Genomic DNA, 57,671 nt, shown 5'->3' on the forward strand with positions numbered 1-57,671 from the left:
ATCAGCTCAGATGTCGATGGTGGTTTCTTTAAGCTAGGCACTTGACGCAGCTTAAAGAAAATCTGCAATGCTTCACTGACCAATGTGCTTGAAATATTTGGAAAATGTACCGCAATAATCTCGCGCATGGTTGCTTCATCAGGAAATTCAATATAATGAAAGAAGCAGCGACGCAAAAAGGCATCTGGTAATTCTTTTTCATTATTTGAAGTAATAATCACAATTGGACGTTGCGTTGCAGTAATCGTTTCGCCTGTTTCATAAACATAAAACGACATTTTATCGAGTTCATGTAACAAGTCATTTGGAAACTCAATATCTGCTTTATCAATTTCATCAATCAGTAAAACACAACGTTCTTCGCTGGTAAAAGCTTCCCACAATTTACCCGGTTTAATATAGTTTTTAATGTCATAAACACGGTCATCACCCAACTGGCTGTCTCGCAAACGCGATACAGCATCATACTCATATAAGCCTTGTTGTGCTTTGGTGGTGGACTTAATATGCCATGTAATCAGTTTTAAACCCAGACTTTGCGCCACTTGCTCAGCAAGCAATGTTTTACCTGTTCCTGGTTCACCTTTCACCAGCAACGGCTTTTGCAAAGCACGTGCAGCTTTCACCGCAAGTTTTAAACTATCGGTGGCGATATACTGATCTGTTCCAGTAAATTGTTGAGCATCTACAGCCATGTTCTAACCTTTTATTTTTTTACTTAAATGGGCGCACTGCTTTTGTCAGCAGAAATTTTGTTCATGCGATATTTAGACCACAAATAACCAATGACTAGACCAACACCCGTCACCAAAAGAATCAGTGAGGCATTTGCCCACACCAGCGGTTGCTCTTTGGTCAAAATCCCAAAAAGCAAGCCGAAAATGGCAGGGGCAATTTCTGCATTGGCACCATCAGAAACTGTAGGCGTTGCTAAAATAGCAAAAAGAACAATCCAAGTGATCCCCCCAATCAAATTAGGTAGACGCTTTGCCACAGCATACCAACACCACAATACAATAATGGTTCCCATCACATATACGGTAACGGCAATACTGTCTTCAGGTACTGAATCGAGGGTAGATAATAAACTGTTCCAAATTGTACCAAGTTGTTCAAGCACCTCTTAATCCCTCTGGTTCATCCGTCGGATTAATAAATCCTTCTGGTGGCATTTGAATAAAAAAGCCACTGGTATGTAATGAATCAATCACATGTAACACGTTTACACGCGCCAGTTTACGTGATTGAGAAAGCTCAAGATGCATCACGAATGTAGGACGACCAAAGACCTGACGAATACCTTCAGGAATATTTTCTAAAGGATCTTTAGCTTCGATCTCATCATTTGGATAGTCTGGACGAGCAATATAAATGTACATTTCATCTTTTTTGCTCGATCTATAAATATCACAGTGCATAGTTCACTTAACTCTCATCACTTACTAAAAAGCATACATCAAAAAATTGGTCGGGACATTAGCGAATCGTAACCCATCAGTCGTGCTGAAAGATCATTGACGGATATAGTCTATCGTTCCACCTGCATTTGCGTCATCAAAAAATGCTCATCTTCACGCAAAATTTCAATCATGGGTTGAGTTAATTGTGCATAACGCCAACCCATTAAGTAATCTGGCAAATCTTGTTCATCGCCATGAAAAACGACATGTTGATATAGCGCATTCATCCATTTTTTTCGCAATAGGACTTCTTTGGGAATGTGAGTATTATCCACGACATCTTGAATTAACTGCTGCATTTTTATACTGACATGTTCTGAACATTGCTTAATTGGTCGTGCCAAACGTAATGGCCACTCACTCTCTGCGGGTAGAAATTTGAGCAAATCCAGAATAGTTTTACCATGTTCACGAATGATGTTAGGACGAATATCCTTAATTTGAGAGAGCTGAAAATTATTTTTAGGATTTTTCTCCACCAGATCGATCATGGTTGAGTTCTTCAAAATAAAACTACGCGGCTGATTTAAAGCTTTAATCAATTGCTCACGCCATACGCTCAGTTGCTGGAGCTGCATCAGTTGTTTGCGCGAATGACGATAATTACCAATATCGGTATATAACAAATGAGTAGGTGTTTCTTTGGCAATTTCCTTGGTCAGACTCTGACAGTCTTCCAATACAAATTCATATTGATTTTTTTGCTGTAACTGCTGTTTAAGCTGATCTGCAAGTTGTAACAGATAGATCACATCATTTGCAGCGTAATTCAATTGTTCGGTGGTTAATGGTCGTGCCAACCAATCTGAACGGGTTTGGTCTTTATCAATTTCAATATTTAAAATGAGTTTCAAGGCATTTTGATAACTCACCTGTAAACCATGTCCTAGAAAAGACAGTGCAACTTGAGTATCAAATACGTTTTGTAAGGCATCTTGCTGGGCATAGTGATAAATCAGATCTATATCTTCGCCACAAGCATGAAAAATATTTTGCTTTGCAGCATATAGCTGTTGCCAAAAAGGCTTTAAATCAAGCGTTGTACCGTCCAACAAATAGATTTGATGATTGACATTCACCTGAAATACACCCAGCTTAGGCCAAAGCGTATCCACTTTAATAAATTCAGTATCCAAACCATACACTGAACTTTGGTTCATTTGCTCAAGGACGTGAGCAAAATCATCTTGCTGCTGGATAAAATGAAACATGTTTTCTCGATTTAACAACTGGCGCAGTTAACTGCGTCCGTATATATAACACTACACGCTCAGTATATTCCACCTAAAGCATTATTAATGCTTTAATTTTTATACAAAGTGATGACGATCCGATTCAATACTTTATTTTTTAATTTTTTTTACGAAACGATGGTGCTAATTTTTGTCACTCAATTCGCCACCTCTGGCACGTTTCACAGTATGAAATAAGAAATGCTTATTTCATACGCATACGATTATGCACTGCTTGACTCAAAGTATGACTATCGACATATTCCAATTCGCCACCTTGTGGTACGCCTTGGGCAATACGGGTCATATGAATTGGTAAATGTTTAGTTGCTTCAACCAGATAGTGGGCAGTTGCCTGTCCTTCTACCGTGGCATTAGTCGCCAAAATAACTTCTTCAATCTGTCCTTCACTTAAACGCTGAATCAGATAGGGAATACCAATTTCTTCAGGACCAATGCCGTCAAGGGGCGATAAATGCCCACCTAATACATGGTATTTACCGCGAAAACTACCACTTTGCTCAATCGCCATCACATCGGCGGGTGACTCCACCACACACAAAAGCTGTGAATCACGATCATTGGATAAACAAATATCACAAATTTCGTTTTCAGTCAGTGAATGACAAATTTTACATTCGTGAATATGTGAAGATGCTTCATGTAACGCATGGGCAAGACCAAATGCGCCTTCACGGTTTTTCATGAGCAAGTGCAACGCCATGCGTTGAGCCGACTTTGGCCCAACGCTGGGTAAAATTCGTAAAGCTTGAACCAACTGTTCAAATCGATCACTAAACACAGAGGTTCCTCTGAAAGAAATGGCTTAATTTCAAACTTAAAATAAGCCTGAAAGACCCGGTGGTAAACCCATACCTGAATTTGCACCTTTGAGCTTTTCATCGGCAATTGCTTCGGCCTGACGTACTGCATCATTGACGGCGGCAGCAATCAAATCTTCAATCATATCTGGCTCATCTTGAAGTAGATCAGAACTAATCTCGATACGTTTCACCACAAAACGACCGGTCATAGTGACTTTAACCAACCCATTGCCCGCTTCTGCCTGAACTTCTGTGGTAGCAAGCTCAGCTTTCGCTTTCTTAACATTGCTTTCCATATCTTTTTGCATGCGCTGTGCTTGCTGCATCAGCATATTAATATTCATCAAGTTTTCTCCAAAAAATTGAAATGAAATTTACCGAAATCAAATGAGGGCTAAACCACGCTCTAAATCGCGAATAATATCTGAAATATCTTCAATGCCTACAGATACCCGAATTAAACCTTCCTGAATTCCCGCAGCCTGTTTCGCTTCAGGCGATAATTTACCATGGGTGGTGGTCGCAGGATGAGTAATTGTCGATTTGACATCGCCCAAGTTACCCGTAATTGAAATAAATTGGGTATTGTCGATGACTTTCCAAGCCCCTTCACGACCACCTTTAACCACAAAGGAAACAATCCCACCAAAGCCATGCTGTTGTTTGGCGGCACGTTCATGCCCTATATGTTCAGGCAAACCTGCATAATACACTTTTTCAACTTTTTCATGTTGATTCAGCCATTCAGCCAGTTGCTGCGCGTTTTCACAATGTGCTTTCATTCTTAAACGTAATGTTTCCAGACCTTTTAAGAAAACCCATGCATTAAATGGACTCATTGAAGGACCCAGTGTACGCACGACCCCAAACACTTCTTCAAGTAATTGATGGCTTCCAGTCACAGCCCCCCCTAAAGCACGTCCCTGCCCATCCAGATATTTGGTTGCTGAATATACGACTAAATCTGCGCCCAATTTTAGGGGTTGCTGTAACACTGGCGTACAAAAACTATTATCAACGACCAACATTGCATTTTGTGAATGTGCAATTTCAGCCAATGCAGGAATATCTGCAATCTCTGCCAGAGGGTTCGATGGAGATTCGATAAATAAAATTTTGGTTTCTGGACGCATAGCATTTTTCCAAGCATCCAGATCATTTAAATCAACAAAAGTGACGTCGACTGCAAACTTGGCAACATATTTTTCAAACAATGCCACAATTGAACCAAACACCGCACGCGAACAAATAACGTGATCGCCCGCTTTTAAAAATGCCATACAGACTGACAAAATTGCGCCCATACCTGAACTGGTAGCAACAACACGTTCTGCTCCATCCATTGCAGCAAGACGTTTTTCAAACATGGCAACGGTTGGATTGGTAAAACGAGAATAAATATTTCCAGCCACTTCACCAGAAAATTTTGCCGCAGCTTCTGCTGCATTCTCATACACAAACGACGAAGTTAGAAAAATCGGTTCAGCATGTTCCCCTTCAAAACTGCGAGTATGTCCTGTGCGAATAGCTAAGGTATCTAACTGGTATTCTAATTCATCGTTTTGGCTATGCATTGCTCTATTCTCAGTCAAAAGACCGCTCAATTGGGAAACTGCCAATATTTTGAGCGTCTAGGGTATTTAAGGTCAAGGTAAAAGATCAAATTATCGCTTAGACTTCAGTCAAACTTTGTCGGATGAGGAAAAAAATGCAAAGAATGGAGTCATTTAAATCAGTTATCCATCAACAGCAGATTAAACTCAAGCATCTTTCAGCACGTATTTTCAACGAAAAATCACTTATTTTATCGCAAACCACCCCTTATCAAGTGATTGCGGAGTTTGAACAAACACAAATTCGTTATTATGCGGCCGCTCAAAAACGTTATAAAGAGCCATTGGTCTTTGTGGCTCCGCTTGCCATTAATATGGCGATTTACGATCTTTATCCTTATCGCTCTCTAATTCAATATTTTCAAGGGCATGGTTTTGACGTTTATTTGATCGACTGGGGACGTTTAACCTATCGCGACCGCCATCTCAATTTCTTATCTTTTATTGGTCAAGCCTTACCAAAATATATTCAAGTCATTCGTGAGCATTCGCAAAGCGATGAAATTTCACTGCATGGCTGGAGTATGGCTGGAATTTTTGTCTTGCTCTACAGTGCATTAAATCAGCCGAATTATGTTAAAAATTTGATTGTATTGGGCAGCCCGATTGACAGCTATGCCTCAGGACGTATTGGTAAGCTCTATGAATGGGTGCATAAAAATATTGATCGCAATAAGAAACTTCAGCAACGTATTTATAATGGATTACCAAAACGTTTCATTCATAGTCCGGGCATTTTAAATGCACTGGGTTTTAAAATTCTTGACCCGAAAGGCTGGATCGTCGGACATATCCAACTACTTAAAAATCTGGAAAATAAAAAACTGGTTCAGGAACATGCAACGCTTGGAAACTTTTTAAATAACATGATTGATTATCCCGGAGGCATTAATCAGGACATGCTATTTAATGTCTGGCTACAAAATCCACTTAAACATGGTTCAATTCAACTTAAAAATCAAATCATCGAATTAAAAAATATTCAATCTTCCTTATTGGTGGGCGCAGGTCGTAGTGACCAGTTGGTTACAGCAGACGCAGTAAAACCACTGACCCAATTGACAAAGAGTAGTGATGTCACGTTTACTCTAATTCCCGGTGGGCATTTAGGGCTCATGTCCAGTCAGGCCAGTTCAGAAGAATTTTGGCCAATGTTTAAAGATTGGTTAGCACAACGTTCAACACACATCAAAAATGAGTAGATTATGATTCAATCAGTTGCATTTATTGGTCTTGGCGCGATGGGTTATCGTATGGCATCGCATTTACCTAAACATTTCGATACAGTTTATGTTTGGAATCGAAATACCGATAAATCCAAGCAACATGCAACTGAATATGGGACTCAGGCTGTTGATCTGGCTCAAGCAGTACAAGCAGATATTATCTTTTCATGTTTGCCAACCAGCCATGATGTGGAAAATCTGATTCAGCAGGTGGAATTAAAATCAGGCAGTATCTGGGTTGACTGTACCAGCGGTGTGCCGGATTCAGCACGTACACTCTCTACACTTCTTAAAGCCAAAGGCGTTGATTATCTGGATGCACCCGTTAGTGGGCAAACCATCGGTGCCGATAATGCAACATTAACGGTGATGGTGGGTGGAGATCAGCTCGCTTTTGAAAAAGCATTACCTGCCATTCAGGCTTTTGGCAAACTCATCAAACATGTCGGTACATCTGGAGCAGGTTTTGCAGTAAAAGCCGTGAATAATATGCTGCTCGCAGTGAACTTATGGTCTGTTGCAGAAGGTTTTACGACCTTAAAAGCGCACGGTGTAAACTTAAATGAAGCCCTCGATTGTATTAATGCATCGAGTGGTAAAAGTGGTGTCACTGAAACGGTCTTGCCGCAGCGTATTTTAAATCGTAGCTTTCCTGTAACCTTCGGTTTACCACTATTGGCTAAAGATACAGGTATCGCACTGGATTTAATCCGTGAAGCCAATCTTCCTGCACCTGTGATCGCACTCACTCAAAGCTTAATTCAGGCTGCCAGTGCAACTGCCGAAGACAATAGTGACTTTTCGGCTGCCATAAAAATGTATGAATCATGGAGCAAAATAACAATTGAATAAGGATTGATCATTGCTTTTTATTGTAATACCCCTATATTTAGAAATAGGTCGTTACATTTATCGATACCGATTGAAAAAGAGGACACTCATATGAATAAGTTTGCTATTGTACTTTTTACTGGCATGATCACACTTGCTGGAGTTTCAGTGCATGCTGCAACACCTGAACAAGAGTGTAAACAGCTTCAGGATGACTCTAACCTTATCTATGCAGCAAAAGGTTTCTGCTTTAAAGATCCAGAAGCCAAGGCAAAATATGGCAATGAAAACTGTCATACCACCAAACCAAAATTTTCAGATAAAGAACAGCAACGTCTTGACCAGATTGCACAGCGTCAGAAAGAACTGAACTGTAAATAAGATAAAAACATAGTCAGATGTTTGAAGGATAGTAATATGACCTATGATGATCAGAATATTTTCGCGCGTATTATCCGTGGTGAACTACCAGCGATTAAGTTATATGAGGACGATCAAGTACTTGCATTTATGGACATTATGCCGCAAGCAGATGGTCATGCTTTAGTCATTCCTAAAGTTCCTGCGGTGACTTTATTGGATTTACCGCCTGAAGCTGCTGCCTATACCATTCAAATCGTACAAAAAGTGGCGCAAGCCATGAAAAAAGCACTGGATGTAGAAGGTATTGTATTGATGCAACTGTCTGGTGAATCTGCGGGGCAAACTGTTCCTCATGTACATTTTCACTTAATTCCAAGTTCAATTCATCAACTGGGTCGTCACGCCGCACAAATGGGTGATCAGGAAAAAATTAAACAACTGGCAGAGAAAATTAAAGCGCAACTTTAATTAGATCGTCATTCAACAAAAATGGAGCTTCGGCTCCATTTTTTATATAACAACAATAAAATCAATAACTAAAATTCACTCTATTTGATCATTTGTCACCAAACTGTCATGTGTTATTCACCCCTTTGTAACAAAGTTTATTGATACTGCTTAGCAAGTTGGTGAGCTTCTGTAATTTTTTGTACATAAGCAAACTTAAAAAAATAGTGAACTTAGGCATATGCCACTGAACTTGTGTTTTGGAGAAATCTCAATGAAAAAATTGCTTATCGCTGCCGCAGTATCAACACTTAGCATCACCGCAGCGCAAGCAGCGCCAACTTTGTACGGTAAACTTAATGTTACCTTAGACCAAGTTGATAATAACGATTTTGCAGGCAATGATGTCACTGCACTCAATTCAAATGCTTCACGTATCGGGGTAAAAGGTGAAGAAAAATTAACAGATAAAGTATCTGCGGTTTATTTGGCAGAATGGGCAATTTCGACAGATGGTTCAGGTTCAGATACCGACTTGAGCATGCGTAACCGTTTTCTGGGTTTAAAGTTCAATAAAATCGGGACACTAAAAGCAGGTCGTTATGATACTTATCTAAAAACTGCTGCTGGCAATAATCAGGATATCTATAACGATCACACGATCTTGGATATGACGGCTGTACTTCATGGTGAAGAGCGTTCAAACAATGCCATTGGTTTTGAAACAGACAAAGAGCTGATCGTACCGGGTTTACAATTTAACATCATGGCACAACAAGGTGAAGATTCTAAAACCGATAATACTGCCAATGGTCAGGAGGGTAAGCGTGATGGTTTTGGCGATGGAATCTCAACCTCGTTAACCTACGAAAATAAAGATTATGGCTTGGCTGCTGCCATTGCAGGCAATTTCGGGGTTGCAGGAAAATATAATGCTCACAGTCTTTCGGGCATTTACTCAGATGCAATCCGTATTACAGGATCATTTGATTTTGCAAAAGCTGGTGTAAGCGGTCTGGTATTGGGTGCTTTATGGCAAAATGCCCAACCTACTGATGATACTGTGACCACTGGTACGGGTACTGCTTTAAAATCATTTAAGGGCTTGGAAGAAGATGCTTATGCTATTACTGCTGCGTATATCATTCCGTCTACCCCATGGAAGATTAAAGGCGAATACCTGGAATCAAATACATCAGTCGATAATCAATCTCACCGTAAAATTTCTCAATATGGTTTAGGCGTAGACTATAATTTTAATAAACAAGCCCGTTTTTATGGCGTATTGGCTCAACAAAAACGTGATTGGGTATCAGACGATGACAAGAAAACCGTCGTGGGTGTAGGGATGGAATATAACTTCTAATCTCTAAATCGCGACCAAATAAAAGGGCACAATCAATGCGTTGTGCCCTTTTATTTTTTACTCAATTTTTTTAGTCTTATACTTCGTTTGGATTTTTTAATTCCGTCATCGGCCATCTTGGCGTCGTGGTCACTTCCAGACCATCATGCTGCCCCGCTTTTAAGCGTTCATAACCTGCAAATGCAATCATGGCACCATTATCTGTGCATAGCGCAGGCTCAGCGTAGTAGACTTGAGCCTTAATTTTTTTCAATGCTGTTTCTAATTGCTCACGTAAACGCAAGTTAGCACTCACACCACCTGCAATCACTAAACGTTTTAAACCTGTTTGCTTCAATGCCTTGACTGATTTTTTAGCTAAAGTATCGACAATCGCTTCCTGAAAGGATGCAGCAATATCCGCATCCCGATTTTCTTCACCCAATTTTTTAAGCTGAACCGAAACTGCTGTTTTTAAACCACTGAATGAAAAATCTAAACCTTGATGTAACATTGGGCGTGGAAAATCAAACGCTTGTGGGTTACCTTGCAAAGCGAGTTTTGCAATATTTGGCCCACCCGGATAAGGCAAATTCATCATTTTAGCGACTTTATCAAATGCTTCACCGGCTGCATCATCAATCGACTCACCTAATAGTTCATATTGTCCAATACCGTAGGCGGCCATAAGCTGCGTATGTCCACCAGATACCAGTAACGCGACAAATGGGAACTCGGGTGGTGTGGTAGACAAGAGAGGTGCCAACATATGACCTTCCATATGATGCACCCCAATTGCAGGCTTATCCAACGCTAACGCCAATGTACGTCCAAACAAGGCTCCTGTCATCAGTGCACCCATTAAACCTGGTCCACGTGTATAAGCGACTGCATCAATATCTTGCTTATTCAATTGACTTTGCTCAAGCAATTCATTCAATAATGGAATCAGTTTACGCACATGGTCACGTGAAGCCAGTTCTGGTACCACCCCCCCATATTCCGCATGAAGTTTAATTTGACTGTAAAGCACCTGTCCACGCAGTCCCTGCTCGCTGTCATAAATCGCCAAGCCAGTTTCGTCACAAGAGGTTTCCAAGCCTAAAACAATCATTAAAATGCCTATATTTTTACGACTAAAATTCTGCCAGAGCTATTATAGACTTGTGATATCAGTTGTAAATGAGTAAAATACTGACCTTCACTTGTCATCAAGGGCAATCCTGCGCTTGATGTTATCCATAATCTAGAGGATTTTACATGCCACAAGTTAAGTTGAAAGAAGGCGAACCAGTAGACGTAGCAATCCGTCGTTTCAAGCGTTCATGCGAAAAAGCAGGTGTTTTAGCTGACGTTCGTAAGCGCGAGTTCTACGAAAAACCGACTCAAGAACGTAAGCGTAAAAAAGCTGCTGCTGTTAAGCGTTACCAAAAGAAATTGGCACGCGAATCTGTACGTACTACTCGCCTTTACTAATTAATTTGTGATTGACTGTCTGGAAAATTAAATGACTACTTTGAAAAGCCAAATAACTGAAGTTTTAAAAGCAACTATGCGTGCTAAAGAAATGGACAAGTTAACGGTGATTCGTGGTTTACAGGCAGCAATTAAGCAAATCGAAGTCGATGAGCGCGTAGAGCTTGACGATTCGCAAGTTCTTGCGGTCATTGAAAAGCAAATTAAACAGCGTAAAGAATCGGTCAAAGCCTTTGAAGGCGCAGGCCGTGATGATTTAGCTAGTAAAGAACAAGCCGAAATTGAGGTGTTATCCCAATTTCTACCAGAAGCTATGACTGAGGAAGAGCTTGATTCTCTCATTGAGCAAACGATTGCTGCTCAAGGTGCTACTAGCATGAAAGATATGGGTAAGGTGATGAACTCTCTACGTCCGATCATAGCCGGACGTGCCGATCCTGCACAAGTTTCTGCCAAAATTAAAGCCAAACTCAGCTGATCTTTCTTATTCAACTTAGTTTTTCTTTTCTCTCTTTAAATCAATGTGATTGAATAGATTTCAACATTCACATGATTCGTCTATATTTATTTGATCTTTTCGTCAGTTTTTTACTGTAAATGACATTGAATATTATATTTCTTTAATATTTGCATTTCTTTGGATGCCAATACCTGATTAATAAAATCCTGTTTGGTCATTTTAGCGTAAGAAAGTGGCAAGTCAGATCGATATTGATCATTAACCTGGTATAAATCTTGCACATACTGATTCACAATGCCACAAAATTGTGTCTGCTGCACAGGCGTAAATTGTGTCTGCTGTGGATTAAGTGAACGTAAAAAATTACGCATATCTGTATTATAAGTATTTGAGATTTTCTCTACAGAACGGACGTAGCGTTCAGGTGGAGCTGCCAAAACGGATTGCCCCAAAATCATTAAACTCAACAATAAGGTGATCTTTTTCATAAATATAATCAATACAGTATTTCAGTTAAAAGAGAATTTAATGGCTTGCTTTTCATTCTTTAATCAAATGAATAAATGCAGGCTTATGTTCTATAAAATACTCTTCTGTTGGAGCTTGTATATGCCCCTGCTCTACGGTTCCTAAACGCAATCGAATTATTTCAGGTAAGTCCAAACGATAAGAATATATAGGGCTTGCACAAATTTTACATGATACACGTGCTTTTTGTGGCGTATGAAAGTATTCATGCAGATTCTCTTGACCTTGAAGTAATATAAAATCTTGCTTTTAAATAGGACTATTCCATCCACCTAGTGCACCCTGCGCCTGCTGACAATCCATACAATAACAAAGAATCGATTTTTCAATTATAGCATCATAACGGTATTGAACTGCTCCACATAGACATTTACCCCTTATATTTTTATTTTGCATATTTCTCACCTTTACATATTATCTTATATTTTAAGCAGTCGTTCTGACTGCATTTGTTTAAGTCGCTGATCAATCGTTGCACTCATCGCATTGTTGCCCTTTGCTAGACGCTGCGCGTGTAGCATTGATTTAATGGCATTTTCCTCATAACCCGACCAATATTCAACCTCAGCCCGATAACGCAACACATTGACCGTTCTTAAAGGTGATTGAGTATCGACATTGGCTGCTTGTTGTAAAAGCCGCCAGCCTTCGATATCTTTATTATTATGCTGAATAAATCGTTGTACCAGTTTTTGTGCTTCAGCACTTTTCCCTTGTCGAATCAAAATTTCAGCTAATTTATACGCTAAAGGGCGATTCTCAGGCATGGTACGCTGGGTATTAATAATGGCCTGATAAGCATCATCCAGTTTATTTTGATTTAAATAAATATCCGCTTGTAAAATGGTGATTAATGTATTGCTCGGGAAAGTTGTCTTAACTCCTTCCAGCATTTCCTGAGCTTTGGCATAGTCTCCCTGATTGTTATAAAAAGCACTCATCGCCAATTGGGCAGGTTTGTTATTTTGATTTACCTGAATCTGTAACAACTGTTCGGTGACCTGATGCGTTTCGACCAAGGTATACCATTTTAAAATCTGAAAATCAGGATCATAAAGTTTCGACTTTACTGTAGGAAACTGGTTAGCACGTAAGCGTGATTCGCTCATCCTTTCAGATGTCAATGGATGCGTCATCCAGAAATCAGGTAAATAGCTCAATCGGCTCATTGACCGATTCATCGTCTCAAAAAAATCTGCCATACTCTGCGGATTATAGCCAGCCGCATACATATATTGCATACCAATTCGATCAGCCTCGCGCTCCTGATTACGACTATAAGTCAATTGATTATCCATGAGAGCGGCTTGTGTACCTAACATCACTGCTGCACCAGCATCCGATTTGGTTTGTGCAGCAATGGCAGCCCCCACCAAAATACCCGCTAAAGCCAACAACCCTTGCCCCTTAAAGGCTTCCTGAGAGCGGCTATAATGGCGCTGACTGACATGGGCAATTTCATGTGCCATCACCCCTGCAACTTCGTCAATATTATGTGCAGATGCAATCAAACCCGAATTTAAAGCAAACAATCCGCCCGGAACCGCAAAAGCATTAATCTGAGGATCATTGACTACGACCATGCCAATGGGTTGTCCTAATTGAGTTTGACTCAATATCTGCGCAAAAACTCGAAAAAACTGATCCTCAAGCCAAGGATCATGCAAAACAGGCAATTGTCTTTGAACTTGGCGGTAAACTTTTTCCCCAATCATTTTTTCTTTTTGCTGGTCAATGAGTCCAACACCACTGCCAATTTCTGGCACTTCAATTTGCGTAGTGGCAGATTGATACAAATAATCGGAATGTGCCTGTGTAACTCCAGTCACCATGCTTAAAGCCAATACCGTTGCCACATGTTTCAAATCACGATCTCTCATCAAAAAATAAGGGATAATTGACCACAGAATCAATGATCAATTATCCCCAATATAGCACTGAAAATATGCGTAATTTGCAATAAAGTGTTATGGCAAATTTAGCCATTTACCAAGTATTGTGGTGTTCTACCTTCCAGTGCATCAACGAGATTTTTATATGCCAGTTTTGCCATTTTCAAACGTGTTTCCGCTGTTGCAGAACCAATATGCGGCAAGGTCACCACATTAGCTAAGTTGAATAATGGTGATGACTGTAACGGTTCTTTTTGATAAACATCCAGACCCGCCGCAAAGATTTTCTGCTGTTGCAAGGCATCAACTAAAGCCTCTTCATCCACTACTGAACCACGTGAAATGTTGACAAACACCGCATGTGATTGCATTTTTTCAAATTGAGCCTGCCCCATCAGTGCTTTAGATTCAGCATTTAAATCGACCGCAACTACCACAAAATCAGATTGGCTCAACAACTCATCCAAAGTGCAATAGCGTGCATTTAAAGGTTGTGCCAACTCCAACTTTTCACGGCGGTTGTGGTAAAGAATATTCATATTAAAGCCATAGAAACCACGTCTTGCTATAGCTGCACCAATATTGCCCAGACCAATAATACCCAGTGTTTTACCAAAAATATCCTGTCCAAACTGCGCAGGTCCTACAGTTCGCTTCCATTCACCGTTTTTTGTCCACCGATCCAGTTCAGGTACTTTACGTGCAGCACTGACCAATAAGGTAAAAGCCAGATCAGCTGTGGTTTCAGTGAGAACATGCGGTGTATGCGCTAACCAAATCTTTTTTTGGGTGAGGTAATCGACATCATAATTATCATAGCCCACACTAACCGTTGAGATAATTTTTAATTGCTGTGCTGGTGCAAGATTACTTTCATTCAATAAACGCCCTGCCCCTATCATGGCATCGGCATCGACCACTTCCTTGCGAATTTGCTCATTGATATCACCCTGCTTCGGATTTAAGAGTACGACCTGATAATCTTGTTCAAGTTGCGCCAAAACCGTTGAGTCAATTTGACTAAATACCACGACTTTCTTTTTCATTAGACGTCCTTATTGAATTGCTTAAATATCTAAAATCGGAGACATACCAAATGTCTTTCATCACTGTTTAACTCCTCTTTATTTTTCATTAAGAAAGAAATAAAAAGGACTTATAAAAGGAATCTACTGACTAAAATATCAAGAAAAGAGATGTTATGGGGTTAACATGAGTTGCCATAAACGGCGTTTGAGTAACGGCTGATCAATCATGTCTTGTAAACTTGCGAGTTGCATGACCTGAGCATGTTGAACCACCTCAAGTTCTCCTAAAATCACAATTCGCTTATCTGTCGCCAAAGCATCCAGAAACCCCTGAACATAGGTCTGCACGCCACGAGCATCGCGAAAATTCTCTAAAGGAAATGGCCATTTAAGTTCATTATAAACACCCGTTAAAGCAGCCTGAATATTGTGCCAAAGTTGCCGCTGTTGTTTAGATAATTGTGAACTTTCAACCATCAAAACCACTTGATCAAGACAGTACGCCTCTAATGTAAACTCAGTTTGAACTACAGCTAAATCTTGATTTTCAACATTTTTTACAGGTTGGAGCAATGCCGACGGAATATCCACATCCGTTTTGGACACATTGACTGCCGTCGTCTCTTCAATTGTCGGCTGAAGGGTCGATTTTAAGTCAGATATAGTTTTTACTGGGGAAATATTCGCGATTTGATCTAGAGTTGTATTATCATTATTCGTAGTTTTAATATCTGCAACTTGGTCACGCCAGAGGCTTGCAGTCTGTTTTTTTTGGCATGATACGGTTCGTGGAACCCACAGATCCACCCCCATTGCTGCCAAAATATTTCGCTGCTGCCCTGTCATCTTGATACGATCACCCCCATATTCAAAACCTATTCTACTCTGCTTTTTCCGCTTTTTCAGAGTTTTTAGCAAATCAGATTTTGAACGTAGTTTAAATAATCATGAGGGTGTTTTTCTTTTGCATTTGATCGACAATATCATCTGTTTTAAAGCCAAATCGCCAATACAATAGTTCTAAAACATCCAGCTCATCTTGGGTAATAATACGGTCACTCCATAGACACATTTCTGCAATTCCCAATATGCTAAGTCGATCACGTAATAATAGTCCTGCGCAATCATTTAAGATTTCTGCCAAATCAATCGGCTCATCTGAGATTTCCTGATACAACGCCATTTCTTCTAAAGTTAAAATATGGGTGAGGATACGATCACGCACTTCGAGTTGATTAGGGCTATTAATCTGTTGCACATGCAATAGCGCATCAATTAAACGTACAATTTGCGGTTTAACCTCTTCAATTGAAGTGGGCATATGTACTGGCATTAAATCCAGTTCAAACTTTACCCGCTCAAGTAACAAAGCATCCAGCAATCCCACTTCACCATCTTCCTGAATAATTAAGGCCAAACGCGTTAAAAATTGTCGGGCAATGGTCGCAGGAAGTGCGCCAATATTTTGGCAAGCCTCATGAAAAATTTGAACGTGAACACGACCATCCAGATATAACAAGGCATCAATAATCGCACGGCTGACTTGAGCATTTGATGGTACAAATTCACGGTATTGTCGAATCATCAAAATGGCAACCATCACTTCACGTGAGCCCGTTGCAGTTTGTAAAGCCCGTTGAATTAATTCAGGACGTTTAATATTCTGACGAATTTCAGCTTTAAGGGGTTTAATGGCATCATTTAAAGCAAAACTGATGGGAGATAAGCGCAATAATGGCAAAGGCTGTGGTGACACCCATGGCGTGTAGGCATTCCCATCCATTTCCTCAAGTGAACGAAACAAACTAAACAACGGTCGGTTACGTAATTTTTTTAAATTTTCAAGTTGCAGTTCCTGCAAAATACCCGGATTTAATTCATAAATGCGATCTTCAATACTTGGATGAATATTTAACCAGCTTTGCGGACTTAAAGAATTAGCAAAGCACATGTGCGCGATAGATTCAGAAAATACACTATGAATTTGTGAACCAGCATGATGCACATAAATTCTGAGTAGCGTCTGGGTATTGGCATTACTTTGAATCAGTTGCATGGTTTTATAATCATTTCTAAAAGTGCGTCCACTTAAAGTTAAGTATTTGATTAAACGTGTAATTAAAACACCCATGCTACCTAATAACCAAATCACTCCACCAAGAGCAATATAAAAAGTTTCAAACTTGCGCTGCTTATTTTTCTGATACGGCTTAAAACCACGTTTTGCAATACGACTTCCCAATTGGCTAAAGGTGATTAAACCACTATATAAAATTTTAAGTTTGGTATTTTCAACGGCTTCACCAGATAAAATTTGATTAAATTCATGACTTAACAAACCATAAAGTTCAACTTCATCCAGATTTTGTAAGGCTCCCCAAGTCAACATAATGACCACATTTTTTTGATCAAAACCTGCGGTAAGCGCATTTACACCGACTTCATCTGGCAATACATATAATATAGGGGTTTCAATTCCAAAACGCTCAGCCAACTGCTGTGAAAGTTTTAGTGCAGTGCTTTCTTCAGGTGTGCTCTCTAACAGCTCAAGGCGACGTCCTTTGAGCTGCTTCGCAAGAGAATGCCCTCCTTCACGCAATACATAAAGCTCATAACAGGCAGAGCTTGTTGCAATCGCAAATAATAAAATGATCAGATACGGACTTAGACTGTGCCATAAAATCGATTGGCTATAGTCAAAATAATGGACTAAAAGTCCAAGGGTAATATTTAAAATAAATACTGTCAGCAGCATTGCGACCAAACACATGCTGGCAGACCACATCATATTTTTATTTTCAACCAGATAATGACTGACTTCTTTCAATGTAAATATGTCCTGATTACATTGTTGCCCCATCATAAATTAAAAAAGCGGGAAAAACCCGCTTTTTAGTGAAGAATTTAGCTTACAACTCTTCTTTAATTCCAGTCAAATCCACTGAAGCAGCATCGATATTGACATCAATATAGCCATCCTGCCCTTTCTTTGCAGTGTCATTACGCTGACGCTCAAGATTTTCAAGATAAGCTTGATCAATACCACCCGTCACATATATCCCGTCAAACACTGAACTATCAAATTCAGTTAAATCAGGAACCTTACTGGTACGAACAGCATTTTTAAGATCTTCAAGATCCTGAAAAATAAGACGATCTGCACCAATAATATCCTGAATTTCTTCAACACTCCGTTGTGAAGCAATCAATTCAGCTTTGGCTGGCATATCAATTCCATACACATTTGGATATTTCACCATTGGCGCAGCCGAAGCGAAATATACTTTTTTGGCACCCGAATCACGCGCCATTTGAATGATTTCGTTACATGTCGTACCGCGAACAATTGAGTCATCGACAAGTAGTACATTTTTGCCTTTAAATTCAAGTTCAACTGGATTCAGTTTCTGGCGTACTGATTTTTTACGTTGTTGCTGACCGGGCATAATGAAGGTACGGCCGATATAACGGTTTTTCATAAACCCTTCACGGAACTTCACACCTAAAATATTCGCCAGTTCAAGTGCCGAAGTACGACTGGTATCTGGAATTGGAATCACCACATCAATATCGTGCTCTTCACCCCATTCACGCAAAATTTTATAGGCCAGTTTTTCACCCATTTTCAAACGTGCTTTGTACACTGAAATACCATCAATAATGGCATCTGGACGTGCAAAGTAGACGTATTCAAAAATACATGGACGATGATGCGGTTCAGCCGCACATTGTTGGGTGAAAAGCTCACCTTTATCATTAATAAATATCGCTTCACCTGGCTGAATATCACGCTCAATCTTAAAGCCAAGTGCGGTAATCGCAACGGATTCAGATGCAATGATGTATTCGGTACCCTGTTCTGTTTCACGCGATCCATAGATGAGAGGACGAATACCATTCGGATCACGAAAACCAACTAGACCATGACCCGTGATCATCGCCACCACACCATAAGCCCCTTTACAACGCTCATGGACACGTTTCACTGCATGAAAAACATCTTCTGCACTCGGGTTTAAAGTGCCACTTTTTTGTAGCTCATGCGCAAATACATTCAGCAGAACTTCAGAATCAGAATCGGTATTCATATGGCGCAAATCTGTTTTAAACAGATCATCATGAATATCAGCAGCATTGGTCAGGTTGCCATTGTGCGCGAGCGTAATACCGTATGGCGAGTTTACATAAAACGGCTGGGCTTCTGCGCTGCTTGCCGAACCTGCGGTAGGATAACGCACATGACCGATGCCATAATTACCAATCAGGGCACGCATATGGCGAGTATGAAATACATCACGCACCATGCCGTTGTCTTTGCGCAAAAATAGACGACCATTATGGCAAGTCACTATTCCAGCCGCATCTTGTCCACGATGTTGCAACATCGTTAATGCATCAAATAACATTTGGTTAACTGGCGCCTTACCGGCAATACCAACTACTCCACACATAGCAACCTCGCAGACAAGCTAGGATTAATAAAAAGGATTTTGGGTTGAATGACTGGAGCGATCTTTTACTGGATCTGATTCAGCCATTTCTTTTGAAGGGCGATGAAACACACTCCCTTCAGATGTCACATGTTGCATCGCCTCATTTGCAGCATCTTTCGATAACTCTGTGGCTAATGGCGCATAAGGTAATAAAACCTGAACAAATTTGGACTGTTTCCAGTGAGGTGAACTTTCTACCCACGGCCCAAGCCCTTGCATGGTAATCAGCACAATTAATAAACCTTTTAACGTGCCAAATGCACCGCCTGCCAAACGATTGAGCGGTCCCAAACTCATGCTTCTTAGCATTAGATTGAGTAAACCCGTGACGATCCAGGTCAGTACAATAATTATGAGCACAATAAATGCAAAGGCAGCAATTTTTTGCACGACTGGATCATGACTCAATACCACCATGCTTGGCGCTAAAAAGTTTGCATATTTCGCGCCAACAATTAACGCCAATATCCAACCAATCAAGTTCGCAAAGGCTTTTACGAATCCTTGTCGCAAACCGTTTAGCCCTCCAATGAGCAGGAGTATCAGAATAATGATATCCAGTGTATTCATCACTTAGTTGAAAGCACTCACGCAATCTTTTATCAGGGTTGGACCTGTATATATGAGGCCACTATAAATTTGTACAAGGCTGGCCCCTGCATCTTTTTTTGCAAGCGCATGTTCACCCTGAGTAATGCCACCAACGCCAATCAGAGGAATTTGTCCATTTAAACATGTCGCAAACTGGCGCAGGCATTCCGTACTCTTTTCAAATACTGGCGCACCAGATAAACCGCCTGCTTCATTGCCATAAGGCAAATTCTCTACACCAATACGCGCTAAAGTGGTGTTGGTCACAATGAGTCCATCAATTTTAAACTGCAATAATTGCTTTGAAATAAATTCGATATCTTCTTTGGTCAAATCAGGTGCAACTTTTAAAACCAATGGAACATAATGATGATATTGTTCTGCTAACTCTAACTGACGTTGTTTTAGGGTTTGCAATAATTCGGTGAGCGCATCACCGCTTTGTAAGCTACGCAAATTTTTAGTATTGGGTGACGAGATATTGACCGTAATATACGAAGCGTAGTGATAAACTTTTTCCAGACAGATCAGATAATCATCGACTGCGTTTTCAACAGGAGTATCGGCATTTTTGCCAATGTTAATGCCTAAAATACCTTTAAACTGAGATGCTTTGACATTTTCAACGAGCTGATCGACACCCTCATTATTAAAACCCATCCGATTAATAATGGCTTTTGCTTCTGGAATACGAAATAGTCGTGGTTGTGGATTACCTGCTTGTGGACGTGGAGTAATGGTTCCGATTTCAATAAAACCAAAGCCCAGACCTGCTAACGCATCAATATAAGCACCATTTTTATCCAGACCAGCCGCCAAACCGACTGGATTTGGAAATTCAATGCCCATGCAAGTTACGGGCTTAGGTGCAATACGCTGGCGCGATAATCCTATTTTATGTGTAGATTTGAGTAATGATAAGGTCAGTTCATGTGCACGCTCAGGCGACAAAGAGAACAACAACGGGCGAGCAAGCGAATATAACATATCTATCAAGTCTACTGCTTTTTCAGGTAGGCATATTATAGGCATAGGTATACTAAAACACCATGCTTAGCGACCTTTTATTTTAAAACCTTACTGCACTATTGCCGTTAATTTAATCTGGTTATTACTCGACACCATATCCATTTTTTTTATGGATAAACCCATTTGTGCCAGTTGTGTTACAAAGTTAGCCAAGACTGCATAATTTTGATGTTCTGCAACAATTTGCAATTGCTCCCCCATTTGCTGAGACGCGATTGTTAATCCTTGTTGTTGTGAAACACGTTGCACTTTTTCAGCCGCACTTAATTGAGTGTCTGAAGCAGGTTTCATGGTCGCTGCATTACCTTGCATCCAGACCATCAAGTCTTTTAAGCCATTGAGACGTTTTTGCTGCTGATCAGCCAGACTATGCATTTTCCACAGAGAGAAACCAATCAGTGTAACCACAACAAGAATACTGGCGAAAATGACCATATAACGTTCGCGTGCAGACATCTGTTGTAACGCATCAATCATACGTTCAACTTTTTGATCTATAGACTGTTGTACTCGAGTAAAGCCATTCATTATTGTAATTTCACCATTCCAATTGCCCCTGCACCGTCTGCCTGTACATTCCCCAGTTGCGCTTTAAAGCCCTGTTGGTTGAGTTGTTCTGTAAGGGCCTGTAAATCATTCGCCGAATTTGCTTTTAAGGTCATACTCAAGGAAGATGACTCATAACTCAGTTGCTGCGCCACAATTTGACGCTGCATTAAAATCGGTCCAACCCGACTTAAAAGATTTAAGACCGTGATATCCCCATTTTGGCTCATGCGAAGCTGGCTCTCAAACATACTTTTTAGATTTTGTTCAGTCACTCGGCTATTGGCCCCAAACCAGTATTTATATTGATCAACGGCCTGCACAGCAGTTTGATTGGCCAATTTTTTGAGCTTTATCCAGCGCAACGCATCATAACTGAATTGAACAATGAAAATAGCGAGTAGTACCGCAACACAAGCTTTCCAATACCCAGAAACCTGAGTCTCATTTTTACTTTTGGGTAGAACATTAAAGGGATGCTGTTTTGGCTTTTGAATTTTTTGAAATTGATAATCAAAAGGTTGGCGAGTTTCTGCTGTGGAGACGTTGGCCAGATCATCGAGTTGTTGTGCAGTCAAATTACTATAATGATAGAACGTATCAGCAGGTTGAAAACCGAGATAAACCGCCAAATCATCAATTGCCATTCCTTTATTGCTGTTTTCACGCACCAAGGTTTGACCATGTAGATGCGCAATATTCACTTTACCCTGTTCGGGTATTGGCAATATCAGAAAATCAGGCAATAACGCGACCAGTTTAATCGGTAACAAATTTAAGGCATGTTGCCATGTTTCAACCTGATTTTGTGCCACAGCCAATATCGTAAGCTGAGCTGGCGATTCAAAGTGTTGAACCACTCGCATATGATCAATGGGTAAGGTGACATACTCTTCCATGAGATATTTCACACCATCTGTGCCCAATTGCTTCACATGAGCTTTGCTCATTGGTTGTTGTAAAATCTGAATATGGCGACTAGAAAAGAAAACGACCGTTTCTTCACCCTGATGTACTTGCAAATCATGAATGAGCTGTTCAAGGCTGGAAGCCTGTAACCAATTTTCACCTGTTGACCAAAACCAAGCCCCATTGGCTTCAGGCATCCATAAATACAGCATAAATTGTCAGTACCGTGTTTTCGTTATAGCGTAGGTATAAAATGATGTTCTTGTGTTGACAATCCATTGGCAATCACACTTTGGCGGTAAATACGTGCTTCAGCCAAAGCAAAAGGGTTAAAGTTTTCATGTGTCAATTGTTCAGCAATATGCCCCACAACATTCATATGACAAACCACCACCACAGATTCAAATGGAAGTTGAGACAACCAGTCAATCGCATCTTTCGCATCATCATCAGGTTTGATCTTATCACAAAGCAAAACAGGAACATCAGCAAAATATGTCTGAATATGACCAAGTGTTTCTTGCGCACGAAGTAAAGGACTGACCACAAACACTTCAGGTTTCACGATATCCTTTAAGTATTGTGCTGTCTGTTCAGCCTGAGCATGTCCCAAAGCAGTTAAAGGACGTTTGATATCATTACCATCTACGGGCGGTGCTGCCTCGCCATGACGAACTAGAGTCAGTTGCATATCCATTCCTTATTCATCTTTGTTTATAATAACAAGTCTTTATGACGGTTTTGATTCAGTCGCCAGTTATACTTGATGATGTGGTAATACAAACTCAACATCACTACGATGTCCATTTTTCATGAGAGAAAGCGCAATATTTAAAGGCGGCGCACCTTCAAAAATCACCTCATATAAAGCATTGGTAATTGGCATGTAGACATCCAGCTCTTGCGCACGTTTACGCACTTGCACAATAGTATTGATGCCTTCTGCGGTTTGCCCCAACTCTGTGGTCGCCTGCTCAAGTGTTTTACCTGAACCTAAGGCAAAACCAACTTGGTAGTTACGACTAAGTGGACTATTACAGGTCGCAAATAAATCACCCACCCCTGAAAGCCCTAAAAAAGTCAAAGGATTCGCACCCAATTCGACAGCAAAACGGCTCATTTCTGCCAAAGCACGGGTAATAATCATACTCTTGGTATTTTCACCAATATTATAAGCCACCGCCATTCCCATCGCGACAGCATAAATATTCTTCAGTGCACCACCTAACTCCACACCATGCACATCATCACTCCCAAAGACACGAAATAATGCACTATGTAAGGCGTGTTGTACCGCATAACGTACTAACTCAGAATGACTGGCGATTACAGTTCCAGAAGGCATACCTGCCATAATCTCTTTCGCGAGATTTGGCCCAGATAGCACGCCATACGGTACTTCTGGCAACTCTTCACGAATAATATCGCTCATAAAACTAAAAGTATCGGCTTCAATGCCTTTGGTCAGTGAAATTACTGCCTGAGACGTAATAAACGGAGCAATTTGTTTAAGTACATTTCGGAATGAATGGCTAGGAATTGCAACCAAAATAATGTCTCGATTACACACAGCTTCTTCAAGGTCACACACCGCACGCAAACCCGTTTCAAGTGTAAAATCTGCAAGATAACGTTTATTGACATGACTCTGATTGATATCATCTGCCGCATCCTGATCACGAATCCAGATCATGGTATCGCAGCCGTTACGCACTGCCAGATTAGCCATGGCCGTACCAAAGCTACCGCCCCCCAATACCGTAATCCGAAGTGCTGTTTTTTGATCTACCTCAACAGGTTTAACCAGATCTGAAAAATTTAATTCCGTCATGTGCTTTTCATTCCCGCTACATCAATGCTGATCTTATTTTTAAGCTTGCCAATCTTGAACAAAGTCATTTACCGCCAAGTCTGCACGTGGTGCAATCGCTTTTGCAGCAGTACCAATGTAAATAATACCAGAGATCAAATCACGCTCAGCTAAACCTAAATGTTGCTTCAACCATTTCGATTCCACCACAGCTCCTGAACGCCACATACTGGAAAAACCTTGCGCCTGTAATGACAATAAAAAGTTTTGGATTGCAGCCCCTGAACTCAAAGTTTGTTCAAAGAATGGAACTTTGGGATGATCCTGAAATTGTGTAACAGCGAGTACTAATAATGGTGCACGAAACGGATGCTGCTTCACTCGATCAAGCTGTGCTGGATCAGTTTCACCCAAATCTGCCAGCGCTTGAGATAGGCTTTCACCAAACGCTGCTCGTTGCTCAGATTGAATCACAATAAAACGTGTTGGCTTTAAACGATGATGATCAGGTGCCGTCAATGCCGCCGCAAATGCTTTGTTTAACTGTTCAGAAGAGGGTGCAGGCTCAACAAGATGCCCAATAGATTGACGCTGATGAATATTTTGATGAATTGTATTTACTTCTAAATCCGTCATGAACATTGATCTAATAAAAAATTAACCAAAAATAGAGTAGCACATTCTTTTTTATTTCGACCACGTCATTGTGAGTATTTCTAAGCTTTTCACAAATTTGACATCATTCATGCATAAATCAATCAAAATCTATACAACTTACTCAAATTAAATGAAAAAAGTTATGTTCAAATAAATGCCTATTCTAATTGATATATATGAGAACTGGTTTATGAAAACACAAATGATCGCCAGCGCACTGACTGTATCGGCACTTTTATTAACAGCCTGTGCATCCAATCCAACAGCCAGCACTGCCATTCAAAGAGAAAATAATCAGTTTGAAGTCACAGGAGTAGGCAAAACTAATTTGATCGCGAAAAATAATGCGGTAGATGCTACCAATAAAACCTGTAAAAGCAGCACTGCCGTGGTGGTCGATGAAAAAACCACTTATAACGGGGTACTCAAAGGTGTGGTCGATGATGAAACTGGGAAAATGGTCGAAGCAGCCGCAGGCGTTATCGGGTCGATTACAGGTAGAAATGCTTCTTTAGCTAAAGATGATGATTACCAAACCACACTCACTTTTTACTGTAAAGCAAACTAAGAAAAGTAAGCTAATTTTCTCAATCAATAAAAAATGCGCTCTGAATCAAAGAGCGCATTTTTATAAACATTCAGATAGATTTCTGGTTTTAGCAGTACCCTTCCAAACGGGTTAATGGTAATTTCTTACCAATGGCTTTTTCAATTTCAGGTAAATAAAAAGCATCATCTTCAGATAAGAAACTAATACTTACCCCCTGCGAACCTGCACGACCTGTACGACCAATACGATGGACATAGTCATCGGACTGCTCTGGTAAAGTAAAATTCACCACATGTGACACACCGTCAACATGAATACCGCGACCTGCTACATCGGTTGCAATCATGATATTGTTTTTGCCTTGTTTAAATTGCTCAAGCATCTTAAGACGCTTGTCCTGCGCAATTTCACCTGACAACATACCAACCCGATAGCCATCTTTTTTAAGATGATCATAAAGGCGACGGACTTGATCTCGGCGGTTGGCAAAGATCATGACTTTATCAATCGGTTCGTCACGTAGAATATCCTGTAGCAAACGATATTTATCTTTTTTCTCAACCACATAAACACGTTGTTCAACGTCATTATTGGTTTTTTGCTCAGGTTCAATTTCAACAGTCACTGGCTCAAATAACCACTGACGCGCCAAATTCAACACATCGTAACTAAAAGTCGCTGAGAACATTAGAGTTTGACGCTGTTCTTTATGTGGTGAGTAACGCACAATGCGCTTGACTGAAGGAATGAACCCCATATCTAGCAAGCGGTCAGCTTCATCAATGACCAAAAACTCAATTTGATCGAGCCAAATTTCTTTTTGCTCAATAAAATCAATCAAACGTCCTGGAGTTGCAACTAAAATATCCAGAAAGTTGGCATTTAATGGTTTTTTCTGCTTATCAAAATCGACGCCACCCACCAGTGTCAGCAATTTTAAATCGGTAAATTTGGTCAGCTCTTTGGCATCACTTTCAATTTGTATCGCCAGTTCGCGTGTCGGTGCAAGAATTAAAGCACGCGGTTCACCGCGATAACGCTGCCCTTGAATGGGATTATTCAGCAAATCATTAATCACGCTAATTAAAAAAGCAGCGGTTTTACCCGTGCCTGTTTGTGCGCGACCAATGGCATCGTGTCCTGCCAGTGTATATTTCAAAACCTTTTGCTGAATTGGAGTCATTTGTGTAAACCCCAATGCATCAATCGCTTTTTTTAGTTGCGGATGTAGATTCAAGGTTTCAAAACCAGATACCATAAACTCGTGCTCTAACTGTTAATCACTCTGATAAGAGCGATAGTATAAAACAAAAACGCCCCAATTTAAAAAATTGAGGCGTCATTCAACATAAAATGTTGATTAGTCTAAAGGCTGTACATTCTCAGCCTGAAAACCTTTTTGTCCTTGCACGACGCTGAATTCAACGCGTTGGCCGTCACGCAAAGAACGGTGTCCGTCACCCATAATTGCACGGAAGTGTACAAATACGTCGTCGCCGCCGTTACGTTGAATAAAGCCAAAACCCTTAGTGTCGTTAAACCATTTAACAACGCCTTGTTCGCGAGCTGTCATAAGTCAATCCTCAGAAGTGAAAATAAAGGACCTTCCGGTGTTGCAAACAGCAGAGCAAACAAGTTTAAAATTCGTTATTATTTCAAAGCTTGTAATCATTCTGTAAAACTATCAACAATTTCCGGTTACATCCATTTGTTATAGGCTTAAATAAAACAGGAATTTGTTTATATTCATCAATCCTAAAACGCTTCGAGCTTAACATGGGTTTATGACAATTAATAGAAATTTTTTAGATAATTCCATATTAAATGTTGCTTAATTTATAAACTATTTTGCAATTTTGACTATTGATAAAATATATATCTTTTATATCACAGCTATTTTTTCACAATTATAAAATTATTTGTTAAAATAAATCCTCATTGGTTCCATAGAATATTTTTACGGATGTGTGATTCAAGTCCCATTTTCCCCACCGAAATCAATGCCATGGGGCAGCCTTGTCCGATGCCATTACTCATGTTAAAACGCAGTTTAAAGCAAGTATCTTCTTCACATTCGCTTTTTTTGCTTAAGTCATCAGATCCGCATAGTCAAATTGATGTCCTACGCTATTGTGAATTACATCAGCTCAAATGTGATATGACTCAAATTTCAGCACATGAATTTCATTATCTGATTCAGTCTTAAAGATTTGACTTTAAAACTTTATGCAATTCATGTATAAAATTTTACATTTCTCTACCCAATTTCCCTTAATTATGGACCTGCTTCGCATTAAGATGAAATATTGGTTATACCATCATCCTATAAGGAGAACTCATGAGTGACAGCAGCAATCAATTGATGCCCCTGTCCTTATCTGCGCCCGGTGTAAATCTCGGTGCTTATATCAGCACTGTGAATCAAATTCCTATTTTGACCGCTGAACAAGAGAAAGAACTGGCTGAACGTTACTATTACGATCAGGATCTGGATGCGGCAAAAATGCTGGTGATGTCACACTTGCGTTTTGTGGTGCATATCGCGCGTAGTTATGCAGGCTATGGTCTGCCTCAGGGTGATCTTATTCAAGAAGGCAATCTTGGCTTAATGAAAGCTGTGAAACGTTTCGATCCAAATATGGGCGTTCGTTTGGTTTCTTTTGCTGTGCACTGGATTAAAGCCGAAATTCATGAATATGTGATTCGTAATTGGCGTATTGTTAAAATTGCCACCACCAAAGCACAACGTAAATTATTTTTTAATTTACGCAGTTTAAAAAAATCCAGCAAGAAACTTACGCTTGAAGAAGCCAAAGCAATTGCGAGTGATTTAAATGTTACCCCAGAACAAGTGCTTGAAATGGAAGGGCGATTGACTGCCTATGATGCAGCATTTGAAGCCCAAGGCGATGATGACGATGAGTCTACTCACGTTGCTCCTGCCTTGTATCTGGAAGATAATCGCTACGATCCTGCACGGTTGGTTGAAAATGAAGATTATGAAGAACAAAGCAGTTCAGCCCTTCATGAAGCCATGAATCAATTGGATGATCGTTCGCGTAATATTTTACAGCGCCGCTGGCTGGATGATGATAAATCTACTCTGCACGAGTTAGCCGCAGAATATAATGTATCTGCAGAACGTATTCGTCAGCTTGAAAAAAATGCAATGGAAAAGATTAAAGTGGCGATGTCAGCCAGTTAACACCCTGCTTTTCATTAAAAGAGGCTTCTGCCTCTTTTTTGTCGATTTAAACTATGTTTAGTCTAGCTAATTTATGCTAAGGTGCTGAGGTCTTTTTTAAGTGTTTTTTGCTTATGTGGATCGCAATTTCAGCTATTAATCTTGCGTTGGCTGTTATGTTAGGAGCTTTTGGTGCTCATGGCCTTAAAGCTTTTGCCACCCCAGAACAACTGGTTTGGTGGGCAACCGCAACACAATATTTCTTTTATCATGCACTGGGTTTATTTGCACTGGGCATTTTGTCAAAAGTCAGTCCTCAATTTCCAATTAAAGCTTCTTTTATTCTGATTCAAATCGGTATTTTATTGTTTTGTGGTTCTTTATATATCATGGCACTCGGCTTACCACGTGGTCTTGGTGCGATTACCCCTATGGGAGGGGTTTTCATGATTTTAGGCTGGTTAGTGTTGGCTCGGAATGGCGTCAAATACGCAAAATAAATGGAAAGGCATATGCAGATTTATTTAAATGGTGAGCTTCAGCAAACTACTTGTCAGAACTTATTACAACTTGTTCAAGCGCTTTCACTTGAAGGTAAGCGATTTGCCGTTGAACAAAACGAGCACATTGTGCCTAAAAGTAAACTCGAACAATCTCCCCTTTCAGATCATGATCGTATTGAAATTATTCACGCTGTTGGCGGCGGCTAAATGGAGCAAGCCATGCAAGATTCATCTTTAATTATCGGTTCACGTACATTTCAATCCCGTCTTTTAGTCGGCACAGGCAAATATAAAGATTTAAATGAGACAGATTTAGCCATTCAGGCAAGTGGTGCAGAAATTGTGACCGTTGCTATTCGCCGTGTAAATATTGGGCAACATCCAGATCAACCGAATTTACTTTCTGTTCTTCCGCCAGAGAAATATACTATTTTACCCAACACCGCAGGATGCTTTGATGCAGAAAGTGCCGTACGTACTTGCATGTTGGCACGTGAATTACTCGATGGACACAATCTGGTTAAACTTGAAGTTTTGGGCGATGAAAAAACTTTATATCCGAATATTACAGCGACACTGAAAGCGGCTCAAACCCTGATTGATGACGGTTTTGAAATTATGGTGTATACCTCGGATGACCCAATTGTTGCCCAAGAACTTGAAAGCATGGGCTGTGTTGCGATTATGCCTTTAGGGAGTTTAATTGGTTCAGGTTTAGGCATTTTAAATCCGCATACCATTTCAATCATTAAAGAAAATGCCAAAGTGCCTGTTTTGGTGGATGCAGGGGTTGGAACTGCCAGTGATGCTGCCATTGCAATGGAACTTGGCTGTGATGGCGTGCTAATGAACACGGCAATTGCAGCGGCGCAAAACCCTGTATTAATGGCTTCTGCCATGAAAAAAGCAGTAGAAGCTGGTCGAGAAGCTTATTTGGCTGGTCGGATGCCACGTAAACGCATGGCCAATGCGAGCTCACCAGAAACTGGATATTTTTTTAAATAAGTCATATATTTTATATCGACTATTTTCAAAGGATTCTTCGGAATCCTTTTTCATTTAAAAACAAATAAACGGCGTAAATCAATATGCTTAAAATCATGATTGCTTTTTTGGGTTCTACTTTTGCAACTTCTATAATGGCAAGTCCTGCCCCCGCACAATACCAACAATTTATTCCGAAGCAATGGAAAATACTTCAAACAGTGAAAGGCGATTTAAATCGAGATGGTCAAGAAGATATTGTTTTAGTGATTGAAGAGAATAATCCGAAAAATATTCTGACCAATGATCGCTTGGGCAGTCCTAAGCTAAATATCAACCCTAGAGTTTTATTGGTTTTATTCAAAACAAATCAGGGTTATCAATTGATCAGCAAAAACCAGCAACTGCCGAGTGCAAATGATGCAGAGTCGCCTTGTTTAGCCGATCCATTGGAAGATGGTGGAGTCAGCATTTCAAAAGGGATTCTGAAAATCAATCTAAACTATTGGCTCAGTTGCGGCTCATGGTATGTGACAAACAATACTTTTAGCTTTCGTTACCAAGACCGAGCATTTAAATTAATCGGTTTTGACCAGATGAGTTTTCACCGTGCTTCTGGCGATGAAAGCCATTTGAGCATTAACTTTTCTACAGGAAAATTAAAAAAGATATCGGGTGAAAATGAATTCAAAGACACTCCACAACCTGCAAAAACTATATGGAAAAATCTAAAGAAACAATATGATTTAAAATTGGAATCGATCGATTTTAAAGAACCACCAGAATTTGAATAAAAAAATGCCTCAATACATATGAGGCATTTTTTATTCACGCTTTGAGATTTACGGAATCAAACCTTCATCACGCATGGCAATACTGACTGATTGGCGTTCAGCGACTTTATTACGTAACGCCACAATGTTGGTGTACGGCGTTAAATCATGCTCAATGCTATTTGACCAATTTGTAAGAACAAACAGATAAGCGTCGGCTGGTCCAAAACCATCATCTACCAGATATTCATGATCTGACTCTCCAATCGCTTTATCGATATAAGCCAGTAATCGGTCAATTTCAGCGTAGGCTTTTTCTTTTGCATCGGCGTCTAATTCGCCTCCAAAGAACACCGCATAAGCATCATGTAATTCTGAGTTTAAATAACCTAGCCATTCCAATACTTTGGCACGACCTAAACCTGATGGAGGAATCAAGTTTTGAGCTGGATCATGCTGGGCAATAAATGGAAGTACTGCGACATTTTCAGTAAGTACTAGTCCAGGGGTAATTTCAAGTGCAGGTACATAGCCTTTTGGATTAATTTCATAATAATCCGCACCTTTTTCAGTTTTATGTGTTCTTAGATCAACTCGTTCAAGATCAAAATCAACGTTAATTTCATTCAAAAGAATATGTGCTGCCAATGAACATGCACCAGGGGAATAATACAACTTCATAGATAATCCTTGTTATAGCTCTCTTCACTGTTGTAGAACGCTTTACTCAAACTTTCAAGCTCTAGCCGTTTTTAAATTTTAAAAAAACGTAACTACCTGAAAATACAGATCATTAGACTATTGAGTAAAATGCCAGTTTTTTCAAGTGAAAAACGTTGTCTTTTATATTTATGTATGTGTATGACGAAAAAATGAACATGAGTGATTTATTCATTCATCAATAAAGAAAACCAGTCATGTAAAGGCATAAAAGAAATTTTTAGATCGCGCCATGCTTTTTAGTAGAAAAAAGATGATATAAATCGAGGGTAACATTCTCATAGATTTTAAATATTATTTTTATCAATAGTTTAATCAAAGTGACTAAAAAGGCTTTGAGTATGTTTTAAAATTCATTCAAAAAGTGGAAATATGCTAGTTTGAATCAAACCCTAAAATTTCCTATGAAGTTTAGGCATTTTCCAGATTAAGTTTGACTTCATCTATGAAGCCTTTAAAATACGGCATTCAGATTTTTGAGCCATTCCAAAATTATGTCGACTGATCAGTTAGAAACGCAAATTACTGAATTGGATAATTTGCCTGAGCATCGCGAAATCGTGACTTTTATGCGCCGTTCTGCGCCTTTAAATACCTCACAACGTACCGCGCTGGAACAATATCAGCATTTAATTTTGGAATATCCTGTTGCAGATTTGCGTCTACATTTCGAGCATCCTGAACGTCCTTTAACCGTTGAAATTGGTTTTGGTATGGGACGCTCTTTGGTATTGATGGCCAAAGCTAATCCTGAACGTAACTTTGTCGGCATTGAAGTTCATGTACCCGGTATTGCGCAATGTGTTTATGAAGCAGGTATGTCCGGTCTCACCAATTTACGGGTCTTGGATGCAGATGCGATTCAGGTGCTACGAGAAATGCCAGATGACAGCATTGATTGTGTTCAGCTTTATTTCCCAGATCCTTGGCAGAAAAAACGCCACTTTAAACGCCGTTTTGTCATCCATGAGCGTATGCAACTGGTTGAACAAAAACTTAAACTTGGTGGCACTTTCCATGCCGCAACGGATTGGGAACCGTATGCTGAATGGATGCTGGACGTCTTAGACAAGCGAGAAAATCTTGAAAATCTGGCAGGTAAAGGCAATAGCTATCCTCGTCCTGAATGGCGCCCTCAAACTAAATTTGAACGTCGTGGTCTTGAATCTGGTCATAAAATTAACGATTTTATTTTCAAAAAAATCAAATAATATTTCAAGTCACTTGGCTTACTATTTAAGCTAAGTGACTTTTACCTAAGCAAAAGCAATAAAGCCCTGATAGCATAAAATTTGTGTAAATCGTGAAATGTGTTTAAATCCTGCCCGTTGAAGTTGTTCAAAACTTTGCGATTCTGACAGTGGATAAAAATCATCTGTAAGTCTTGCCAGCATCGCAGTCGTTTGATTTTCAGTAAGCCCATTACTTTCACATATATTTTTTAAGACCCATTTTTCTTTGTCTGTTTGCATTCGTACTAAATCAAAGGTTAAGAATAAGGCATTTTCTTTTAGACGCAGATGAATTCCATGTAAAAACATGGCTTTATGCTGGAAAGAAACGAAATGCGTCACCAATATAGAAAGTGCGGCATCAAACCGAATCGTTTGATTTAAAACTTGAATATCCCCCAAAACAAAACGGACTCGATTGTGCAAATCTATATCCTGAATATATGTCCTTGCTTTTTTAAGCATCGGGGCAGATAAATCGGTTGCGGTAAATTGCCAATTTGGAAAATTTTCTAATAAATAGCGAAGCTCATAACCTGTACCACAACCGACAATTAAAATATGCGCCTGTTCGGGTAAATAAGCTTTAAGAATGGCTTGTATTTGTTGATGTACCACCTCATAACCCGGAATCAGTTTACGAATATGGTCATCGTACCCCTCTACAACTTGCTGTGCAGTAAAATCTTTTGCCATCGTATATATGCCTTTTTATAGTTCAATGAATATTTTTAACGATGATGTCTGGTCATAATGGCTTGACTTAAAACTGCATAAATTTCTTTTAAATCTGAGCGGTTTGCTTGTTGTAATAAATGTTGATGCATTGCCAGTATATTGTGATCATTTCTTACCGCTGGACCAGTTTGCATCTGCACGGGATCATATTGCGTCGCTTTTTTGGCAGTTTCCAGCATTAAAGGATAGAGCAATGAAAAATCAACCCGCTCCAGATCAACAATTTGCTTTGCCATGTCATAGCAAGCATTACTAAAGTTAGAGGCAAACACCGCAGCCAGATGTAAACTTAAACGTTGTGAAGATGAATAAGCATAAACTCTGTTACTTAGGCTATTTGCTAATTGATTTAAAATGTTCAAGCTTTCATCATGTTTTGCTTCTATGAATATAGGGGTTTCCGTCCAATCCACTTCTCTTTCAAAACTAAAAGTTTGCAACGGATAAAATACGCCCGCGTTGGGATGTCGATCAGACAATATTTTAAGATCGGTACTACCTGAAGTATGCACAATCAAGACATTGGATAATCGTGCATGAATGTTTTGGATCACGGTTGCAATCGATTGGTCACTGACCGCGAGGATAAGTAAATCTATTTCAGTATTGAGTTGCGCCTCATCATTAATCGCTTCTGCTTCAACTTGATCGGCAAGTTTTTTTGCATGCTGCAAATCGCGGCTCATGATTTGTACAATTTGATGTTGTTGTACACATGCTCTGGCTAAATGTGTCGCCACTTTTCCTGAACCCACAAAACTAATACGCATAACTTCACTCGTTGATCGTAACTGAGTGAAGCATGCCAATAAATAAAGGGCGAATCAATCGCCCTTGAGTCCCACTATCGTTTGCAGAATAGCTTTTAGTTAAATAGATTGTTTAAAGAGATGATGCATTCATCGGTTTAGTTATTAAAATGTTCAGTGTATTTTTAAAAAACTCGGCAATGATTTTACCGAGTCTTTTTAAGATCGTTTAAAATTTAAAGCAAGAATGTTTGTAGGACTTTCCCAGTCAAAGTCTGATTTAACAACGGTGTATTTTTACCACTCGACAGAATACTTTGTTTGTCCACTGTCCATTCTAAATCTGGGTCTACCAATACCCAACCTTTCTCAGCCTGCCAGCGCTCTTGCATATTGGCAACTTTCGCAGGTGCAATCGTGACTTTTTCCACCCACTCAAGCGGCTCAAATAGACCTTCTTTCACCAATTGCACACCCAAAGCCACATAGGTATCAAAAGCACTCATGCCCGGTAGTGTTTCTGCAAATGGCATCATTTTCGCAGAGCTACTCAAAGGTTCATGGTGCGTACAAATCGCATCAATCACCCCGGATTTTAGTGCTTGGCGTAATTGCACTTTGTCTTGTTCAGACCGTAAAGGTGGACGTACATGTGCCAGTGAATTAAAACCGTCAATGAGGGATTCAGTAAGATGTAACTGGTGCATGGCAACATCGGCAGTGACTGGTAAACCTTTGGCTTTAGCGGCTTCAATGAGCTCAATGGATTTTCCAGAAGATAAAAGCCCAAAGTGTGCGCGCACGCCTGTGGCTTCAATCATAATCAGATATTTAGCAATCGCGATGGTTTCCGCAATCGCAGGAATCATCGGCAACCCTTGACGTGATGCAATAAAACCTTCGTGTACACAGCCATCTTTGGCAATTTGTGCTTCTTCTGCATAAAACACCACGGTTAAACCCAGACCTGCTGCATATTCTAATGTACGAATGACCACGTCATCATCTTCAAAAGATGCATTGGCATTGGAAACTGCGGTACAGCCCCCTTTTTTGAGTGCTGCCATATTGGCGGGTTGTTTACCCATGAGGCCCTGCGTTTGCGCGCCAATAATATGTAAATGAAACTGACCATCTGTCCATGCCTTTTCAATCAAGCCATGAATCAATGCGCCATTATCCTGCACAATTGGCTTAGAATCTGGCGGAGTAATCACGTGCAAAATACCATTTTCACGTGCAGCTTTACCTTCAGATTTTAATGTGCCGTGCTGTTGTTGACCCGGCTCACGTACACGCGCACACAAATCCACCATCGTCGGCATCAACCATTTACCTTGTGCATCAATCGTTTCGTCAATATGATCTACTGATTCGACTATTTTTCCATCTTGTAAATAAACAGTCGTGATACGGTCAATCTTTTCTATAGGATCAAGTAAACGGACATTTTCAAGTTTGATATTGCTCATAATGTTGATCCTTTATACCGCGATTGCTTCAATTAAACCTTGATGCTGGAGCTGCCCTTGCATCGCAAGTGCCAAGACCGCCATTCGTACCGCAATGCCATTGGTGACTTGATGCAAAATCACAGAACGTGGGCCATCGGCAATACTAGAATCAATCTCAACACCACGGTTCATCGGCCCCGGATGCATCACGATACAATCAGGTTTCGCCAAGGCCAAACGCTCCTGGTTTAAACCATACATCCGGTAAAATTCTGCTTGAGAAGACAGTGCAGGCGAATCAATTCGTTCATTTTGAATGCGTAATGCGATGATCACATCGCAGTCTTTGACCCCTTCGTCCATTTTATTAAACAGACGCACATGATCACCATATTCGCTAAACCCAACTGGCAATAAGGTATTAGGGGCAATCACACGAATATCTTTACAACCCAAAGTTTGCAAAGCTGCAATATCTGAACGAGCCACACGAGAATGCTTGATATCGCCAATAATCGCAACACTTAGCTCTTCAAATGGTTTGTTGGTATCACGGCGAATAGTAAGCATATCCAACATGGCTTGGGTTGGATGCGCGTGACGACCATCCCCTGCATTAATGATTGCTACATTAGGACAGACATCTTTGGCAATAAAATGTGCTGCACCTGAAGATGAATGACGAACCACAAAAATATCTGCCGCCATGGCTTCCAAATTCCAGAGCGTATCGCGCAGTGTTTCGCCTTTGGATGTACTGGAACGCGCAATATCAATATTTAATACATTGGCAGACAGACGTTTCGCTGCTGCCTCAAAAGTGGTACGGGTACGGGTTGAATTTTCAAAAAATAAATTCATCACCGTGCGCCCTTCAAGTAAAGGCGTAGTGATCAACTGATTTTGCTCATTGATAAAAGATTGTGCGGTATCAAGAATTTTTGTAAGTGTTTCTTTGGAAAGACCTTCGATGGTCAAGAAGTGCTTTAAATTGCCCTGCTGATTGAGCTGAATCTGACTCGGTGTATGCAATGCCGCCAAGTGCATGAGAGATTCCTTAGACGTTAAGTTAAGGCATTATACAGATTTTGAATTCCTTTGGCAGATGATGTTTTCATCATTCAAAAATTTATCGCACTCTCATGCTTTTTGATTTATTGTCCGCATTTATGCAAAATGATGCCAGCACATCTCTAAAGAAATCGCAATAAGTACCACTCCCATCACAATATTAAAAACCTTTGCCCGCTGTGGTGTGTTCAAAAGTTTAGCCAATTTTTCACCTGCAATACCCCAGATCAATAGAGAAATAAAACACACCACAAAATAAATCATCACAAAGAAAATTAAATGCAGAGCATTTTGTGTAATCGAAAAAAGAGCTGTTCCTGCAACAGCAGCAATCCATGCTTTGGGATTTAACCATTGCATTAAAAAACCTTGCAAGAATGTTGGAATTTTTGTTTGATCTATCTCTGAGATACTGATTTTCTGACCTGCGGATCTTAAAATATTAAATCCAATCCAAACCAATAATAAAGTACCCAATATTGTAATGATATCGAGTAAACCTATGTATAAAAGAATAATCTGATAAAGCCCAAAACAGACCGCAGCCAAGAGTAAAGTAAATCCAATTGTTGCACCGAAGATAAAAGCAAAAGTCTTTCTAGCTCCATAATTCATTGCACTCCCCAAAATAGTCAAATTGACTGGACCGGGTGAAATTGACATGGATAAAGAAAAAGTAAACATTGACAAAAAAAGGCCAAACATTTTTATATTCCTGTGTTTTTATTCTCTGGATTAATCGGGACTATTGTTTAAAGTTCAACTAATTAAAAGATCTATTCATTGAAATCGTAAAAATTAAATGGATATAGCCATAATCCGTAACGTATAAGCGGTAAAATACGCTAAAATAGCCGATTGCTTTAGCTGCTCTTGGAAAATTGAATGAATTCACCGCAACGTCTTTCTACATATTGGGTCACCTGTGCAGATGGACTTGAAACCTTACTACAACAAGAATTACAAGGTTTAGGCATTGCGCAGACTGAACGCTTTGCAGGTCGTCTCATTTTTCAGGGATCTTTGGAGCAGGCGTATCGAATTTGTATGTGGTCACGTTTGGCCTCCCGTGTACTTAAACCCATTCATAGCTATGAAATCGAATTTAGTCATGACGCTCGTGATGTCGCAGAAGAATTATACGAAGGTGCTTTAAGCTTTGACTGGTCACTCATTTTTGCACCACAAAGTACCTTTGCCATTCGTTTACATGTGGAACGTGATATTAAGGTCAATACACAGTTTGCGACACTTCGCGCCAAAGATGGCGTGGTGGATTCCTTTATGGAAGCGGTTGGGCGTCGTCCAAGCATTGATACCAAACAACCAGAAATTACTTTATTTGTTTTGGCAGGAAAGACTGAACATACCTTTTGCCTAGATTTATCGGGCGATTCACTGCATAAACGTGGCTATCGTCGCTATATGACTGAAGCGCCAATTAAAGAGAATCTGGCAGCAGCCATCTTGCAAAAAGCAAAGCTTACAGAATTAAAGCCTGATTTAATTCTTGATCCAATGTGTGGTTCAGGAACATTTATTATTGAATCACTCATGATTTTAACTGATCGTGCGCCCGGTCTAGTTCGTCGCTTTGGCTTTAATGGCTGGCATGGACATGACCGTGAACTTTGGCTGGAAATTAAAGCCGAGGCCGCACAACGTCATGAAGCTGCATTGGAAAAGACCTTACCGAAATTTTATGCTTATGATGCAGACTGGGAAGCGGTCAAAGCCACACGTCAAAATATCATCGCGGCTGGTTTTGAAAAGTTGCTGGATCAGATTCAGATCGAAGAGCGTCCACTTGCAGACTGGCCGTCATTTGAAAATAGCTATAGCACTGCATTTGTCGTGACCAATCCACCTTATGGTGAACGTCTAGGTGATAAAGCTTCAAACCGCGCTTTATATTTAGGTTTGTCGGCATTGTTACAGCAACATTTTCCAAATCAACACGCAGCCGTGATTGCTGCTCAGATTGAACAAGCCGATGTACTGGCCTTTAATCAGCCTGAAACATTGCGTTTGATGAACGGTAAATTACCTATTTACATTCGTTTCGGGCAAGTCAAACCTGTCGCAAATCATCAACCATTCCTGACTCACTGGCATGCTGAACCAGTCGAAATTGAAGGTGCACAGGATTTTGCCAATCGTTTGCAAAAAAATATGCAGGCATTAAAAAAATGGGCTGTCAAAGATCAAGTATTTTGTTTACGCCTTTATGATGCTGATTTACCTGACTTTAATGTCGCAGTAGATTTGTATGGTGATCGATTGCATGTACAAGAATACGCACCACCGAAAAGTATTGACCCTGAAAAAGCTAAAAAACGCTTTAATCTGGCTTTAGCTGCGATTCGTGCAGTCACAGGTTTACCACGTGAAGCCATCTTTATTAAAACTCGCGCACGACAAGAAGGCAAAAATCAGTACACTAAACAAAGTACTGCTTCTAAGCGCTTTATCGTACAGGAAGGTCAAGCCAAGATTTTAGTCAATTTGACCGATTATCTGGATACAGGTCTATTTTTAGACCACCGTCAGATGCGTTTACGTATTGCCAATGAAGCGCGTGGTAAGCACTTCCTGAATTTATTTAGCTACACCTCTACTGCAAGTTTACATGCTGCGCTTGGCGGTGCTGCCAGTACCACCAGTGTAGATTTGTCCAATACGTACTTGAACTGGTCAAAAGAGAATTTTGTTTTAAATGGTCTAACCGTTGATCATGCCGATGAACAGCATATGTTCTTTGCCAGTGACTGTTTTGAATGGTTGAAAGAAGGTCATGAGCAATACGATCTGATATTTATTGATCCACCAACTTTTTCAAACTCGAAAAAGTTTTATGGGACTTTTGATATTCAACGCGACCATGTTTCCTTGCTCAAACGTGCCATGAACCGTTTAAGTGCTGGAGGAACCTTATATTTCTCCAATAACTATCGTGGTTTTGAGCTTGACGAAGAAATTGAAGCTTTATTTGATGCCGAAGAAATCACCCATGATACGATTGGGTCAGATTTTAAACGTAATCAAAAAATTCACCGTGCATGGAAAATTCAACATCTACAAAATTAGAATAGGATAGATTTGAGCTAGTACAGATTAATCCAATCTCACAAGCCTGCTGAGCTATTTCTTCAGGCTTTATTTATTGATTAATGGTAATCGTGACATCCCCTTTGACATTTCCCAGTTGAGGTCCAGTCAAATTTAATTTATCTAGGCGGACTTTTTCCTGATAAGGCGGTAATTCAGGAATTTGTTGTTGCAGATACACACTGGTTCGGGTCGGCTCTGTAATTTTCTTTTGTTCCTCATGTTCAGATAAAACACTGGCATCCAGATTATTCTGTGTCAGTTGCTTGGTATGTTTTTTTGCAAGATTCTGGTTTAGATTTTTTTGCTCTGGTACCGATTTTTTTACATCTTGTTCCACGGCTTTAACCACAGGTGGAGTAACACGTTCCAGTGAATCACTTTCATTTCGCATGCCACCTTCATTCAGTGGTGTCGCAGCGATCGTATAACTTACACATCCTAGACTTGTCAGAAAAACAAAGATTGTATAAAGCTTAAATCCTTTAGGTTGCTTCACGTGATGATTCCTTTACTTACTGAGTTCTTCTTATTGGATTTTTCACGCTAACAAGATTTGGTAGAATCTGCAATGCCTAGATGTCACTTCCCGATAATCTGTCGTGTAGATTCATTTTCTCAACATCTTAAAAAAAGAGGACGTATTGTACGCCCTCTTTGCTTGAACAAAATACTCAGCCAGACATTAACTGAGTTTTAATTTATCAAACACTAAATGACCATGATCGCCTTTGATAATGATGTTATCACCTGACTGGAAGTCTCCACCCAGAATTTTTTGAGCCAAAGTATTTTCAACTTGTTGTTGAATGGCACGTTTTAACGGACGTGCACCATATACTGGATCAAAACCAGCATCAATCAAGATATCAAACGCGCTATCATCAACAGTGAGACCAATTTCGCGATCTGCCAAACGGGTACGTAAACGATCCAGTTGAATATCGGCAATGCCACGAATCTGTGATTTCTGCAATGAATGGAATACCACCAGTTCATCAATACGGTTAATAAACTCTGGGCGGAAATGTTGACTCACCGCAGCCATCACCACCGAACGTACTTCATCATCTGTTGCACCCTCACCCAGCTCACGAACATCTTGAGAACCTAAGTTAGATGTCATTACAATCACCGTGTTTTTAAAATCGACCATACGACCTTGTGAATCAGTCAAACGACCATCATCCAAGACTTGTAGCAGAATATTAAATACATCGGGATGCGCTTTTTCTACTTCATCAAACAACACCACACTATACGGTTTGCGACGTACAGCTTCGGTCAGCACACCACCTTCTTCATAACCGACATAACCCGGAGGCGCACCCACTAAACGACTTACGGAATGTTTTTCCATAAATTCACTCATATCGATACGAATCATGGCATCGTCACTATCGAACAGGAAATTCGCCAAAGCTTTGGTCAACTCTGTTTTACCTACCCCTGTTGGACCGAGAAACAGAAACGATCCACTTGGACGATTTGGATCAGACAATCCTGCACGTGAACGACGTACCGCATTCGATACCGCCACCACAGCCTCATCTTGTCCCACTACACGGTTATGTAAAAACTCTTCCATATGTAAAAGTTTTTCTCGTTCACCTTGTAGCATTTTCGCCACAGGAATGCCTGTCGCAGCACTGACCACTTCAGCGATTTCGTTTTCAGTTACTTTGGTACGAATAAGTTTAGGCTCTTCATTTTCCTCGGCAACTTCAGCTTGTTCCAGACGTTTTTGTAACTCAGGAATCACGCCATATTGTAGACGTGCTGCCTCTGCTAAATCACCTTCACGTTGCGCTTTATCAAAAGCAATACGTGCCTGATCGAGTTCAATCTGGGCTTTTTTATCACCTTCAACTAAAGTTTTTTCAGCCTTCCAGATTTCTTCCATATCGTTATATTCTTTCTCAATGGTTGAAATCTGCTCTTCAAGGTGATTAATTTCAGCTTTACTGCCTGCATCCTCATCACGTTTTACCGCTTCAAGTTGCATTTTGAGCTGAATAATCCGGCGCTCCAAACGATCTAGGGCTTCTGGCTTAGAATCGATTTCCATTTTGATACGCGATGCAGCTTCATCAATCAAATCAATGGCTTTATCGGGCAATTGTCGATCTGTAATATATCGATGCGACATTTTCGCCGCTGCAATAATCGCGGAGTCCAGAATTTGTACGCCATGATGCGCAGCATATTTCTCTTTTAATCCACGTAAAATCGCAATGGTATCTTCAACACTTGGTTCATCGACCAACACTTTTTGAAACCGGCGTTCAAGTGCGGCATCTTTTTCTATATACTGACGATATTCATCGAGCGTTGTCGCCCCCACACAGCGTAATTCGCCACGAGCCAATGCAGGTTTCAGCATATTACCTGCATCCATCGCACCATCGGTTTTACCTGCACCGACCAAGGTGTGTAATTCGTCAATAAATAAAATGACATTGCCATCTTGTTTGGCTAGATCATTAAGCACAGCTTTTAAACGTTCTTCGAACTCACCACGATATTTTGCACCTGCAAGTAGTGAGCCTAAATCCAGTGATAAAACCCGTTTATTTTTCAGACTTTCTGGTACTTCACCATTCACAATACGCTGTGCCAAACCTTCCACAATGGCGGTTTTACCCACTCCCGGTTCACCAATTAAAACAGGGTTGTTTTTGGTACGGCGCGATAGAACCTGAACGGTACGACGAATTTCATCATCACGACCGATCACAGGATCAAGCTTACCAGCCAAAGCACGTTCGGTTAAATCAATCGTGTATTTGTTTAATGAGTCACGTTGATCTTCGTGATTATTACTCATAACTTTATCATTGCCTCGAATGGATTCAATCACTTTGCGTAGCGCATCAGTGGTTACGCCTACACTGTTTAATAAACTTTTGGTACTACCAGTTTCCGTTAATGCCAAAAGTACCCAATCTGTCGATAAAAACTCATCGCCTGCCTTTTGCGCATGACGATCTGCCAGATTCAATACCTTGACGGCTTCTGGGTTTAAATTAACATCACCTGTTGGATTCGCGATGGTTGGCGCATCCTGAATCGCTTGTTCCAGTTTTTGCTTTAACTCAGCTAATCTTGCACCAGCTTGCTGTAACAGGCTCAGGTTAGAGGGCTCTTGCAGCAAAGCTGAAAGAATATGAATGCCATCAATTGCCGTATGGTCTTTTCCTGTAGCTAAGGATTGGGCATCTGACAAAGCTTGTTGCAGGCGATTGGTAAATTTTTCAAAACGCATTATTGTTATTCCTCATATCAATTTGTTACTTGCTTAATACATGGGAACGCTTTTATAAATTTCAAACAATTTTTATAAATTTTCACTATATTTTTCATAGTCTTATATTAATAATAATCCATATAGATCTCCATTGTAATATGGGTTCATATTAAAATATTTTCAAGTCAGTCTATGCGTTGTTTTTGTTAATTGAAGTTTCTTATAATTTTATAATCAGTTGTGAACATGCCATGAAAACCTCATCGTATGAGATAAAATCTAGCAAACATCATGACAAGTTTACTTTTCGCAATAAATAAGGGTGCAGTTCAGTTTTTATAAACCTTTCTAAACGCACATCCTTTAAATAGGCATCCACGTCAGTTTCAGAATCTTAGTATTCATGATTGTATTTGCAGCTAAGTTTCGTCAGCACTAGCACTTCTATACTTGTCATTAAATGAGCAATTTTTTAGTAATTTATACATAGAATTATGCGTAAAGCACGAATTTGAGCTAAAACAGTAGAATGATTTAACCCGAAACTCTCTAGCGGATAATATTCTTATATTCAATAAGATTAGTCACAAGCTATAAAATTCTTTTACGTCCTAGCCTCCTCTAACTTTTAAGTCATCACAATCTTGCTTTTGAAATATTTAAAGTCTAAAGTTAACTTTAATAATGAAGGGAAATAGGTAAAATGAATATTAGTGAATTATCAAAACTCAGTGGTTTAAGCACTCCAACTATTCGTTATTACGAACAAATTAAACTACTCCCTAAAGCAAAACGTAAAGCCAATGGTTATAGAGAATACAATGAAAATGACCTTAAACAGTTGTATTTGATCCAGCAAGCACAACAAGTTGGATTTTCTTTATCGGAAATAAAAGCTTTTTTACCATCCAATGTCACCACATGGGATCACGATATTCTCATTGGTCTACTTGAAGATAAAATCAAGGATATTGAAGATTTAGAGCAAAAACTATCGATGAGTAAAAATAATTTGCGAACGATGATTAATGCCATTAATAACAAACCCGATGAAATTACCTGTGAACAAAATGCCCAGAGGTTACTGAATCTTTATTACAATAATGATAAGGATTCAAAATAGTCGTGAGTTCAAAGCATAAAGCACTTGACCTTAAACCAAGCTTTAAGCTTAACATGGTGTATAGGCCGTCAATCAGGAACCTACCATGTTGAAGTATTGGAATTTTCAAAGCTGGCTCATTGGTTTATGCATGAGCATATTGTCGAGCAGCGTTTCGTATGCAAATGCCGCCCTTTTAGATCAATCAACTCATGCACCAAAGGCAAAGATTCTGGTGGTCATGACCAATCATTCGGCCTATCCAAGCCGTTCAGATACCACAGGTTTATGGTTGACTGAGCTTACTCATTTTTATGATATTGCAATTGCTTCAGGTTATGAGATCGATTTTGTCAGTCCAAATGGTGGATCTGTTCCTTTGGATGAGCGTAGTTTAAAACCCATCTATTTAGATAAATCAGCAAAAGCGCATTTGGCTGATGCTCAATTTATGCAACGACTTAAAACAACATTCGCTCCCAATGCCATTGATCCCTCGAAATATAAAGCCATTTATTACACAGGGGGTCATGGCACGATGTGGGATTTCCCAAACAATGAGGGGCTAAAACGTATTGCTGAACAAATTTATCAGCAAGGGGGTATTGTTTCAGCAGTTTGCCATGGCGTAGGAGGATTATTACCCCTACAAACTCAAGAAGGAAAACCCCTTATTTCGGGTAGAACGGTCACTGGATTTGCCAACATAGAAGAAAGCTTATCAGGTATAAAATCACAGGTTCCTTTTTCACTCGAAGATAGTTTAGCCGCACATGGCGCAAAATATAAAAGAGCATTGATTCCATTTACTTCTTATGTCATTTCTGATGATCGAATTATTACTGGACAAAATCCTCAATCCAGTAAAGAAATTGCTGAAGCAGTGATGAAACGTTTAGAAAAAACTGATCATTAACCATCTTGAATATAATCATTAAAACCAGATTTCATTATCTGGTTTTATCTTATGTTGAATCCATAAATTATAAAAATAGCAATAAAAATACTTGACCTTAAACCTAACTTTAATCTTAGGATTTGATCATGATTTATAGAGAAAAATCCTTATGTTTAATCAATTTAATGTTCATCGTTCAATTTCAACTGTTTCAATTGGCTTATTATTCAGTTTATCTGTACATGCTACAGCAGCAGATTCTGCTTCAGTCAATACTGCAAAAAATGATCAGCAAACCACGATGGTAGAGTTTGGTCCTTATAAGGTAAATGTACCCAAAGGTGGTTACTACGACCGCTTTCGTATGAATCCCAATCTCGATGAAGTTGCTAAAGACCCTGCTGCTGGAAATATTGATTATTTCCGTACTATTCCCAAAAAAATGGTAGAAACTCGTGTGGGTAAAGTCTGGTCGCCCAATTTTTATTATCGCACAAGCAATATACAACTCTTAATGCTTGCACCCATTTCCAAGTTAAAAGCCAAGCTGCCTGCTCCGCTTCAACCCTTACAACCTTTTCCGGGTTATGGTTTAGTCTCTGTTACTTTCTTCTCCTACGCTGTCGGCGATGTTGATCCATATAATGAAGTATCTGTTGCAATCGTTGTACACCAAGCTGACGCCCCTAAGTTGAGTATCACAGAGTTAATCAGCTCAATGCGTCATCACAAATACTATGGTCATGTACTTGCACTTCCTGTAGATACTGAAATTGCTCGTGTACGTGGTGTATATGGATACCAATTACCTAAGTGGTTGACACCAATTGAGATGTCGATTGACGATAAAAAGGTACACGCTGATATTTTTAATACAGATGGAACGCCAGATTTGAGTTTAATCGCACCATTACCCAAAATTAAAAATGTCAAACCTCAATCACGTATTGAAACTAAAACTATGTATCATCAAGTAGACGGTCAATGGCACAGCACATCTGTAGAATCCAATACCCTTGCATTTGGACAACAATTATTTCCAAAAAATGTTCAACTGATTCATCGTGGTGGATCTTTAACAAAACTACTTAATGAATTGGAAGCAGGTAAAATATTACGTTTAGATGTAGTGAAGGATGCTCAACTGGCTTTGAATATGCCAGTACCAATGAAATCTTTGGATCATGACGATAATAAAAAATAAACCTGAATAACAAGTACTTCTCTGGGGGAGTACTTGTTATTTAATATTTCACTGTCATAAAGATTGGATAAGAACACTCGAAGACAAATTATTTTTAGATTGTCTTATCGACATAAAATAAAAGCTTTAAAAAAGCCAATGCTAAATTCATGATTCAATATTGAGGTAAAATACAATCAAATACGATCAGTAAAATTAAGAAATCACGATATCACTAGAACCCGCAATTTGAGTGACCAAGCGAGAACCCATCAACTTGGCTGGTGTATAAGTAGCCCCTTTGACGTCATGTTCAAGTAAATAACGTGCGACAGTTAAAGAGCCGTGAATAGTTAGGCTATATGCGTTTTGAGTTTGTACTCTGGCCGTCTTAATTTCACCTTTGGCATTTTTGGCCTCCCCCCACACATAAGTCGGTAGTTTTGCTCTAAGTTCCTCATCTGGCCCAACGACACATTTCTCAATGGCCTGTTTCATCAAATTTTGAACCGCTTTATATTTGAATACTGCACGGATACTATTCAACATTTTTGCCGCAAAAATCATAGAAGATGGGGCAGGTACAAAAACTTCAATATTGGGAATCCCTGTGGTGTAAAATGCAGTTGAAACATCTCCCCACGGGACGCTCATTGCACTTTTTTGACCATCGCCAAAATCAATCTGACGCACCTGATGTGCCAACGGAACCGTGATGATTTTACCATTTTTTCTGATTTTCCCGCCATCAGCCATTCCCTCTATACTGGTTTTTGCTGTACCCGGAGAAAGACCCGTTTTTGAGTCAAACCCCAATGCTAAATGTGTCGCATCGGGTAAAGCCTTTTTGAGTGCAGCAGCAATACAATCTGTTGGAATCACATCAAAACCCACGCCCGGACATAAAACCACATTGGCCTGTTCAGCATCTTGATTGAAAGATTGCGCTAACTCAAACACCGCAATTTCACCCGTGATATCCAGATAATGTGAACCCGCTTTTATACAAGCTTGCATCATCGGTTTAGATGTCGCGGAAAATGGCCCTGCACAATGTAGAACAAGTTTCATACCAGTTAATTGTTCGCTCAGTTGCGTTACATCGTCTAAAGCAAAGGCTTTAAACTCAAGCCCCAATTCTTGAGCAAGTTGTTGCACTTTGTTTTGAGTCCGTCCAGCCAAGATGGGCTTAAGACCTAAGCGTACAGCTTCACGAGCGATTAACTCGCCCGTATAGCCATTTGCACCATAAATCATCCAATTTTGTTTATTTTTCATAAAGATATCCTCAGTATTTAAGATGCAACTGAATATTGACGCATGCGATTTTTATATTGGCGCGTACGACGTGACATCGCGGCTTGCTGTAAGATCAAAGCCCATAAAGGTGAAACACGAGGATTTGGCTGTTTGCCAAGACTCAATTTACGAAGCTGAAACTTCACGGTTGCCATGTTCGCGAGTGAAGCTAAGGTTTTATTTTTCCAAGTAATCGGCTGTAACTCAGGTGCAGTATTTTGTCCTTGTTTCCATTCATTGGGTAAATTCGGATCAATGGCTAAGGCTGTCGCGATACCGACCATATCCACTCCACTTGCAATGACTTTTTCAGCCACTTGTTTACGGCGTATGCCGCCTGTCACCATAATTGGCATATGCGCCACTTTGCGAATCTCTTGTGCAAATTCAAGAAAATAGGCTTCACGTGCTAAAGTTCGACCATCACGAGATTGACCTTGCATCGCGGGTGCTTCATAACTGCCGCCCGAAAGCTCAACCAAATCTACAGCCAATCCGTTTAACATTTGAATGACTTGCTGTGCATCTTCGGCACTAAAACCACCACGCTGAAAATCAGCAGAATTTAGCTTTACCGCGACCACAAAATGAGGTGAAACCACTGCCCGCACCGCTTGCACAATTTCAATCAAAATACGCGCCCGATTTTCTAATGAACCACCCCAGCGATCTTTACGTTGATTACTTAAGGGTGAAAGAAATTGACTGAGTAAATAGCCATGCGCAGCATGAATTTCCACGCCAGTAAAACCTGCCTTTTCAGCCAAACGTGCAGTATTGGCAAAACGTTGAATCACTTCGTTAATCATATCTTCTGTCATTTCAACAGGGACATTAAAACGGTCTGACATTTTGCCCAGATCAAGTGCCACCGCAGAAGGTGCCCAAGTTTGCTGTCCTAAGTTCGATTGCATTTGACGACCAGGATGATTAATCTGCAACCAAACCTGCGCACCTTGTGAACGAGCAATCGTTGCCCAGCGTTTGAAAGTATCTAAATGTTGTTCATCTTCCAGCACCACACCGCCAGGCCCAGTCATCGCACGACGATCCACCATCACATTGCCTGTAATGATTAAGCCGACTCCACCATCTGCCCATGCCTGATATAAACGCATCAGTTGTTTAGAGGGTGCTTGATCCAAATCAGCCATGTTTTCTTCCATTGCAGCTTTAGCGATACGATTCAAAATTTGTGAGCCATTCGGTAGAACTAACTTTTCAAACACTTTCATTTCGGTGTCCTCGTTTGATTATGTCTATACTTTAAGATTAAAGCCAACTTTAATGTCAATAGTTTTTATTTATTTAGCGCACTCTTTGTATTATTCATCTATATTGACTGATTAAATCTATACTTAAAATAAAAAAATAGAGGCATGAAAGCCTCTATTTTTTAACCGATAAAAACTTATTTTCGAATAAAATCTAGAAGATCAGGATTAATAACATCAGCATTTACAGTTAACATGCCGTGTGAAAAACCTTTATAGGTTTTTAACGCGCCATTCTGTACAAGTTTGGCAGAAAGTAATCCTGAGTTTTCATAAGGCACGATCTGGTCATCATCGCCATGCATGACTAAAACGGGAACAGAGATTTTTTTCAAATCTTCAGTAAAATCCGTCTGTGAGAATGCAACAATACCATCGTAATGTGCTTTCGCTCCTCCCATCATTCCTTGACGCCACCAGTTCCAGATCACAGGTTCAGAGGGTGTTACCCCTTCACGGTTAAAACCATAGAAAGGGCCAGCAGGTAAGTTGTAGTAAAACTCAGAACGATTTTTAAAGAGCTGATTTTGTAAGTCATCAAATACTTCCTTAGGTAAACCGTCAGGATTGTTTTCGGTTTTGACCATGATCGGTGGAACTGAGCTGACCAGTACCGCTTTGGATACATTTGCTTCACCATGACGGGCAATATAATGTGCAACTTCGCCGCCACCGGTCGAGTGACCAATATGAATTGCATTTTTTAGCCCCAAATGTTGGACTACCGCTGCAACATCATCGGCATAATGATCCATATCATGACCATCCCAGACCTGACTTGAACGACCATGACCTCGGCGATCGTGGGCAACGACACGAAAACCTTCATTTAAAAAGAATAATAATTGCGCATCCCAATCGTCCGAGCTGAGCGGCCATCCATGATGAAAGAATAAAACTTGGGCATCTTTTGGGCCCCAGTCTTTATAGAAAATTTCAACACCATCTTTTGTCGTCACATAAGCCATGATTGTCTCTCCTGTGTAAAGATATACACTTTTGATGAGTTATCTATGTTTTAATCCACTCTTATATTGTGCAATTCATCGTTTAATTGCCTCATCATTCTAAGATTAAAGCTCACTTTAAGGTCAACCACCCAATTGATAAAAAGCTGATCATAAATGTAATTTTTTGAACTTTTTATATCGGTTAATTTATTAGAATAAATTTTTAATTCAAAGATTTAACTATTCATTTTATTATTTATAAAATTGTTCACTTACCGACTTCTAACAAATTTACTACTTGCGATTAAAATTAGATTTTTCTCTATTGACTCTAAAGTGAGCTTTAACCTTATAGTTATTTTATGTTTTGCAGTCGTTTGTTCTACTGCTATCAGACGACCTAATTTTATCTATTTAAAGGTGAGCTAACATGAATAGCAATAATGAATTGATTGAAGTTGAATTTGGTCAGCAAAAAGTTAAAGTCCCTAAAAATGGATACTACGATCGCTTTCGCATGAATCCAGATCTGAATGAAGTTGCCAAAGATCCTGCTGCTGGAAATATTGATTTTTTTCGTAAAATACCCAAAAAATTAGTGGATTCCAGAGTGGGCAAAGTCTGGGCGCCTAATTTTTATTATCGTACCAGTCATGTACAGGTACTCATGCTTGCCCCGCTCAAACAACTCAAGAAAAAACTTCCTGCACCACTGCAAGCTCTACAAGCATTTCCCGGCTACGGCTTAGTGGCAGTGACCTTCTTTAGCTATAGTGTATGTGATAACGATCCTTATCGCGAAGTATCTGTTGCAATCGTTGTGCGTAAACCAGAAGTAAAAGGATCACACGCCTTAGAACTAATCAATTCGATTCGTGATCGTCATTTTTATGCACATGTATTGGCTTTACCCGTAGACACTGAAATTGCCAGAGTACGCGGTGTTTATGGCTATCAACTTCCTAAATGGTTAACTGAGATTAATGTCGATATTAACCGAAACGAGGTCAATGCAGGGCTGAAAGATACGCAAGGTCAATCGGATCTCAGCCTACATGCATTCACACCGCCGTTAAAACATGTGAAATCTGAATCACGAATGAGTCAAGCCACGATGCTGCATCAAGTCGACGGAGCGTGGAATCAAACGCTAGTTCAATCGAATATGCTTTCATTTGCACAGAAACTTTTCCCTAAAAAAGTGAAATTGACTCGTCATGGTGGCCCTGTCAGCCAGCTACTTGATGAGTTAAAGACCTCCACTATTCTACGTTTGGATGTGATTGAAGATGCTCAGGTAGTACTGAATATGCCGAAGCGATTGGAGAAGATTTAATCGTCTTTAAGCACAAGCGTCTTATGCTGCGCCACATTTATATTGACATAAATCCGTGGCATTGCGGTGTGAGCATTTTTGAGATTCGCGTTATCTACAATATGAATATCTAAACTTTCGGCTTTCACAATAAACCATTTCATACAATCATGGGCTATCGTCGTTTATTTCTTCATTCATTCCAGAATCTTTTTATCAGTCCATTTTAATTTGCTAAGATGTAGAATCTGGGGATCTATGAAATCTGGCGTCAAAAGGTCATGCCTTAGAATCCATTTTTAGATTAAACCAAATTTTTACAGAACTTACTGATTAGGTAAATCTTCAGAGTCAAATTATTAATTCAAGGACTTAAGCTACATGAATATGAAAGAAATCATGACTGATCTTTCTAGCCATACCCCTATGATGCAACAATATCTCAAGGTCAAAATGGAACATCAGCATGCTTTACTTTTTTATCGCATGGGTGACTTTTATGAACTTTTTTTTGAAGATGCACATAAAGCAGCCAAGTTGTTAGGCATTACCCTCACTCACCGTGGTAAAGCCCATGGTCAACCCATTCCAATGGCGGGCGTGCCTTATCATGCAGCAGAAGGTTATTTAGCACGTTTGGTTAAAGCAGGACAAACAGTTGCAATTTGTGAGCAGGTGGGTGAGGTTACAGGCAAGGGACCTGTTGAGCGTAAAGTCGTTCGTATTATTACGCCAGGTACCATTACCGATGATGCCCTACTCGGCAGTTATCAGTCTTCAAATTTGGTCGCACTATGTATACAGCAAAATAAAATTGGACTGGCTTTACTTGACTTAAGTGCCAGTATATTTAAGGTTCAAGAACACGAGTTTAAAACTGAACAATTAGCGATTGAGCTTTCACGCTTAATGCCAAGTGAGATTGTCGTCGATGAAGATTTAGTTGATCAAAATATTCTGGAACACATTAAGAAACTATTAGACTGCCCCATTACCAAACGTCCCAATGTTGACTTTAATTTAAATAATGCCCAAAAAACCTTATGTGATCAGTTTGGTGTTGCGACCCTTTCTGGTTTTGGGATTGATCATTTACCGCTTGCCAAAGCTTCTGCTGCTGCACTGATCCACTACGCTAAAGAAACCCAAAAAACGGCACTTCCGCATATTCGTTCAATTCAACTTGAGCAAAGTTCGGATTTTATTGCACTTGATCCGATTACTCGCCGTAATCTGGAAATTATCGAGCCATTATTTGAACATGGTACATCACTGTTTAATTTAATCAATGATTGTCAAACTGCCATGGGTGGGCGTTTACTCAGTCGTACTCTGATGCAACCTATTCGTGATACTGCCCTGTTAGATGCACGTTTAGATGCAACTGAACAATTATTAACAGGTTATCACGAATCCCCTGTACGTCTGGTACTCAAAGAAATTGGTGATATTGAACGTGTCCTGAGTCGTGTGGCGTTAGGCAGTGCACGTCCGCGTGATCTAGTGCAATTGCGTCATGCTTGTGCGCAAGTTCCATTTTTACGCCATGCTCTGCTACCTGTGATTCAAGCCAAATCATCAACTTTAATGACCGATCTCGATCAACAATTGGGTGATTTTAAAGAGCTGCATCAATTACTTTTATCAGCCATTGTGGAACATCCGCCTGTGTTATTACGTGATGGTAATGTCATTGCAGAAGGTTATGATGGCGAACTAGATGAACTACGTAAAATTCGTGATCATGCCGGGCAGTTTCTGATTGATTTGGAAATTAAAGAACGTGAACTTAGTGGTATCCCAACGTTAAAAATCGGCTATAACCGTGTCAGTGGTTACTATATTGAATTAACTCGCGCTCAGGCACAACAAGCGCCAGAGCATTATATTCGTCGCCAAACCCTAAAAAATGCCGAACGATATATCACCCCAGAACTCAAAGGTTTTGAAGATAAAGTTTTATCTAGTGAATCACGCGCCCTCACCCGAGAGAAATTATTATTTGAAAACCTGCTTGAAACACTCAGACAGAATATTGCCAATTTACAAATGATGAGTGCGGCGATTGCCCAGATTGACGTTTTAGCAAATTTCGCTCATCAAGCACGTTTACAAAATTGGAATCGTCCTGAGTTCAGTCCAGAAATTGGCATTAAAATTCAGGCAGGTCGTCATCCTGTGGTCGAAGCATTAAACAAAACACCTTACACCCCAAACGACACATTCCTAGATAGTTATCACCGCATGGCAATCATTACTGGACCCAATATGGGCGGTAAATCGACCTTTATGCGCCAAACGGCATTGATCAGTTTATTGGCCTATTGCGGCAGTTATGTGCCTGCCAAATCTGCCAAAATGGGGCCGATTGATCGAATTTTTACCCGAATTGGTTCAGCGGATGATTTATCGACAGGTAAATCGACCTTTATGGTCGAAATGACCGAAACCTCGCAAATTCTGCATCATGCCACTCACCAATCCTTAGTATTGATGGATGAAGTCGGACGCGGTACCAGTACCTATGACGGTTTATCATTGGCATGGGCATGTGTGTTAGACCTGACCAAACGTATCAAATGTTTATGTTTATTTGCTACACATTATTTTGAGTTAACCGAACTCGGTAGTGAAGCAGGCATTGATAATTATCATGTGACAGCCAAGGAAATGAATGGCAACCTGATCTTGCTGCATAAAGTACAACATGGCCCTGCTAGTCAAAGTCATGGTTTACAGGTGGCGAAACTGGCAGGAATCCCTGCTACTGTAATTAAAGAAGCACAAAAACGCTTAAAAATATTGGAAAAACAGCAGCAACAACATATTCAATCCGCAGTACAAAATGACTTATTCAATGCGGTTGAGCACGAAATTGAAACGCCTGTCATTGAAAAAGTGATTGAAGTCGAAGCCCATTCCCCCGCTCTGGAAATGCTCAAACAACTCGATGTAGATAATCTGAGTCCTCGTCAGGCACTTGAACAACTTTATTCGTTAAAAGCAACTCTCAATTCCTGATTTTCCATATGGAATAGATCCCATTTTTAGGTCTATTCCAGTTGAGATCATACTAAATTTATTAAATTTTATTGAGCGCTACACATTCACATCTAAAAGAATAGTTTAGGAATATCTTATTGATCAACATTAAATATTTGGATTACGCAGACATAGATTTAATTTGGCAACAGATTAGCCGACGTGAATTAATTACCCAATATTATGTAAATGAACAACATCAACTGAAATTAAAAGATTGTTTTTATGATGTAAAAAATTGGGATAATGATCATTTGCAATATGATCCACCCAAATTAAAAGAGCTTTTTCAAGCTGGTGCCATATTTGTCGGGCTATTCAATGCATCTAATCAAATGGTTGGGATTAGTGTAGTTTCTGATCAAGTAATTCATGATTATCCAGACGCAAAATTATTGGCTTATTTTTATATTGATGCGGATCAGCAAGGTCAAGGTCTTGGTACTCAACTGATGCAATTCTCTATTTCTTTACTGAAACAGCTCGGTGAAAAAATCTTTATATATTTCAGCCACCCCCACCCGAAGAACAGTCGATTTTTATCTTCAACAAGGTGCTCAATTACTATTTGAACCTGATCAATACTTATGGCATAACGAGCCTGAAGATATTCACATGATTCTCCCTTTATCATTTTAAATTTACATGCGATGACCAATTTTTGACAACTTTTTACGCTCAGAAAATAAGCATCATGATAAAAATAAACATCAGATACTTAAATCAGGTCAATTACAATGTCTCGTGGCGATAAATCGGCTTATACCGAAAAACAGAAAAGACAAGCCAAACATATTGAAGAAAGTGAGCGAGAACGTGGTCATTCTCAGGAAGAAGCCGAACGCATCGCATGGGCAACGGTCAACAAGCAAGATGGCGGCGGACTGAAAAAATTGAACAAAACTCGTTAATTCAGCTTCAATTGAGATTTACTATCAACTAGAGTGATATAAATCAATCCTTTTCATCAATCCGAATAATAAATATCAATAAAAGGAATTGTTAGTCTCGCCCTTTTTTGCCTAAAATACAGCATTCGAAATTAGAACCATATTTTTAGGTAGCTGTCGCCATGACCTTCGTTGTCACTGAAAACTGTATTAAATGTAAATACCAAGATTGCGTAGAAGTATGCCCAGTCGATTGTTTCTACGAAGGCCCAAACTTTTTGGTCATTAATCCAGATGAATGTATTGACTGCGCGCTGTGTGAACCAGAATGCCCAGCCAATGCCATTTTTTCTGAAGATGAATTGCCAGAAGGTCAGGAAGTCTTCATCGAGCTTAATGCCGAACTGTCTGAAAAATGGGCGGGCAATAATATCACTCAAATTGGTGAGCAGCCTGCGGATCGCGAAGAATGGAACGGTAAGCCTGATAAGCTTCAATATTTAGAGAAATAATTCCATATCAGACCAGCAAAAGCTGGTCTTTTTGTATCAGAAACTCACATTTGATTGCAATTTTTCCTCATTTTATTCACTCTTTTGGTTTAGAATAACTCCAATTTAAAGTAAGCAATTGATTCTATTATGCCGAAATTTTTGAAGGGTTTGCTTGCCGTAAGCCTTGCACCTATTGTCATAGTTGCTTGTACGACCTCCCCTCAAAAAACTGGAAAACCCTCTTCCACTGGACACCGCATTTTCATTCCTCAGGAAAAAGTCATTTTAGAACGTCCTATTCCAGTGAAAACTGTTCCTGCCTCCTATCTGACTTGGCTCAGTATGGGAGACAATCGTGCGCGTGTGCAGGAATATGAACAATTTCTAGCACGTAACAATGTCGCCAATGTAGTACCAAATTTTGAGTTACTCAAAACAGCCAGAGATTGGCAAAAATGTGGTCGTTCTCAATATGCCGTGCCTAACCGCGAATTATGGAATAATGCTATTCCGACTTTGCGTATTTTTAAAGCTTTGGTTGCACAAAAAGTATTGACTGATTTTGAAGTGACTTCAGTTTATCGTGACCTACCATTAAATCAGTGTGCTGGTGGAGCCAATTCTTCACGGCATTTATTTAACTCTGCGATGGATTTTAGGATTGGTCCTGAATTTCCTCAACCGCAAGATTATGCATTTATCGAAAACACCAAGTTCAAGCTCTGCCAATTTTGGGTACAACATGGACAAAGTTTAGATATGGGTATTGGCATTTACGCTTCAGGACAAATTCATATTGATACTCAAGGCTATCGAACCTGGGGACCAGATCACAGTCGCAATAGTTCAATGTGTAATTATTAAACCCTTTACTAAAAATTTATTCTAAAGAGATCATGGTGTCTCTTTTTTTATATCTGGAATATTGAACTTTTCATTTTTAAGCCAGATAAAATTGCACATCCAATAGAAATGTTTAAAATGCAGCTATCTCAGTACAGGTAACGCCCGTTATGCAACAGATGTGGACAGACATTGATGATTATATCGATTCACATTTAATTCCCCATGATCCAAAACTTCAGTTTGCACTGGACAATACTGCTCAGCAGGGATTTCCAGATCATTTAGCAGTTGCACCAAATCAGGGAATGCTTTTACAAATGTTGATTCAGATGAATCAATGTAAACGGGTTTTGGAATTAGGAACATTTGCAGCCTATAGTACAGTCTGGTTAGCGCGCACTTTACCTAAAGACGGTTATTTGCTCACCATTGAAGGTCGTGATACGCATGCAGCTTTAGCGCAGCAAAATATTGATCATGCAAAGTTTGACGTCCCTGTAGAGCTTAAAGTCGGACGCGCCGCAGATATTTTGCGACAAATAGACCCGACTAGCTTTGAGCCATTTGATTTTATTTTTATTGATGCAGATAAGCAAAGCTATCCTGAGTATTTAGAATTAACACTCAATCTTTCACATTCGGGTACGATTCTGGTACTGGATAATGTCATTCGTGCAGGTGATATTCTGGATGAAAATAATAAAAAACCAAGTATAGAAGGGATTCGTCAAACCTTTGAAGCTTTGCAAAATCATCCTCGAATTTTATCTTGTACTGCCTTACAAACAGTCGGAAGTAAAGGCCATGATGGCTTTGCAATTGCGATTGTAAAGTGATGATTAAAAAATAATCTTTATCTATTTTTATTTTAAAATCAAAAGCCTATTTATATTTACATTGCTTGTCCATATAGTTATCCACAAGATTTGCGGATAACTACAATTTAAAATGACTGGGCTTATTTTGCGACCAAAAGCGGCACAGAAGCATTACGGAAAATCGAGGTGGCAATACTACCCAAAAAGAATTGATGGATTTTACTGTGGCTAAATGCCCCCAATACAATCATCTGAATACCATGCTCTCGCTGATATTCCAAAATATTTTCTGAAACATCGCCATACCGATAAACACTGACTACATCAATGCCTGCATGGCTTAAAAATTCTTCAGGATCTTTTAAAACTTGCGGATGATCCCCTACATAAAGTAAATGACATTGCAATGTTTTAAGCAAATCACTCTGTGCAATACGATGCATCATTTTTATACACGTTGGAGAATATTCATAAGCAAAGATAAATC

The 57,671-nt window shown here is 39.8% G+C and carries 60 protein-coding genes and 2 pseudogenes (2 of these 62 only partly in view); 26 read left to right on the forward strand and 36 right to left on the reverse strand.

Features of this window, described 5'->3' with window-relative positions; all coding sequences use genetic code 11:
* The 7 genes from E0D95_RS04505 to E0D95_RS04535 form a co-directional block, all read right to left on the reverse strand.
* Positions 1-695, reverse strand: partial view of an AAA family ATPase gene (locus E0D95_RS04505; protein WP_130802767.1) — the 5' portion only. Its footprint begins 157 nt before the window's first position; 695 of the gene's 852 nt are visible here — the first part of the coding sequence; its start codon is at positions 693-695; its stop codon lies off the left edge, out of view.
* Between the two features lie 23 nt (positions 696-718).
* Complete coding sequence (locus E0D95_RS04510; protein ID WP_130802768.1) at positions 719-1,120, reverse strand: hypothetical protein; 402 nt, start codon at positions 1,118-1,120, stop codon at positions 719-721.
* Positions 1,113-1,418, reverse strand: a complete 306-nt coding sequence (locus tag E0D95_RS04515; protein WP_130802769.1) for a YcgL domain-containing protein — start codon at positions 1,416-1,418, stop codon at positions 1,113-1,115. The genes E0D95_RS04510 and E0D95_RS04515 overlap by 8 nt, the downstream gene beginning before the upstream one ends.
* A 110-nt stretch (positions 1,419-1,528) precedes the next feature.
* On the reverse strand, positions 1,529-2,671 hold the full coding sequence (locus E0D95_RS04520) for a ribonuclease D (RefSeq protein ID WP_130802770.1): 1,143 nt from the start codon (positions 2,669-2,671) through the stop codon (positions 1,529-1,531).
* Between the two features lie 226 nt (positions 2,672-2,897).
* A complete protein-coding gene (gene recR, locus E0D95_RS04525; protein WP_130802771.1) occupies positions 2,898-3,494 on the reverse strand; it encodes a recombination mediator RecR in 597 nt (198 codons plus the stop codon).
* Positions 3,495-3,530: 36 nt separating this feature from the next.
* Complete coding sequence (locus E0D95_RS04530) at positions 3,531-3,860, reverse strand: YbaB/EbfC family nucleoid-associated protein (RefSeq protein WP_130802772.1); 330 nt, start codon at positions 3,858-3,860, stop codon at positions 3,531-3,533.
* A gap of 39 nt (positions 3,861-3,899) precedes the next feature.
* A complete protein-coding gene (locus E0D95_RS04535; RefSeq protein WP_130802773.1) occupies positions 3,900-5,090 on the reverse strand; it encodes an O-succinylhomoserine sulfhydrylase in 1,191 nt (396 codons plus the stop codon).
* A gap of 143 nt (positions 5,091-5,233) precedes the next feature.
* On the opposite strand from E0D95_RS04535, the gene E0D95_RS04540 reads away from it, so the two are divergent.
* From E0D95_RS04540 to E0D95_RS04560, 5 genes are all read left to right on the forward strand, one after another.
* Positions 5,234-6,331: an alpha/beta fold hydrolase gene (locus E0D95_RS04540; RefSeq protein WP_228258889.1), complete on the forward strand. Its 1,098-nt coding sequence runs from the start codon at positions 5,234-5,236 to the stop codon at positions 6,329-6,331.
* A gap of 3 nt (positions 6,332-6,334) precedes the next feature.
* Positions 6,335-7,207, forward strand: coding sequence for an NAD(P)-dependent oxidoreductase (locus E0D95_RS04545; RefSeq protein WP_130802775.1), 873 nt, complete (start codon positions 6,335-6,337; stop codon positions 7,205-7,207).
* A gap of 90 nt (positions 7,208-7,297) precedes the next feature.
* The gene (locus E0D95_RS04550) at positions 7,298-7,567 is read left to right on the forward strand and encodes a YARHG domain-containing protein (protein WP_130802776.1); all 270 of its coding nucleotides are present in this window, start codon (positions 7,298-7,300) and stop codon (positions 7,565-7,567) included.
* Positions 7,568-7,603: 36 nt separating this feature from the next.
* On the forward strand, positions 7,604-8,017 hold the full coding sequence (locus E0D95_RS04555; RefSeq protein ID WP_130802777.1) for an HIT family protein: 414 nt from the start codon (positions 7,604-7,606) through the stop codon (positions 8,015-8,017).
* 253 nt (positions 8,018-8,270) lie between these two features.
* A complete protein-coding gene (locus tag E0D95_RS04560; RefSeq protein ID WP_130802778.1) occupies positions 8,271-9,362 on the forward strand; it encodes a porin in 1,092 nt (363 codons plus the stop codon).
* A 76-nt stretch (positions 9,363-9,438) separates the two neighbouring features.
* Here the strand turns inward: E0D95_RS04560 and tsaD are convergent, their stop codons facing one another.
* A complete protein-coding gene (tsaD, locus tag E0D95_RS04565; protein ID WP_130802779.1) occupies positions 9,439-10,455 on the reverse strand; it encodes a tRNA (adenosine(37)-N6)-threonylcarbamoyltransferase complex transferase subunit TsaD in 1,017 nt (338 codons plus the stop codon).
* A gap of 146 nt (positions 10,456-10,601) precedes the next feature.
* Between tsaD and rpsU the strand changes: the two genes are divergently transcribed.
* On the forward strand, positions 10,602-10,817 hold the full coding sequence (gene rpsU, locus E0D95_RS04570; RefSeq protein ID WP_001136722.1) for a 30S ribosomal protein S21: 216 nt from the start codon (positions 10,602-10,604) through the stop codon (positions 10,815-10,817).
* A gap of 31 nt (positions 10,818-10,848) precedes the next feature.
* A complete protein-coding gene (locus E0D95_RS04575; protein ID WP_130802780.1) occupies positions 10,849-11,295 on the forward strand; it encodes a GatB/YqeY domain-containing protein in 447 nt (148 codons plus the stop codon).
* A 110-nt stretch (positions 11,296-11,405) separates the two neighbouring features.
* Here the strand turns inward: E0D95_RS04575 and E0D95_RS04580 are convergent, their stop codons facing one another.
* From E0D95_RS04580 to E0D95_RS04645, 14 genes and pseudogenes are all read right to left on the reverse strand, one after another.
* Complete coding sequence (locus E0D95_RS04580; RefSeq protein WP_130802781.1) at positions 11,406-11,765, reverse strand: hypothetical protein; 360 nt, start codon at positions 11,763-11,765, stop codon at positions 11,406-11,408.
* Between the two features lie 52 nt (positions 11,766-11,817).
* Positions 11,818-12,201, reverse strand: a pseudogene (locus E0D95_RS04585) (GFA family protein).
* A gap of 23 nt (positions 12,202-12,224) precedes the next feature.
* A complete protein-coding gene (locus E0D95_RS04590; RefSeq protein ID WP_228258890.1) occupies positions 12,225-13,637 on the reverse strand; it encodes a M48 family metalloprotease in 1,413 nt (470 codons plus the stop codon).
* Between the two features lie 146 nt (positions 13,638-13,783).
* Complete coding sequence (locus tag E0D95_RS04595) at positions 13,784-14,743, reverse strand: 2-hydroxyacid dehydrogenase (protein ID WP_130802783.1); 960 nt, start codon at positions 14,741-14,743, stop codon at positions 13,784-13,786.
* Between the two features lie 153 nt (positions 14,744-14,896).
* Positions 14,897-15,571, reverse strand: a complete 675-nt coding sequence (locus E0D95_RS04600) for a hypothetical protein (RefSeq protein WP_130802784.1) — start codon at positions 15,569-15,571, stop codon at positions 14,897-14,899.
* A 91-nt stretch (positions 15,572-15,662) separates the two neighbouring features.
* Entirely contained in the window at positions 15,663-17,552 is a 1,890-nt protein-coding gene (locus tag E0D95_RS04605) for a M48 family metallopeptidase (protein ID WP_130802785.1), read from the reverse strand.
* Positions 17,553-17,634: 82 nt separating this feature from the next.
* The gene (gene purF, locus E0D95_RS04610) at positions 17,635-19,176 is read right to left on the reverse strand and encodes an amidophosphoribosyltransferase (protein WP_130802786.1); all 1,542 of its coding nucleotides are present in this window, start codon (positions 19,174-19,176) and stop codon (positions 17,635-17,637) included.
* A 24-nt stretch (positions 19,177-19,200) separates the two neighbouring features.
* Positions 19,201-19,788: a CvpA family protein gene (locus E0D95_RS04615; RefSeq protein ID WP_130802787.1), complete on the reverse strand. Its 588-nt coding sequence runs from the start codon at positions 19,786-19,788 to the stop codon at positions 19,201-19,203.
* A gap of 3 nt (positions 19,789-19,791) precedes the next feature.
* Complete coding sequence (locus E0D95_RS04620; RefSeq protein WP_130804834.1) at positions 19,792-20,796, reverse strand: quinone-dependent dihydroorotate dehydrogenase; 1,005 nt, start codon at positions 20,794-20,796, stop codon at positions 19,792-19,794.
* Positions 20,797-20,886: 90 nt separating this feature from the next.
* Positions 20,887-21,366 carry a type II secretion system protein M gene (gspM, locus tag E0D95_RS04625; protein ID WP_130802788.1) on the reverse strand — a complete coding sequence of 160 codons (480 nt, stop codon included), beginning with the start codon at positions 21,364-21,366 and terminating at the stop codon, positions 20,887-20,889.
* On the reverse strand, positions 21,366-22,505 hold the full coding sequence (gspL, locus tag E0D95_RS04630) for a type II secretion system protein GspL (protein ID WP_130802789.1): 1,140 nt from the start codon (positions 22,503-22,505) through the stop codon (positions 21,366-21,368). Before gspL ends, gspM begins: the two co-directional genes overlap by 1 nt.
* Positions 22,506-22,528: 23 nt before the next feature.
* Positions 22,529-22,984 (reverse strand): SixA phosphatase family protein, encoded by a 456-nt coding sequence (locus E0D95_RS04635; protein ID WP_130802790.1) that lies wholly within the window; start codon positions 22,982-22,984, stop codon positions 22,529-22,531.
* A gap of 66 nt (positions 22,985-23,050) precedes the next feature.
* The gene (locus tag E0D95_RS04640) at positions 23,051-24,124 is read right to left on the reverse strand and encodes an NAD(P)H-dependent glycerol-3-phosphate dehydrogenase (RefSeq protein ID WP_130802791.1); all 1,074 of its coding nucleotides are present in this window, start codon (positions 24,122-24,124) and stop codon (positions 23,051-23,053) included.
* Positions 24,125-24,163: 39 nt separating this feature from the next.
* Positions 24,164-24,739: a nitroreductase family protein gene (locus E0D95_RS04645; RefSeq protein ID WP_130802792.1), complete on the reverse strand. Its 576-nt coding sequence runs from the start codon at positions 24,737-24,739 to the stop codon at positions 24,164-24,166.
* A 211-nt stretch (positions 24,740-24,950) separates the two neighbouring features.
* Between E0D95_RS04645 and E0D95_RS04650 the strand changes: the two genes are divergently transcribed.
* Positions 24,951-25,328 carry a hypothetical protein gene (locus tag E0D95_RS04650; protein ID WP_130802793.1) on the forward strand — a complete coding sequence of 126 codons (378 nt, stop codon included), beginning with the start codon at positions 24,951-24,953 and terminating at the stop codon, positions 25,326-25,328.
* Positions 25,329-25,416: 88 nt separating this feature from the next.
* On the opposite strand, the gene rhlB is transcribed toward E0D95_RS04650, so the two are convergent.
* The gene (rhlB, locus tag E0D95_RS04655) at positions 25,417-26,568 is read right to left on the reverse strand and encodes an ATP-dependent RNA helicase RhlB (protein ID WP_130802794.1); all 1,152 of its coding nucleotides are present in this window, start codon (positions 26,566-26,568) and stop codon (positions 25,417-25,419) included.
* A 102-nt stretch (positions 26,569-26,670) separates the two neighbouring features.
* Positions 26,671-26,883, reverse strand: a complete 213-nt coding sequence (locus tag E0D95_RS04660) for a cold-shock protein (RefSeq protein WP_004653893.1) — start codon at positions 26,881-26,883, stop codon at positions 26,671-26,673.
* Between the two features lie 390 nt (positions 26,884-27,273).
* Between E0D95_RS04660 and E0D95_RS04665 the strand changes: the two genes are divergently transcribed.
* From E0D95_RS04665 to E0D95_RS04690, 6 genes are all read left to right on the forward strand, one after another.
* Positions 27,274-27,516, forward strand: a complete 243-nt coding sequence (locus tag E0D95_RS04665) for a sulfurtransferase TusA family protein (protein ID WP_130802795.1) — start codon at positions 27,274-27,276, stop codon at positions 27,514-27,516.
* A gap of 132 nt (positions 27,517-27,648) precedes the next feature.
* A complete protein-coding gene (gene rpoH, locus E0D95_RS04670) occupies positions 27,649-28,515 on the forward strand; it encodes an RNA polymerase sigma factor RpoH (RefSeq protein WP_130802796.1) in 867 nt (288 codons plus the stop codon).
* Positions 28,516-28,628: 113 nt separating this feature from the next.
* Positions 28,629-28,994 carry a DUF423 domain-containing protein gene (locus E0D95_RS04675; RefSeq protein WP_130802797.1) on the forward strand — a complete coding sequence of 122 codons (366 nt, stop codon included), beginning with the start codon at positions 28,629-28,631 and terminating at the stop codon, positions 28,992-28,994.
* 12 nt (positions 28,995-29,006) lie between these two features.
* Positions 29,007-29,204: a sulfur carrier protein ThiS gene (gene thiS, locus E0D95_RS04680; protein ID WP_130802798.1), complete on the forward strand. Its 198-nt coding sequence runs from the start codon at positions 29,007-29,009 to the stop codon at positions 29,202-29,204.
* 12 nt (positions 29,205-29,216) lie between these two features.
* Positions 29,217-30,002, forward strand: coding sequence for a thiazole synthase (locus E0D95_RS04685; protein WP_130802799.1), 786 nt, complete (start codon positions 29,217-29,219; stop codon positions 30,000-30,002).
* A gap of 83 nt (positions 30,003-30,085) precedes the next feature.
* Complete coding sequence (locus E0D95_RS04690; protein WP_130802800.1) at positions 30,086-30,775, forward strand: hypothetical protein; 690 nt, start codon at positions 30,086-30,088, stop codon at positions 30,773-30,775.
* Between the two features lie 48 nt (positions 30,776-30,823).
* Here the strand turns inward: E0D95_RS04690 and E0D95_RS04695 are convergent, their stop codons facing one another.
* Positions 30,824-31,435, reverse strand: a complete 612-nt coding sequence (locus E0D95_RS04695; RefSeq protein ID WP_130802801.1) for a glutathione binding-like protein — start codon at positions 31,433-31,435, stop codon at positions 30,824-30,826.
* 533 nt (positions 31,436-31,968) lie between these two features.
* On the opposite strand from E0D95_RS04695, the gene trmB reads away from it, so the two are divergent.
* Complete coding sequence (gene trmB / locus E0D95_RS04700; protein ID WP_130802802.1) at positions 31,969-32,685, forward strand: tRNA (guanosine(46)-N7)-methyltransferase TrmB; 717 nt, start codon at positions 31,969-31,971, stop codon at positions 32,683-32,685.
* Positions 32,686-32,730: 45 nt separating this feature from the next.
* Here trmB and E0D95_RS04705 read toward each other — a convergent pair whose 3' ends face one another.
* The 5 genes from E0D95_RS04705 to E0D95_RS04725 all read right to left on the reverse strand — a co-directional run bounded on the left by E0D95_RS04705 (position 32,731) and on the right by E0D95_RS04725 (position 37,423).
* Positions 32,731-33,402: a class I SAM-dependent methyltransferase gene (locus E0D95_RS04705; RefSeq protein ID WP_130802803.1), complete on the reverse strand. Its 672-nt coding sequence runs from the start codon at positions 33,400-33,402 to the stop codon at positions 32,731-32,733.
* Between the two features lie 35 nt (positions 33,403-33,437).
* Positions 33,438-34,214 carry a Rossmann-like and DUF2520 domain-containing protein gene (locus E0D95_RS04710; protein WP_130802804.1) on the reverse strand — a complete coding sequence of 259 codons (777 nt, stop codon included), beginning with the start codon at positions 34,212-34,214 and terminating at the stop codon, positions 33,438-33,440.
* A gap of 215 nt (positions 34,215-34,429) precedes the next feature.
* A complete protein-coding gene (locus E0D95_RS04715; RefSeq protein ID WP_130802805.1) occupies positions 34,430-35,665 on the reverse strand; it encodes a dihydroorotase in 1,236 nt (411 codons plus the stop codon).
* 12 nt (positions 35,666-35,677) lie between these two features.
* Entirely contained in the window at positions 35,678-36,694 is a 1,017-nt protein-coding gene (locus E0D95_RS04720; protein WP_130802806.1) for an aspartate carbamoyltransferase catalytic subunit, read from the reverse strand.
* A gap of 120 nt (positions 36,695-36,814) precedes the next feature.
* A complete protein-coding gene (locus E0D95_RS04725) occupies positions 36,815-37,423 on the reverse strand; it encodes a LysE family translocator (RefSeq protein ID WP_213073695.1) in 609 nt (202 codons plus the stop codon).
* Positions 37,424-37,603: 180 nt separating this feature from the next.
* Between E0D95_RS04725 and rlmKL the strand changes: the two genes are divergently transcribed.
* Entirely contained in the window at positions 37,604-39,805 is a 2,202-nt protein-coding gene (rlmKL, locus tag E0D95_RS04730; RefSeq protein WP_130802807.1) for a bifunctional 23S rRNA (guanine(2069)-N(7))-methyltransferase RlmK/23S rRNA (guanine(2445)-N(2))-methyltransferase RlmL, read from the forward strand.
* 73 nt (positions 39,806-39,878) lie between these two features.
* Here rlmKL and E0D95_RS04735 read toward each other — a convergent pair whose 3' ends face one another.
* Positions 39,879-40,325, reverse strand: coding sequence for a hypothetical protein (locus E0D95_RS04735; protein ID WP_130802808.1), 447 nt, complete (start codon positions 40,323-40,325; stop codon positions 39,879-39,881).
* 186 nt (positions 40,326-40,511) lie between these two features.
* Positions 40,512-43,091 (reverse strand): ATP-dependent chaperone ClpB, encoded by a 2,580-nt coding sequence (gene clpB, locus E0D95_RS04740; protein WP_130802809.1) that lies wholly within the window; start codon positions 43,089-43,091, stop codon positions 40,512-40,514.
* 685 nt (positions 43,092-43,776) lie between these two features.
* Here clpB and E0D95_RS04745 point away from each other — a divergent pair.
* The 3 genes from E0D95_RS04745 (at position 43,777) to E0D95_RS04755 (ending at position 46,277) form a co-directional block, all read left to right on the forward strand.
* A complete protein-coding gene (locus E0D95_RS04745; RefSeq protein WP_130802810.1) occupies positions 43,777-44,196 on the forward strand; it encodes a MerR family transcriptional regulator in 420 nt (139 codons plus the stop codon).
* Between the two features lie 85 nt (positions 44,197-44,281).
* The gene (locus E0D95_RS04750) at positions 44,282-45,091 is read left to right on the forward strand and encodes a type 1 glutamine amidotransferase domain-containing protein (protein ID WP_130802811.1); all 810 of its coding nucleotides are present in this window, start codon (positions 44,282-44,284) and stop codon (positions 45,089-45,091) included.
* 151 nt (positions 45,092-45,242) lie between these two features.
* Positions 45,243-46,277 (forward strand): acetoacetate decarboxylase family protein, encoded by a 1,035-nt coding sequence (locus tag E0D95_RS04755; RefSeq protein WP_130802812.1) that lies wholly within the window; start codon positions 45,243-45,245, stop codon positions 46,275-46,277.
* 195 nt (positions 46,278-46,472) lie between these two features.
* On the opposite strand, the gene E0D95_RS04760 is transcribed toward E0D95_RS04755, so the two are convergent.
* From E0D95_RS04760 to E0D95_RS04770, 3 genes are all read right to left on the reverse strand, one after another.
* On the reverse strand, positions 46,473-47,534 hold the full coding sequence (locus tag E0D95_RS04760) for a saccharopine dehydrogenase family protein (protein ID WP_130802813.1): 1,062 nt from the start codon (positions 47,532-47,534) through the stop codon (positions 46,473-46,475).
* Between the two features lie 17 nt (positions 47,535-47,551).
* Complete coding sequence (locus E0D95_RS04765; protein WP_130802814.1) at positions 47,552-48,790, reverse strand: NADH:flavin oxidoreductase/NADH oxidase family protein; 1,239 nt, start codon at positions 48,788-48,790, stop codon at positions 47,552-47,554.
* A 176-nt stretch (positions 48,791-48,966) separates the two neighbouring features.
* A complete protein-coding gene (locus E0D95_RS04770; protein WP_130802815.1) occupies positions 48,967-49,797 on the reverse strand; it encodes an alpha/beta fold hydrolase in 831 nt (276 codons plus the stop codon).
* A 412-nt stretch (positions 49,798-50,209) separates the two neighbouring features.
* On the opposite strand from E0D95_RS04770, the gene E0D95_RS04775 reads away from it, so the two are divergent.
* From E0D95_RS04775 to E0D95_RS04800, 7 genes and pseudogenes are all read left to right on the forward strand, one after another.
* Positions 50,210-51,115: an acetoacetate decarboxylase family protein gene (locus tag E0D95_RS04775; protein WP_130802816.1), complete on the forward strand. Its 906-nt coding sequence runs from the start codon at positions 50,210-50,212 to the stop codon at positions 51,113-51,115.
* 360 nt (positions 51,116-51,475) lie between these two features.
* A complete protein-coding gene (gene mutS / locus E0D95_RS04780; protein ID WP_130802817.1) occupies positions 51,476-54,115 on the forward strand; it encodes a DNA mismatch repair protein MutS in 2,640 nt (879 codons plus the stop codon).
* 113 nt (positions 54,116-54,228) lie between these two features.
* Positions 54,229-54,775: pseudogene (locus E0D95_RS04785) on the forward strand (GNAT family N-acetyltransferase).
* Positions 54,776-54,873: 98 nt separating this feature from the next.
* Complete coding sequence (locus E0D95_RS15660) at positions 54,874-55,047, forward strand: hypothetical protein (RefSeq protein WP_165443230.1); 174 nt, start codon at positions 54,874-54,876, stop codon at positions 55,045-55,047.
* 161 nt (positions 55,048-55,208) lie between these two features.
* The gene (gene fdxA / locus E0D95_RS04790; RefSeq protein WP_004652744.1) at positions 55,209-55,538 is read left to right on the forward strand and encodes a ferredoxin FdxA; all 330 of its coding nucleotides are present in this window, start codon (positions 55,209-55,211) and stop codon (positions 55,536-55,538) included.
* A 129-nt stretch (positions 55,539-55,667) separates the two neighbouring features.
* Positions 55,668-56,384, forward strand: a complete 717-nt coding sequence (locus E0D95_RS04795) for a D-Ala-D-Ala carboxypeptidase family metallohydrolase (RefSeq protein WP_130802818.1) — start codon at positions 55,668-55,670, stop codon at positions 56,382-56,384.
* A 149-nt stretch (positions 56,385-56,533) separates the two neighbouring features.
* Complete coding sequence (locus E0D95_RS04800) at positions 56,534-57,202, forward strand: O-methyltransferase (protein ID WP_130802819.1); 669 nt, start codon at positions 56,534-56,536, stop codon at positions 57,200-57,202.
* Positions 57,203-57,324: 122 nt separating this feature from the next.
* Here E0D95_RS04800 and E0D95_RS04805 read toward each other — a convergent pair whose 3' ends face one another.
* Positions 57,325-57,671, reverse strand: the 3' portion of a protein-coding gene (locus E0D95_RS04805; protein WP_130802820.1) for a universal stress protein. Its footprint extends 496 nt past the window's final position; 347 of the gene's 843 nt are visible here — the last part of the coding sequence; its start codon lies beyond the right edge, outside the window; its stop codon occupies positions 57,325-57,327.

The sequence above is a fragment of the Acinetobacter ihumii genome (assembly GCF_900625095.1).
GTDB lineage: Bacteria > Pseudomonadota > Gammaproteobacteria > Pseudomonadales > Moraxellaceae > Acinetobacter > Acinetobacter ihumii.

Coding starts and splice junctions, on each gene's coding strand:
- E0D95_RS04575 (WP_130802780.1), top strand. CDS start 10,849: ATGACTACTTTGAAAAGCCAAATAACTGAAGTTTTAAAAGCAACTATG.
- E0D95_RS04660 (WP_004653893.1), bottom strand. CDS start 26,883: ATGACAGCTCGCGAACAAGGCGTTGTTAAATGGTTTAACGACACTAAG.
- E0D95_RS04560 (WP_130802778.1), top strand. CDS start 8,271: ATGAAAAAATTGCTTATCGCTGCCGCAGTATCAACACTTAGCATCACC.
- E0D95_RS04710 (WP_130802804.1), bottom strand. CDS start 34,214: ATGCGTATTAGTTTTGTGGGTTCAGGAAAAGTGGCGACACATTTAGCC.
- E0D95_RS04545 (WP_130802775.1), top strand. CDS start 6,335: ATGATTCAATCAGTTGCATTTATTGGTCTTGGCGCGATGGGTTATCGT.
- E0D95_RS04615 (WP_130802787.1), bottom strand. CDS start 19,788: ATGAATACACTGGATATCATTATTCTGATACTCCTGCTCATTGGAGGG.
- E0D95_RS04590 (WP_228258890.1), bottom strand. CDS start 13,637: ATGGTGACTGGAGTTACACAGGCACATTCCGATTATTTGTATCAATCT.
- gspM (WP_130802788.1), bottom strand. CDS start 21,366: ATGAATGGCTTTACTCGAGTACAACAGTCTATAGATCAAAAAGTTGAA.
- E0D95_RS04685 (WP_130802799.1), top strand. CDS start 29,217: ATGCAAGATTCATCTTTAATTATCGGTTCACGTACATTTCAATCCCGT.
- purF (WP_130802786.1), bottom strand. CDS start 19,176: ATGTGTGGAGTAGTTGGTATTGCCGGTAAGGCGCCAGTTAACCAAATG.
- E0D95_RS04550 (WP_130802776.1), top strand. CDS start 7,298: ATGAATAAGTTTGCTATTGTACTTTTTACTGGCATGATCACACTTGCT.
- E0D95_RS04800 (WP_130802819.1), top strand. CDS start 56,534: ATGCAACAGATGTGGACAGACATTGATGATTATATCGATTCACATTTA.
- E0D95_RS04760 (WP_130802813.1), bottom strand. CDS start 47,534: ATGAAAAATAAACAAAATTGGATGATTTATGGTGCAAATGGCTATACG.
- E0D95_RS04555 (WP_130802777.1), top strand. CDS start 7,604: ATGACCTATGATGATCAGAATATTTTCGCGCGTATTATCCGTGGTGAA.
- rlmKL (WP_130802807.1), top strand. CDS start 37,604: ATGAATTCACCGCAACGTCTTTCTACATATTGGGTCACCTGTGCAGAT.
- E0D95_RS04695 (WP_130802801.1), bottom strand. CDS start 31,435: ATGAAGTTGTATTATTCCCCTGGTGCATGTTCATTGGCAGCACATATT.
- E0D95_RS04720 (WP_130802806.1), bottom strand. CDS start 36,694: ATGCACTTGGCGGCATTGCATACACCGAGTCAGATTCAGCTCAATCAG.
- gspL (WP_130802789.1), bottom strand. CDS start 22,505: ATGCTGTATTTATGGATGCCTGAAGCCAATGGGGCTTGGTTTTGGTCA.
- tsaD (WP_130802779.1), bottom strand. CDS start 10,455: ATGATTGTTTTAGGCTTGGAAACCTCTTGTGACGAAACTGGCTTGGCG.
- rhlB (WP_130802794.1), bottom strand. CDS start 26,568: ATGGTATCTGGTTTTGAAACCTTGAATCTACATCCGCAACTAAAAAAA.
- E0D95_RS04520 (WP_130802770.1), bottom strand. CDS start 2,671: ATGTTTCATTTTATCCAGCAGCAAGATGATTTTGCTCACGTCCTTGAG.
- E0D95_RS15660 (WP_165443230.1), top strand. CDS start 54,874: ATGTCTCGTGGCGATAAATCGGCTTATACCGAAAAACAGAAAAGACAA.
- E0D95_RS04530 (WP_130802772.1), bottom strand. CDS start 3,860: ATGAATATTAATATGCTGATGCAGCAAGCACAGCGCATGCAAAAAGAT.
- E0D95_RS04745 (WP_130802810.1), top strand. CDS start 43,777: ATGAATATTAGTGAATTATCAAAACTCAGTGGTTTAAGCACTCCAACT.
- E0D95_RS04635 (WP_130802790.1), bottom strand. CDS start 22,984: ATGCAACTGACTCTAGTTCGTCATGGCGAGGCAGCACCGCCCGTAGAT.
- mutS (WP_130802817.1), top strand. CDS start 51,476: ATGAATATGAAAGAAATCATGACTGATCTTTCTAGCCATACCCCTATG.
- trmB (WP_130802802.1), top strand. CDS start 31,969: ATGTCGACTGATCAGTTAGAAACGCAAATTACTGAATTGGATAATTTG.
- thiS (WP_130802798.1), top strand. CDS start 29,007: ATGCAGATTTATTTAAATGGTGAGCTTCAGCAAACTACTTGTCAGAAC.
- E0D95_RS04725 (WP_213073695.1), bottom strand. CDS start 37,423: ATGTTTGGCCTTTTTTTGTCAATGTTTACTTTTTCTTTATCCATGTCA.
- E0D95_RS04595 (WP_130802783.1), bottom strand. CDS start 14,743: ATGAAAAAGAAAGTCGTGGTATTTAGTCAAATTGACTCAACGGTTTTG.
- E0D95_RS04515 (WP_130802769.1), bottom strand. CDS start 1,418: ATGCACTGTGATATTTATAGATCGAGCAAAAAAGATGAAATGTACATT.
- E0D95_RS04580 (WP_130802781.1), bottom strand. CDS start 11,765: ATGAAAAAGATCACCTTATTGTTGAGTTTAATGATTTTGGGGCAATCC.
- E0D95_RS04755 (WP_130802812.1), top strand. CDS start 45,243: ATGTTTAATCAATTTAATGTTCATCGTTCAATTTCAACTGTTTCAATT.
- E0D95_RS04535 (WP_130802773.1), bottom strand. CDS start 5,090: ATGCATAGCCAAAACGATGAATTAGAATACCAGTTAGATACCTTAGCT.
- E0D95_RS04690 (WP_130802800.1), top strand. CDS start 30,086: ATGCTTAAAATCATGATTGCTTTTTTGGGTTCTACTTTTGCAACTTCT.
- fdxA (WP_004652744.1), top strand. CDS start 55,209: ATGACCTTCGTTGTCACTGAAAACTGTATTAAATGTAAATACCAAGAT.
- E0D95_RS04540 (WP_228258889.1), top strand. CDS start 5,234: ATGGAGTCATTTAAATCAGTTATCCATCAACAGCAGATTAAACTCAAG.
- rpsU (WP_001136722.1), top strand. CDS start 10,602: ATGCCACAAGTTAAGTTGAAAGAAGGCGAACCAGTAGACGTAGCAATC.
- E0D95_RS04640 (WP_130802791.1), bottom strand. CDS start 24,124: ATGACGGAATTAAATTTTTCAGATCTGGTTAAACCTGTTGAGGTAGAT.
- E0D95_RS04715 (WP_130802805.1), bottom strand. CDS start 35,665: ATGAGCAATATCAAACTTGAAAATGTCCGTTTACTTGATCCTATAGAA.
- E0D95_RS04775 (WP_130802816.1), top strand. CDS start 50,210: ATGAATAGCAATAATGAATTGATTGAAGTTGAATTTGGTCAGCAAAAA.
- E0D95_RS04675 (WP_130802797.1), top strand. CDS start 28,629: ATGTGGATCGCAATTTCAGCTATTAATCTTGCGTTGGCTGTTATGTTA.
- E0D95_RS04705 (WP_130802803.1), bottom strand. CDS start 33,402: ATGGCAAAAGATTTTACTGCACAGCAAGTTGTAGAGGGGTACGATGAC.
- E0D95_RS04600 (WP_130802784.1), bottom strand. CDS start 15,571: ATGACAGGGCAGCAGCGAAATATTTTGGCAGCAATGGGGGTGGATCTG.
- clpB (WP_130802809.1), bottom strand. CDS start 43,091: ATGCGTTTTGAAAAATTTACCAATCGCCTGCAACAAGCTTTGTCAGAT.
- E0D95_RS04620 (WP_130804834.1), bottom strand. CDS start 20,796: ATGTTATATTCGCTTGCTCGCCCGTTGTTGTTCTCTTTGTCGCCTGAG.
- rpoH (WP_130802796.1), top strand. CDS start 27,649: ATGAGTGACAGCAGCAATCAATTGATGCCCCTGTCCTTATCTGCGCCC.
- E0D95_RS04795 (WP_130802818.1), top strand. CDS start 55,668: ATGCCGAAATTTTTGAAGGGTTTGCTTGCCGTAAGCCTTGCACCTATT.
- E0D95_RS04765 (WP_130802814.1), bottom strand. CDS start 48,790: ATGAAAGTGTTTGAAAAGTTAGTTCTACCGAATGGCTCACAAATTTTG.
- E0D95_RS04770 (WP_130802815.1), bottom strand. CDS start 49,797: ATGGCTTATGTGACGACAAAAGATGGTGTTGAAATTTTCTATAAAGAC.
- E0D95_RS04750 (WP_130802811.1), top strand. CDS start 44,282: ATGTTGAAGTATTGGAATTTTCAAAGCTGGCTCATTGGTTTATGCATG.
- E0D95_RS04665 (WP_130802795.1), top strand. CDS start 27,274: ATGTGTGATTCAAGTCCCATTTTCCCCACCGAAATCAATGCCATGGGG.
- E0D95_RS04650 (WP_130802793.1), top strand. CDS start 24,951: ATGAAAACACAAATGATCGCCAGCGCACTGACTGTATCGGCACTTTTA.
- E0D95_RS04645 (WP_130802792.1), bottom strand. CDS start 24,739: ATGACGGATTTAGAAGTAAATACAATTCATCAAAATATTCATCAGCGT.